At 46.1% G+C, this 57,671-nt stretch carries 46 protein-coding genes, 3 tRNA genes, 1 other RNA gene and 2 pseudogenes (1 of these 52 running past the window's edge); 18 read left to right on the top strand and 34 right to left on the bottom strand.

The genetic code is table 11. From position 1 onward, the window contains the following. Positions 1–1,280: the 5' portion of a sensor histidine kinase gene (locus tag H8K32_RS14090; protein WP_186913176.1), read on the bottom strand. The gene continues 109 nt to the left of window position 1, outside the view; 1,280 of the gene's 1,389 nt are visible here — the first part of the coding sequence; the start codon lies at positions 1,278–1,280; its stop codon lies beyond the left edge, outside the window. Continuing rightward, positions 1,264–1,938 (bottom strand): response regulator, encoded by a 675-nt coding sequence (locus tag H8K32_RS14085; RefSeq protein ID WP_186913175.1) that lies wholly within the window; start codon positions 1,936–1,938, stop codon positions 1,264–1,266. Before H8K32_RS14085 ends, H8K32_RS14090 begins: the two co-directional genes overlap by 17 nt. Before the next feature lie 181 nt (positions 1,939–2,119). Between H8K32_RS14085 and H8K32_RS14080 the strand changes: the two genes are divergently transcribed. Next, positions 2,120–3,463 carry a 2-hydroxycarboxylate transporter family protein gene (locus tag H8K32_RS14080; protein WP_281388556.1) on the top strand — a complete coding sequence of 448 codons (1,344 nt, stop codon included), beginning with the start codon at positions 2,120–2,122 and terminating at the stop codon, positions 3,461–3,463. A 122-nt stretch (positions 3,464–3,585) separates the two neighbouring features. Here H8K32_RS14080 and H8K32_RS14075 read toward each other — a convergent pair whose 3' ends face one another. The 4 genes from H8K32_RS14075 to H8K32_RS14060 all read right to left on the bottom strand — a co-directional run bounded on the left by H8K32_RS14075 (position 3,586) and on the right by H8K32_RS14060 (position 6,214). Then, the gene (locus H8K32_RS14075) at positions 3,586–3,783 is read right to left on the bottom strand and encodes a hypothetical protein (protein WP_186913174.1); all 198 of its coding nucleotides are present in this window, start codon (positions 3,781–3,783) and stop codon (positions 3,586–3,588) included. Positions 3,784–3,822: 39 nt separating this feature from the next. After that, on the bottom strand, positions 3,823–4,473 hold the full coding sequence (locus H8K32_RS14070) for a heme-binding protein (protein WP_186913173.1): 651 nt from the start codon (positions 4,471–4,473) through the stop codon (positions 3,823–3,825). Positions 4,474–4,564: 91 nt separating this feature from the next. Next, positions 4,565–5,809, bottom strand: a complete 1,245-nt coding sequence (locus H8K32_RS14065) for an SAM-dependent methyltransferase (RefSeq protein WP_186913172.1) — start codon at positions 5,807–5,809, stop codon at positions 4,565–4,567. 78 nt (positions 5,810–5,887) lie between these two features. Next, on the bottom strand, positions 5,888–6,214 hold the full coding sequence (locus H8K32_RS14060; protein ID WP_186913171.1) for a BON domain-containing protein: 327 nt from the start codon (positions 6,212–6,214) through the stop codon (positions 5,888–5,890). Positions 6,215–6,566: 352 nt separating this feature from the next. Here H8K32_RS14060 and H8K32_RS14055 point away from each other — a divergent pair, with 352 nt between their 5' ends. Together H8K32_RS14055 and H8K32_RS14050 are read left to right on the top strand one after the other, a co-directional pair. Beyond that, complete coding sequence (locus H8K32_RS14055; RefSeq protein ID WP_186913170.1) at positions 6,567–6,818, top strand: hypothetical protein; 252 nt, start codon at positions 6,567–6,569, stop codon at positions 6,816–6,818. A gap of 178 nt (positions 6,819–6,996) precedes the next feature. After that, a complete protein-coding gene (locus tag H8K32_RS14050; RefSeq protein WP_186913169.1) occupies positions 6,997–9,201 on the top strand; it encodes an OsmC domain/YcaO domain-containing protein in 2,205 nt (734 codons plus the stop codon). Positions 9,202–9,427: 226 nt separating this feature from the next. Here H8K32_RS14050 and moeA read toward each other — a convergent pair whose 3' ends face one another. The 10 genes from moeA to H8K32_RS14000 form a co-directional block, all read right to left on the bottom strand. Then, on the bottom strand, positions 9,428–10,729 hold the full coding sequence (moeA, locus tag H8K32_RS14045; RefSeq protein WP_186913168.1) for a molybdopterin molybdotransferase MoeA: 1,302 nt from the start codon (positions 10,727–10,729) through the stop codon (positions 9,428–9,430). Between the two features lies 1 nt (position 10,730). After that, positions 10,731–11,342, bottom strand: a complete 612-nt coding sequence (mobA, locus tag H8K32_RS14040) for a molybdenum cofactor guanylyltransferase MobA (RefSeq protein ID WP_343068009.1) — start codon at positions 11,340–11,342, stop codon at positions 10,731–10,733. A gap of 808 nt (positions 11,343–12,150) precedes the next feature. Beyond that, positions 12,151–14,928, bottom strand: coding sequence for an ImpA family metalloprotease (locus tag H8K32_RS14035; protein WP_186913167.1), 2,778 nt, complete (start codon positions 14,926–14,928; stop codon positions 12,151–12,153). 759 nt (positions 14,929–15,687) lie between these two features. Beyond that, entirely contained in the window at positions 15,688–15,996 is a 309-nt protein-coding gene (locus H8K32_RS14030) for a hypothetical protein (RefSeq protein WP_186913166.1), read from the bottom strand. Positions 15,997–16,403: 407 nt separating this feature from the next. Continuing rightward, positions 16,404–16,481, bottom strand: a tRNA-Ile gene (locus H8K32_RS14025). Positions 16,482–16,641: 160 nt separating this feature from the next. Continuing rightward, complete coding sequence (gene rpoD, locus H8K32_RS14020; protein WP_390312654.1) at positions 16,642–18,801, bottom strand: RNA polymerase sigma factor RpoD; 2,160 nt, start codon at positions 18,799–18,801, stop codon at positions 16,642–16,644. A gap of 1,226 nt (positions 18,802–20,027) precedes the next feature. Beyond that, positions 20,028–21,821 (bottom strand): DNA primase, encoded by a 1,794-nt coding sequence (gene dnaG, locus H8K32_RS14015; RefSeq protein ID WP_186913165.1) that lies wholly within the window; start codon positions 21,819–21,821, stop codon positions 20,028–20,030. A 42-nt stretch (positions 21,822–21,863) separates the two neighbouring features. Then, positions 21,864–22,310, bottom strand: coding sequence for a GatB/YqeY domain-containing protein (locus H8K32_RS14010; RefSeq protein ID WP_186913164.1), 447 nt, complete (start codon positions 22,308–22,310; stop codon positions 21,864–21,866). A 136-nt stretch (positions 22,311–22,446) separates the two neighbouring features. Next, positions 22,447–22,659 carry a 30S ribosomal protein S21 gene (rpsU, locus tag H8K32_RS14005; protein WP_005877634.1) on the bottom strand — a complete coding sequence of 71 codons (213 nt, stop codon included), beginning with the start codon at positions 22,657–22,659 and terminating at the stop codon, positions 22,447–22,449. 278 nt (positions 22,660–22,937) lie between these two features. Beyond that, positions 22,938–24,137 carry a BaiN/RdsA family NAD(P)/FAD-dependent oxidoreductase gene (locus H8K32_RS14000; RefSeq protein ID WP_186913163.1) on the bottom strand — a complete coding sequence of 400 codons (1,200 nt, stop codon included), beginning with the start codon at positions 24,135–24,137 and terminating at the stop codon, positions 22,938–22,940. A gap of 425 nt (positions 24,138–24,562) precedes the next feature. Between H8K32_RS14000 and H8K32_RS13995 the strand changes: the two genes are divergently transcribed. Next, positions 24,563–26,875 carry a TonB-dependent receptor gene (locus H8K32_RS13995; protein WP_246447364.1) on the top strand — a complete coding sequence of 771 codons (2,313 nt, stop codon included), beginning with the start codon at positions 24,563–24,565 and terminating at the stop codon, positions 26,873–26,875. Between the two features lie 120 nt (positions 26,876–26,995). Here the strand turns inward: H8K32_RS13995 and ybiB are convergent, their stop codons facing one another. From ybiB to H8K32_RS13970, 5 genes are all read right to left on the bottom strand, one after another. Further along, complete coding sequence (gene ybiB, locus H8K32_RS13990) at positions 26,996–27,952, bottom strand: DNA-binding protein YbiB (RefSeq protein ID WP_246447363.1); 957 nt, start codon at positions 27,950–27,952, stop codon at positions 26,996–26,998. 32 nt (positions 27,953–27,984) lie between these two features. After that, entirely contained in the window at positions 27,985–28,440 is a 456-nt protein-coding gene (locus tag H8K32_RS13985) for an EVE domain-containing protein (protein WP_186913161.1), read from the bottom strand. Positions 28,441–28,584: 144 nt separating this feature from the next. Then, positions 28,585–28,765: non-coding RNA, 6S RNA (ssrS, locus tag H8K32_RS13980), on the bottom strand. A gap of 66 nt (positions 28,766–28,831) precedes the next feature. Continuing rightward, a complete protein-coding gene (locus tag H8K32_RS13975; RefSeq protein WP_186913264.1) occupies positions 28,832–29,143 on the bottom strand; it encodes a cell division protein ZapA in 312 nt (103 codons plus the stop codon). Positions 29,144–29,154: 11 nt separating this feature from the next. Then, positions 29,155–29,379 carry a DUF904 domain-containing protein gene (locus H8K32_RS13970; protein WP_343068008.1) on the bottom strand — a complete coding sequence of 75 codons (225 nt, stop codon included), beginning with the start codon at positions 29,377–29,379 and terminating at the stop codon, positions 29,155–29,157. A 446-nt stretch (positions 29,380–29,825) separates the two neighbouring features. On the opposite strand from H8K32_RS13970, the gene trxA reads away from it, so the two are divergent. Further along, positions 29,826–30,152: a thioredoxin TrxA gene (trxA, locus tag H8K32_RS13965; RefSeq protein ID WP_186913160.1), complete on the top strand. Its 327-nt coding sequence runs from the start codon at positions 29,826–29,828 to the stop codon at positions 30,150–30,152. 217 nt (positions 30,153–30,369) lie between these two features. Then, the gene (gene rho / locus H8K32_RS13960) at positions 30,370–31,632 is read left to right on the top strand and encodes a transcription termination factor Rho (protein ID WP_186913159.1); all 1,263 of its coding nucleotides are present in this window, start codon (positions 30,370–30,372) and stop codon (positions 31,630–31,632) included. Positions 31,633–31,781: 149 nt separating this feature from the next. Here the strand turns inward: rho and H8K32_RS13955 are convergent, their stop codons facing one another. The 3 genes from H8K32_RS13955 to H8K32_RS13945 all read right to left on the bottom strand — a co-directional run bounded on the left by H8K32_RS13955 (position 31,782) and on the right by H8K32_RS13945 (position 37,799). Beyond that, the gene (locus tag H8K32_RS13955) at positions 31,782–33,224 is read right to left on the bottom strand and encodes an efflux transporter outer membrane subunit (RefSeq protein WP_186913158.1); all 1,443 of its coding nucleotides are present in this window, start codon (positions 33,222–33,224) and stop codon (positions 31,782–31,784) included. 2 nt (positions 33,225–33,226) lie between these two features. After that, positions 33,227–36,397, bottom strand: a complete 3,171-nt coding sequence (locus tag H8K32_RS13950) for an efflux RND transporter permease subunit (protein WP_186913157.1) — start codon at positions 36,395–36,397, stop codon at positions 33,227–33,229. A 67-nt stretch (positions 36,398–36,464) separates the two neighbouring features. Then, complete coding sequence (locus H8K32_RS13945) at positions 36,465–37,799, bottom strand: efflux RND transporter periplasmic adaptor subunit (protein ID WP_186913156.1); 1,335 nt, start codon at positions 37,797–37,799, stop codon at positions 36,465–36,467. A 655-nt stretch (positions 37,800–38,454) separates the two neighbouring features. Between H8K32_RS13945 and H8K32_RS13940 the strand changes: the two genes are divergently transcribed. Beyond that, complete coding sequence (locus tag H8K32_RS13940; protein WP_186913155.1) at positions 38,455–39,105, top strand: TetR family transcriptional regulator; 651 nt, start codon at positions 38,455–38,457, stop codon at positions 39,103–39,105. Here the strand turns inward: H8K32_RS13940 and H8K32_RS13935 are convergent. Further along, positions 39,083–39,712 (bottom strand): trimeric intracellular cation channel family protein, encoded by a 630-nt coding sequence (locus H8K32_RS13935; RefSeq protein WP_246447362.1) that lies wholly within the window; start codon positions 39,710–39,712, stop codon positions 39,083–39,085. The genes H8K32_RS13940 and H8K32_RS13935 overlap by 23 nt on opposite strands. A 311-nt stretch (positions 39,713–40,023) precedes the next feature. Here H8K32_RS13935 and H8K32_RS13930 point away from each other — a divergent pair, with 311 nt between their 5' ends. From H8K32_RS13930 to H8K32_RS13905, 7 genes are all read left to right on the top strand, one after another. Beyond that, positions 40,024–40,290: a type B 50S ribosomal protein L31 gene (locus H8K32_RS13930; RefSeq protein ID WP_186913154.1), complete on the top strand. Its 267-nt coding sequence runs from the start codon at positions 40,024–40,026 to the stop codon at positions 40,288–40,290. 359 nt (positions 40,291–40,649) lie between these two features. After that, positions 40,650–42,371 (top strand): ArnT family glycosyltransferase, encoded by a 1,722-nt coding sequence (locus tag H8K32_RS13925; RefSeq protein ID WP_186913153.1) that lies wholly within the window; start codon positions 40,650–40,652, stop codon positions 42,369–42,371. Next, complete coding sequence (locus tag H8K32_RS13920; protein WP_186913152.1) at positions 42,368–43,744, top strand: MATE family efflux transporter; 1,377 nt, start codon at positions 42,368–42,370, stop codon at positions 43,742–43,744. Before H8K32_RS13925 ends, H8K32_RS13920 begins: the two co-directional genes overlap by 4 nt. A gap of 146 nt (positions 43,745–43,890) precedes the next feature. Next, a tRNA-Leu gene (locus H8K32_RS13915) sits at positions 43,891–43,975 on the top strand. Positions 43,976–44,505: 530 nt separating this feature from the next. Beyond that, a complete protein-coding gene (locus H8K32_RS20165; RefSeq protein ID WP_222613116.1) occupies positions 44,506–44,853 on the top strand; it encodes a hypothetical protein in 348 nt (115 codons plus the stop codon). Between the two features lie 3 nt (positions 44,854–44,856). Further along, positions 44,857–45,735 carry an LNG1/LNG2 family protein gene (locus tag H8K32_RS13910; RefSeq protein ID WP_222613115.1) on the top strand — a complete coding sequence of 293 codons (879 nt, stop codon included), beginning with the start codon at positions 44,857–44,859 and terminating at the stop codon, positions 45,733–45,735. 562 nt (positions 45,736–46,297) lie between these two features. After that, on the top strand, positions 46,298–47,758 hold the full coding sequence (locus H8K32_RS13905; RefSeq protein WP_186913151.1) for an RES family NAD+ phosphorylase: 1,461 nt from the start codon (positions 46,298–46,300) through the stop codon (positions 47,756–47,758). 322 nt (positions 47,759–48,080) lie between these two features. Here H8K32_RS13905 and H8K32_RS13900 read toward each other — a convergent pair whose 3' ends face one another. The 4 genes from H8K32_RS13900 to mobQ form a co-directional block, all read right to left on the bottom strand. Next, positions 48,081–48,662 carry a hypothetical protein gene (locus H8K32_RS13900; RefSeq protein WP_186913150.1) on the bottom strand — a complete coding sequence of 194 codons (582 nt, stop codon included), beginning with the start codon at positions 48,660–48,662 and terminating at the stop codon, positions 48,081–48,083. 94 nt (positions 48,663–48,756) lie between these two features. Continuing rightward, entirely contained in the window at positions 48,757–49,245 is a 489-nt protein-coding gene (locus tag H8K32_RS13895) for a hypothetical protein (protein WP_186913149.1), read from the bottom strand. Positions 49,246–50,073: 828 nt separating this feature from the next. After that, positions 50,074–50,556 carry a hypothetical protein gene (locus H8K32_RS13890; RefSeq protein ID WP_186913148.1) on the bottom strand — a complete coding sequence of 161 codons (483 nt, stop codon included), beginning with the start codon at positions 50,554–50,556 and terminating at the stop codon, positions 50,074–50,076. Next, positions 50,553–51,551, bottom strand: coding sequence for a MobQ family relaxase (gene mobQ / locus H8K32_RS13885; protein WP_186913147.1), 999 nt, complete (start codon positions 51,549–51,551; stop codon positions 50,553–50,555). The genes H8K32_RS13890 and mobQ overlap by 4 nt, the downstream gene beginning before the upstream one ends. 228 nt (positions 51,552–51,779) lie before the next feature. Between mobQ and H8K32_RS13880 the strand changes: the two genes are divergently transcribed. Beyond that, the gene (locus H8K32_RS13880; protein WP_186913146.1) at positions 51,780–52,127 is read left to right on the top strand and encodes a mobilization protein; all 348 of its coding nucleotides are present in this window, start codon (positions 51,780–51,782) and stop codon (positions 52,125–52,127) included. A 360-nt stretch (positions 52,128–52,487) separates the two neighbouring features. Here the strand turns inward: H8K32_RS13880 and H8K32_RS20415 are convergent. Next, positions 52,488–52,652 (bottom strand): annotated as a pseudogene (locus H8K32_RS20415) (IS6 family transposase); the annotation flags it as partial. A 199-nt stretch (positions 52,653–52,851) separates the two neighbouring features. Here H8K32_RS20415 and H8K32_RS13875 point away from each other — a divergent pair. After that, positions 52,852–53,478, top strand: a complete 627-nt coding sequence (locus tag H8K32_RS13875; protein WP_186913145.1) for a hypothetical protein — start codon at positions 52,852–52,854, stop codon at positions 53,476–53,478. Positions 53,479–54,399: 921 nt separating this feature from the next. On the opposite strand, the gene H8K32_RS13870 is transcribed toward H8K32_RS13875, so the two are convergent. Beyond that, the gene (locus tag H8K32_RS13870) at positions 54,400–55,551 is read right to left on the bottom strand and encodes a tyrosine-type recombinase/integrase (RefSeq protein ID WP_186913144.1); all 1,152 of its coding nucleotides are present in this window, start codon (positions 55,549–55,551) and stop codon (positions 54,400–54,402) included. 72 nt (positions 55,552–55,623) lie between these two features. Between H8K32_RS13870 and H8K32_RS13865 the strand changes: the two genes are divergently transcribed. Next, a tRNA-OTHER gene (locus tag H8K32_RS13865) sits at positions 55,624–55,711 on the top strand. A gap of 372 nt (positions 55,712–56,083) precedes the next feature. Here H8K32_RS13865 and H8K32_RS13860 read toward each other — a convergent pair. Together H8K32_RS13860 and H8K32_RS20725 are read right to left on the bottom strand one after the other, a co-directional pair. Then, entirely contained in the window at positions 56,084–56,251 is a 168-nt protein-coding gene (locus tag H8K32_RS13860) for a hypothetical protein (RefSeq protein WP_186913143.1), read from the bottom strand. A 213-nt stretch (positions 56,252–56,464) separates the two neighbouring features. Then, positions 56,465–56,647 (bottom strand): DNA translocase FtsK, encoded by a 183-nt coding sequence (locus tag H8K32_RS20725; RefSeq protein WP_390312651.1) that lies wholly within the window; start codon positions 56,645–56,647, stop codon positions 56,465–56,467. A gap of 355 nt (positions 56,648–57,002) precedes the next feature. Between H8K32_RS20725 and H8K32_RS13850 the strand changes: the two genes are divergently transcribed. Then, positions 57,003–57,479: a hypothetical protein gene (locus tag H8K32_RS13850; RefSeq protein ID WP_186913141.1), complete on the top strand. Its 477-nt coding sequence runs from the start codon at positions 57,003–57,005 to the stop codon at positions 57,477–57,479. A gap of 67 nt (positions 57,480–57,546) precedes the next feature. Here the strand turns inward: H8K32_RS13850 and H8K32_RS20720 are convergent. Further along, a pseudogene (locus tag H8K32_RS20720) lies at positions 57,547–57,671 on the bottom strand (IS256 family transposase); the annotation flags it as partial.

The following is a 57,671-nucleotide window of genomic DNA, read 5'->3' as shown; positions in this document are numbered from 1 at the left end:
CCAAGCCCGGAGCTATTGGATTTTTCTTCATTCACACGATAAAAACGCTCAAACACCTTTTCGCGGTGCTCGGGTGCAATTCCCGGTCCATTATCGATGACACGTAGCACGGCTTGCTGATCTTCCAATACAAGCGTCAACGTGATCATGCCACCAGCATGGATGTGCTGTATCGCATTATCAACTAAATTAGCAATTAATTCTCTGAGCAGGTAAGGACTGCCACGGAGACAAATACTCTCATCCAAGGTATCAATGCCCAGATCAAGCTCTTTCTGTTGCGCCAGCAAGGCCATATCGACCACCACTTGCTTGACCACTTCTGACACGTTCAATAACTTGCCCTGGCTCGCATTGGATTGATTTTGTTCTGCCGCCGCCAGAATTAATAGCTGATTAATGACTTTACTACCGCTTGCTATCGTTGATTTAATATCGGCGAGTACTTGCTGCTGTTGAACGCCGTTGGTCGGATTTCTTTTGGCAAAATCAACTTGAGAATTAATAATCGAAAATGAAGTCCGCAACTGATGTGCCGTATTCGCGACGAATTGTTCATAAGAAGACAGGGTCTTGTTGAGTCTGGTCACATAGTCATTGATAGCAAAAATGACCGGTTGCAACTCACTGGGCGTATCATCAACCGACAAACTCTCGAGCGAACCAGTAGGACGTCGCATCAGTAGCTCACCAAACTGAATTAAAGGCTGCATCATCCATCGCAGAGCGATCATCAAGCCCAAAATAACAATGGCCAACAAAATCAAGTGCTCACGTATGGTTCGGACAAACAGACTGCGTCTGAACGCGTGATGGCTATTGAGCGTTTGGGCAACTTGCGTAATGCTGGTTTCATTACCAACGCCATTGGCCAACATCTGCTCATAGGCAATGACGCGCACCTCCTCGCCGCGTATGGTGGACAGATAATAGTATCCTTGCTCCATTTGCAGGGTGCCGGTATAGGGCAGCAACTCTTCATTTCCTGCGACTAATTTACCGTTGCCGGTGCGAACAGTGAAGTAAATATGATCTTTATATTCATTCGAAAACAACTCAAACGCGGCAGGTGGAATTCTGATTTCATAATTATCATCCACTTTTTCTAATTGCTCAGAAATTGTCCTGGCAGAGCCTTTGAGCAGCTGTTCCTGAACCAAAGTAGCAATACGATCCGCATCATGATAGCCCATGAGCAAATCAACAAATGAAATCAGCACTGTAGGCAAAAATACCCAAAGCGCAAGTTGTGTCTTTAAACTTTTAACTCTGAGTTTCATATGTCAACATATAACCCAGACCGCGTAGAGTGATGATTTGTGCACCTGAGTGTTCGATTTTTTTTCTTAATCGAACGATATAAATTTCCAAAGCTTTGGGTGACACAGTATCTTCAAGGGTGAACAAACTATCCGTCAGATCTTTTTTGGAAACGGTCGTATGTGCATTGCGGATCAGCGCTTCCAGAATCGCATGCTCACGCGGTGTGAAGCTTAAATCTTTTCCATGTGCATTAAAAATCTTCGCATTGCTATCGTAATTTAGCGTGCCACAACTAATCACCGGGCTCGCCTTGCCTTTTGATCTCCGCAACAATGAACGCAGCCGCGCCTCAAGTTCCTGGATGTCAAATGGCTTGGCAATATAGTCGTCCGCACCTAAATTAAGATTTTCAATCACATCGCTAAGCGTGTCGAGCGCGCTGATGATCAGCACCGGTACTTCATTGTGTTTTGCACGCAAATTCTTCAATAAGGTCTGACCTTTAATGCCAGGCAGCGTCAGATCAAGCAAAATCGCATCATAGACCTGGGTTAATAAAAAGTGCTCGGCATCTTCCCCGGAGAAAGCCTGCTCCACCGCATAACCCGACTGCGTCAGTAATTTAGTGAGCCATGTAGATAGCTCACGATTGTCTTCGACCAAGAGTAATTTCATGGACGTAAGATTAATGCATTTTCGTCAGGACTGTCATCTTCGTAGCTTTTTTTTCACACCCCTTTGTTTGAAGGCTTTTAGAAGGGTGTGCTGTTATACATTTCTATCTGAATGTCTGTCATTCCAATATCTGGCTCTTTTGAACCCAGAAAGATACAAATACAAAAACACAGGAGACACAATGGAAAAAGTAATAGCAAGTCCTATGGATACAGGACTCAGCCAAAGCAAACTATGGCCACATGCCTGGTGGAAACTCATGGAACAGCGGGTTGGCATCATTCCACTCCCAATTTATTGCCTATTATTGGCGCTGATTGTCGGTTTTGTTTCTAGCGGTAAGGTACCGACAGATATTTCAGTTTCTATCGCAGTTTTAGCCGTGGGGGGATTTACGTGTGCAGAATTCGGTAAGCGTTTGCCAATTGTCCGCCATATCGGTGCGGCAGCGATTTTTGCGACGTTTATTCCTTCCTATCTGGCCTTTAACCATCTCATTCCTGATCTGGTTCTAAAAAACGTGGTCGAGTTCACCAAGACCAGCAACTTTCTCTATCTGTTCATTTCGTCAATTATCGTCGGCAGTATCCTGAGCATGGACAGGACGATTCTGGTACAGGGGTTTATTAAGATATTTATCCCATTAGCCGCAGGAACCGTGGTTGCCAGTGTCGTTGGCACCGTAGTCGGAACCCTCTTAGGGCTTGGTACCTTTCATACCTTCTTCTATATTGTCGTGCCTATTATGGCTGGTGGTGTAGGGGAAGGCGCGATTCCGCTATCGATAGGCTATTCAGGGATTTTAGGGCAAACTCAAGGCGATATTTTTGCTCAGGTTTTACCTTCAGTTATGTTGGGAAGTCTGACCGCAATTTTGTTGGCAGGTGGACTAAATTTTATTGGTAAAAAATACCCTCATTTGACCGGAGAAGGTCGTTTACAGGAAGGCGATACGAGTCATTCGATGACCAGCGAAGAATCGATACCAGCAAACGTTGATATTGCCCATATTGCGGGGGCTGGTGTAACGGCGATTTCTCTCTACATGGTTGGCTTGATGTGTTTTAAATTATTTGGTTTTCCGGCGCCGGTAGCAATGCTTTTCGTGGCAGTGGTTTTTAAATTGTCGCGTGCCGTTTCTCCGCAATTAGAGCAAGCGTCTTTCGTGGTGTATAAATTCTTTTCCACTGCCGTCACGTATCCGCTTTTGTTTGCCATCGGTGCATCAATGACCCCTTGGGATAAATTGGTCGCTGCATTTAATATCTGTAATTTGATCACGATCATCGCTACCGTAGCAAGTTTGATGATCACTGGATTTTTTGTCGGACGACGTTTAAAAATGTATCCGATCGAAGCAGCCATCGTGAACGCATGTCATAGTGGTCAGGGTGGTACGGGTGACGTGGCAATCCTGACCGCAGCCAACCGTATGCAGCTCATGCCGTTTGCGCAAATTTCTACCCGCATAGGGGGCGCAATCGTGGTCACGCTTTCTTTATTGGCAATGTCTCAGCTGAAATAGTTAACGTCTGTTATGTCTTCGCGACACCCACATGAAAAATGCATGAAATATTGCATTGGGTTGTATGGCCGACTGTATTGCTTATACCAGTGATAAAAAAGTGATGCGACAGATCAGTCGTGTCACTTTTTTGACGAAGTGATGTTCTTCTTTAAACTTCTGTCTGCCGTTGACAAGGCAACGGCGACTGCCTGCTTCACCGCTTGCATTTTCGTACGGGGATGACTGGTGCCTATGCGACCTGATTGCTTCCAGTCGTCGACGATAAGTTTGATATTTGCACTGACCGCTGCTTTGCTGTTACTGTGATTGAGAGGCATAGTAGATTCCCCGTTCCCATTTGACTTTATTAGACTTTGCTAAGGTTGCGGTAAGCGCAACCAGATTTCATTGCGCCGCATGAACCAAGGCTTGAACGGTGGATCATAACGCGAATAAATTGCTTCTCCCTCCCATGCCAACTTGGCCGATTTCAGTGCATTCTCCAGCAAAAGCAAATGTTCGTTGTAATTGGTATCTGACCAGAAACCGGAATAACGAATCACTGCGAAACGGCAAGGCTTTACTTGGCGAAGTTTAATACGGGGGTCAAGTGGCTCTGGAGCGTTAGCTAAAGTAATATCTTTAGGCAAAACGAATTGCACTACGAATCCAGCAGGTGTCGTAGTTTGAATAACCGGTGCTGTCATCGCTAGCTTCTCGGGCTTTACTGGTTCTGCTGTCTGCGTCACTAGTGCTGTCATCTCTAGTGTACGCTTGCCTTTGTTTTGACCAAAAATGTAAGCAGCTAAAATCGGAAACGCCCGATTTCCTGCCTGATCAGCAGGACCATCAACGACCACCTCGGCAACCATATACGCTGCGTAATCCCGGATTTCGATACCGTTCATTTTCTCAACGAGCTTGAAATCAGGTTCTTCGGTAGCGTGACTGGGCATAGGAAAAATAAACAAAAGAAACAAGGGTAAGAATAGATAATGCCAGACATTAACGCTGATGATATTCTTCACTTTTAGAACTCCCATTAAAATTGCAGAACCATAAGGTATTATCTGCCCCAATGAAATCTGTGTTTCATCAACGAGCTCATGTCAACACGGTCTATGTGGCTTGGGGCACTGCGCTGGATTTCTTCAATGGTACACGACCATATCGATGGCCGTCAGGTAAGGACATCCGCTGCGGCAGACGCCCGGCTTTAACACAAACAACCTGAAACAAAGAAATCCAGTCCTGATTGAACGCATAAGCACAACCTGCCAGATACACGCGCCATATCCGGTAACGTCTGTCGCCTGATATTTGTTTCACTTTGTCTGCATTGGCTTCGAAACGTTCCACCCACAGCGTACATGTCTGTGCGTAATGGCTACGCAAATTTTCAATATCAAGTACTTCCAGGCCACCTTCTTGCATTGCTTTTAATGCCAGACCAATGTGCGGCAATTCACCGTGCGGAAACACATATTTTTCGATAAATTCGCCGTTACCATAAGGTGTCTCGCCACTCTCTGCGTCAGTCGAGGTAATGCCATGATTCATGACGACACCATCTTCCGACAGCAGAGAATTGATTTTAGCAAAATAGTCAGGCAAATTACGGACGCCGACATGTTCAAACATGCCAACGCTCGTGATTTTGTCAAACGTCCCTTGAACATCACGATAATCCTGCAAACGAATATCAATCAGATTGCTTAAACCTAATTTCATCACCTGCGTGCGGGCGAAGGATGCCTGATTTTCTGAGAGCGTAATTCCTACACATCGCGCACCATAATGTTGAGCCGCATGTATCACTAATGCACCCCAGCCACAGCCAATATCAAGGAGCGTATCACCGGGCTGCAGGTGGATTTTTTGTAAAATCAAATCCATCTTTTTTACTTGCGCTAAATTTAAATCTTCATCGCCATTTTCGAAATAGGCACAGGAATACACCAAATTTTCATCGAGCCATAATTGATAAAATGCATTCGAAACATCGTAGTGATATTGAATTGCCGCTTTGTCTTTGTCTTTACTACGTTGGATTTTTCGGATGATACGTGAAAATTTCCCCTCAAGCTTTAAGGTCCCGGAGGCAAGCGCGTTGCCAACAGAGATGATCGCGCCAGGCTTGCCTTCTACATCGATCTTACCATCAACATAGGCAGCACCAAGATTAGAGAGAGACGGCGTGAACAAGCAAGTTAAAGCAGAGACATGTGGAACCCGGACGATCACTTCCGGATGCAAATGACTCAAATTTAAATGCTGGCCATTCCACAACTCAACTCGTAAAGGCAGTACCAATTTATCGCGGATGCTCGCTGCCCAGTGCTCCAGTTTTTTTTCCCAAAACATTGATGATCTCCAGGCTTTGCTAATGCGAATGTTGAAGCATCCGATAAGTCTATCGATGCCATGCGAATTTTCAGGTCGTCAATAATCTGTCTTGATCGTGATATGGTTTTTGACGGCTCTGACACCGGCGGTATCGTGTGCAACTGCTTCTGCTTTATCAATCAACGTCTGCGTTGGGGCGCTGCCACTCAGCCAGACAACACCCTTATTATCCGTTTCCACCTTAATACTCGCAAAGCTGGAAACCTTATCTGCCACCAGCTTTGCTTTGATCTTCGTGGTGATGATAGAGTCTTTGACCAGGTTAATGGGGTGATCCTGATCAGCGTCATCTGCATACACCGCAGACGCCGGAACCAGCGTGCATGCGACCCAGATACATAAAGCGCCAAATTTGAGGTTCATCACTGCTCCTGATACGTTTGAAAGAAATTTGATCTTATCCAAAGCGCCGAAGAACAACTGTTCGGTAGAGCACTTAAAATTTAATGTCAAATTGAACGTCAGGCGAGATTTACTGAAGGATTTTCTTAACTTTAATGAATCACTTTATAATTGTCAGTATTTGTACACTGCACTTAGGTCTATTGATCGGTCCGTAATTGGAAAAAGTACTTAGAAAGTAAGCCAATCCCACAGATAAGATAAAGCCTCGGCATGTGAAAAGGCGCCGTTAAACAACGTATTGATAAATGACCAAGATAAAACCAAACGAATGTAACAGTAGATTAATAGTTTCAAACAGAACAGGAGTTCTATGCATAAAATAATTTTCACTGGCTTTCACCACAGCCTTAACGAACAAACTGCACGTGAGTTCCTTGAGCACATCCACGCGAGCCCTATTCTCGATATGAAAATTATTAGCGATGGCAATGCCGAACATCCATATCTGATTGCAGAACTCGCGATTGATGATATGCAGGCTTTCAACCTCACCACTCGCATCAAAAATTATTGGTATGACACCCATCTCGTATCCGCCTGCGGCTTATGGGAAAAAAGTTAGTTCTGATTTCAATTTCCTATCTTTTCTGATTGCTTTTCTTAGCACTTTCGATTCCAAATTGACATATCCCAGTCGCCACACCAAGCAAAGTCAGTGAGACTGCAATTCCATGTGAGGCGAGCCTAAAACATGGATAATAGCGTTCAACGTATTTTGAACATTATTTTGGATATCTCTCATGGAAATTAAGGTCAACTTTCTCGATAAGCTTCGTCTTGAAGCCAAATTCGATGATTTTACGGTCATAGCCGATCAGCCTATCCGTTACAAAGGTGACGGCTCAGCGCCGGGGCCTTTTGATTACTTTTTAGCATCATCAGCCTTGTGTGCTGCCTATTTTGTGAAGTTATATTGCAATACCCGCAATATTCCTACTGAAAATATCCGCCTTTCACAAAACAATATTGTCGACCCTGAAAATCGTTACGCCCAGATTTTTAAAATTCAGGTTGAATTACCGGCCGATATTTCTGCCAAAGACCGCGAAGGTATTTTGCGCTCTATCGAACGTTGCACGGTCAAAAAAGTGGTGCAAGAAGGTCCTGAGTTTGTCATCGAAGAGGTAGAAAATCTCGATGCCGATGCGCAGGCTTTACTGACCTTAAGCCCGGGTGCTGATGCAGCCACGTATATCCTCGGTAAAGATTTGCCGCTAGAGCAGACCATCGCCAATATGTCTGGCTTGTTGGCAGGTTTAGGTATCAAAATCGAAATTGCATCGTGGCGTAATATTATTCCGAATGTGTGGTCACTGCATATTCGCGACGCCCATTCACCGATGTGCTTCACGAATGGCAAAGGCGCAACGAAAGAAAGCGCATTGGCATCCGCATTGGGCGAATATATCGAACGCCTGAGTTGCAACCATTTTTATGCCGGTTCTTTCTGGGGTGAAGACATCGCCAATGCTGATTTCGTGCATTACCCGAATGAACGCTGGTTTAAACCGAGCAAAAAAGATGCCCTGCCAAAAGAAATTCTGGATGACTACTGCCTCGACATCTACAACCCTGACGGCGAGCTACGTGGTTCGCATCTGATCGATACCAATTCCGGCAATAAAGAACGTGGCATTTGCTCACTGCCCTATGTACGTCAATCGGATGGTGCGACCGTGTACTTCCCATCCAATCTGATCGAAAACCTGTTTGCCAGTAACGGCATGAGTGCTGGTAATACACTCGCTGAAGCGCAAGTCCAATGCTTGTCAGAAATTTTCGAACGCGCAGTCAAACGTGAGATTCTGGAAGGTGAAATTGCCTTACCTGACGTACCGCAAGAAGTGCTGGCGAAATTTCCTGGCATTCTGGCGGGCATACAAGGCTTGGAAGAACAAGGTTTTCCAGTGCTGGTCAAAGATGCGTCCCTCGGCGGTCAATACCCTGTCATGTGCGTGACCTTGATGAACCCACGTACTGGTGGTGTGTTCGCTTCATTTGGTGCCCATCCGAGCTTAGAAGTCGCGCTGGAGCGCAGCCTGACGGAATTGCTCCAAGGTCGCAGTTTTGAAGGCTTGAATGATTTGCCGCAACCTACCTTTGTCAGCAATGCGGTGACTGAGCCAAACAACTTTGTGGAACACTTTATCGATTCCAGCGGTGTGGTGTCATGGCGCTTCTTCAGCGCCAAAGCGGATTATGAATTCGTCGAATGGGATTTCTCCAGCGAAGGTGAAAATTCCAATAGCGAGGAAGCCGCAACCTTGTTCGGCATCCTTGCAGAAATGGGCAAAGAAGTTTACACCGCTGTCTATGACCAGTTAGGTGCCACTGCTTGCCGCATCCTGGTACCAGGCTATTCGGAAGTGTACCCGGTCGAAGATTTAGTCTGGGATAACACCAACAAAGCCTTATTGTTCCGCAGCGATATTTTGAATCTGCATCAGTTGGACGAAGAAGACCTTGGCGACCTGTTAGACCGTTTAGAAAATAACGAGCTGGACGATTACAGCGACATCGCCACCTTGATCGGTATCGAATTTGATGAAAACACCGTCTGGGGTCAACTGACCGTGCTGGAATTGAAATTACTGATCAATTTAGCGCTGGAAGAGTTTGAAGAAACGCATGAACTTGTCGGTGCCTTCTTACATTACAACGACAACACCGTCGAACGCGGCTTGTTTTATCAAGCCTTGAATGTGGTGCTGGAAGTCATGCTGGATGATGACTTGGAGCTGGCCGATTACGAAACCAATTTCCGTCGCATGTTTGGCAATGAACGCATGGATGCAGTTTTAGGCTCCGTGAACGGCAGTGTACGCTTTTACGGTTTAACCCCGACCAGCATGAAACTGGAGGGACTAGATCGTCACGCCCGTCTCATCGACAGCTACAAAAAGTTGCATACTGCACGTGCTAAGGCGGCGGCAACATCGAAATAACATCATTGCTTTAAGTCTGCATCAGTGACAATGAATTTCAACCCCGGCTTAAGCGAATGTTTAAGCCGGGGTTATTTTATCAAATGTTAACTTGCTTATTGTATTGGATCAAACTGGATCAAATTGGATCAAACGGTACTTAAAGTTTTAACCCCCTCGTATTCAACTCTCATTCGACTCATATTTCTATCTATCCATGCTTCAATCGCGTGAAGCAAATTGACAGCTATATCAATCCCTCAAACAGTACGATCATCACCTTAGCACCAGCCGTCACATGCTCCTGATCGTGGTCTAACACAATCATACAGTTAGCCTCAGACATCGAGCGTAGTATTCCGGAACCTTGCGATCCTGTAATGCTGACTTCCAGTTCGCCTGCTGCGTTAATTTCTGCGATGCCGCGTTGATACTCAGTTCGACCAGCGCGCTTTTTGATCGCATGTTTGCTGCTCGCCTTGAGCATCAGCGGTGGTGCATGTTCCGCCCCTTGCATCTGCAACAGTGCTTGTTTGACGAAGAAATAGAAACTCACCATCACTGCAACCGGATTGCCAGGCAATCCAAATAAATAGGCGCCTTTACCATTGGAGTTGATTTTTCCGAACGCCATGGGTCTTCCGGGGCGCATGGCGATAGACCAAAATGCCACCTCACCTAATTGCGCCATGGTTTGCCGGATATAGTCGGCATCTCCGAGAGAGACACCTCCAGTAGTAATAACGACGTCTGCATGTTCGCAAGCTTGTCTGAAACTCGCTTCCAGCGTCACGGTGTCATCCTTAACGACACCCATATCGATCAGTTCACAACCTAATCGCGTTAGCATTGCATGCAGCGTATAACGATTGCTGTCGTAAATACAGCCTTCATCCAAAGGCTGATCGACCGAACGTAGTTCATCACCGGTGGAGAAAAATGCTACGCGCAGCCGACGCTGCACTGGAACGGTCGCAATACCTAAAGACGCCAACAAACCCAAGTCTGCCGGGCGAAGTACTTTGCCGCGGCGTAAAGCAATTTTGCCAATCGCCAGATCTTCTCCGGCCATTCGTCGATTGCTGCCAGGCTGGATGCAACCTGGCGCGACGTGAATACTGTCTTCGCTGGCTTTGCTGATAAACTCTAGCGGCACGACGGTATCGCAACCATCGGGCATGACTGCGCCAGTCATAATACGAACGCATTCGCCTGCCGCTACGGTTCCCTGATACGCCCGACCAGCAAACGCTTTACCGATGATCCTGTAACTTACTTCTTCTACAGTCGATAATGTATTGCCAGAAAAAGCATAGCCATCCATGGCAGAGTTGTCATGGGCTGGTACATTCATTCCGGAGACGATATCTTCTGCCAGCACACGCCCCAATGCTTGTTGGATGGGTAAATGTTCAATAGTACAAGTTGGCTGAATCGATTGGTTAATCAATTCCCGGGCTTTGTTAACAGATAAATTCTGCGGGTCATCATATCCCATCGTACTGATAGTCTCGTTTAACGATATGGTGGGTGTGACTTGTTGGTTCATGTCAGGACTCAAGTTGCTTTAGTTCTTGTAAGGTATTGATATTCGCGAAGCCGGAATGATCTTCAAATAGTACTTCAGCGACAGCTAATTGCTGAAACCAGGCATCAACTTTACGACCACCACCATTGAGAAAATCATTCAGGCCAGGAAGCACCGATAATTTCATGAGGGCAAAAACCGGATGCCTTTGACGATAGCTTACGCCGTTTTCTGATTCTAAGGTAACAGCGACGGCAAGATCCGCGTCGTTCACTATTAAGCCTTCAGACAATCGAGCAACCAGGTTCAAAGGCAACAACGGCGAATCACACGGCACCGATAACAGATACGGCGTCTGACAATGTTGTAATCCGGTTTGCAGTCCCGCTAATGGCCCGGCAAAACCGGCCATCTGATCGGAGAGAACAGGATAGGAAAAAGCCTGATACTGATCGACATTCTGGTTGGCATTGATAATAACAGCACCGACTTGCGGTGCTAACCGCATGAGGACATGGCGTGCTAAGGGCATATTACGAAACACCTGTAAGCCCTTATCAACGCGCCCCATTCTGGTACCTAAACCACCGGCAAGCAGTAAGCCTGTTATCTGGTGTTGATCAATCATAATCATAAAAAATTTGCGCTCGTTAAATATAGCGACGATGAAATAGAACCGAAGAATTCCACTTCATTTCTGTGAAATTGTCGCCATTGAATATTGAAGCATATTGACCAATATTGAAAGCGAATCAATTTCATCAGCAATACAACGTGACGTCGCGCATTAAAACCGGTTTGGATTTCAAGTCCACAGTAATGACACGATGTTACTCCCATCTGCCTCTCACACACATGTCGAAACATATTGGTTCGCAAGAAAAATACTTGATGCAGCAGCAAACGCGGTACTACATCGTTCAGGCAGACTGCAAAGCACATAAAAAAATAGCCCGCTCGAGGCGGGCTTAATTCCAATCCTTTGCGGGAGTTGGAGGAGACAGTTGATACTATATTGCAGCGCACCAAGAACGCAAACTAATTTTTTTATATATCCGTCATTCATAAAGCAGATATCCCGGCTTATTAAAGCGCTAAGAAACGTGCCAGGCAGGAATTGATCCTTACGATCGGTCATCTCTCTGCCGCTCGCTCAATCAAGAAAAGGCCGTTTCTGGTTCAAAATTCTCATATCACAAAGCGAGTAGCTAGTGAGCTGAACAACCTGGTGATCAACTCACTCACCGTTATCAGCAATTTGAAAAACTGGATGGCACCGAATTGCTTGAAATCTCGCGTTATTGACAGAACATTCCAACAATATTCTTGCGAATACCATTGATAAACCTCGCGGATGACGAACACCAAATTTTGATCAATCTGATCAAGTCTTAGTGGTCGTCAACCAAGAGCGAGAGTCATCGCACTTCTTGGGTTCCGGATCAGAACGGATAAACCGGCGTTGACTTCGATAAATCCAACCATTGGCCGGTTGATACCTGATTAAATTTACTTTGTGCCAGCGCATAAAACTGCTCAGGCAATACCGGCAAATTCAAATCAGCCACAGAATCGAGTGCCGCTTGTGATAATGTAATTCCATACATTGCAAAGATATTCCGCAGATCCTGACCAATGATTTTCGAGCTCAATACAAATATCAAATCAGGATTAGAAATGCTACTGTTATCTGCAAAACGACTCATGCCGTACTTGCCCTTGTTATTCGGATCCCACGCCTTAGCAACCAGACGATCGCTCTTATTAAGGAGACTTAAGAAATCTAAAGTCGTTTCCATAGTAGGAACGATTTCATTAGCGCGATAGCGACTGAATAAAAACGCTAACTGAAAATGCACAGCCCGCATTGGGTCCTGATTCGCCATCGTCCACAGATGGGTTTGCATATCCAGCACTTTGGCGTTTCCTGTCAAACCTGTTGCCCGATTGGCGACGATATCCTTGTATAAAGTTGCATGATCAGTCGTGTGTCCGGTATCAACTCCCAGCAATTTATATTGGCGGATCATTTGTGCACTAGCCAGAATATTGTTATCGCATTCCACTACACACCCCTGACCGTTAAACGCAATATGCAAAACACGTTGTACAGTGTTATGCCCCATCTCGTGCGCCCAACCCCAACCTGCATCGATACCAGCGTAGCCATCAGTTGGGTTGCCTGAGCAGAGGTAACCACACGTTGCAATCCAGCCGACCATATGCTGCATGTTTGGTGCTCGATGGATATTACCATCACAGGTCCAGCCAAACTGCGTGCACAGTGTAGAGACGTTCGTCGTCATCCCAACATCGTTATATCCATTTGCAATGTGATTGGAGTTGAATAACATATCCTTGATCTGCGTTTGAATGAACGTATTTGGATCAACATTGACGTTAACATAGCCAATAATTTGCTGAATTTCGCCACCCACTAGCTTCAAGGTCTGCCAACCAAAGTCTTTACGCTTGGTCGCCGCAATCGCATCAGCATAGTCTTGTGCAGATTGTGGCTGCGTCATATCAAAGTGAGAATACTTAGCAGCACCACGAATTTTGAGCGTAATCGTCTGACCTGGCGTTGCTCCTGAATAATTCAACATCAGTGGCCCTCCGAACGGCGAATTAAACACCATTGGAGAAGCCGTGCTTGACGTCGAAAGTGGAATAGCAAACGAATTAGGACGACGTGGACGTTTGTATTTTGTAGCAACATCATCCGTCAACGGATCGCCCCAAGTGCGCAGATGGTTGGTTTGTACAGACAAGCCAGTGACACTACCACTATCGACAACCTGAATAGAGATTGGCTTTGCTGGAATCGCGCCGCGACCAATCAAGGTAATTCCTGATGCTTGTGGAATCGTGACAGTAATTGTTTCATCAGTACTGCTAACCGGAATCGCTTGCGCGGCGGCAGGCATGTAATCGCCTTGACCTGCTGTTGCTGTTGTTGTCGTCGCACGGTTAAACGTTACCCAGGAATCGGAGGCATAGGTGCGCAAAAAATCGCCCGCAGCTGTATCTCGGTTGATAGAACCATACTTAATCATTGGTCGGTATAAATCCGCCCACAACACCAGTAAACGATACAAATCAGTAGCAGGGCTATTAAACAGATCTATCCCATTACTTTGCATTGTACCTAGATCATTATGGAAGAAAGTGATAGCGGTCGCAGGGGAAGCATCCGTACTGAGCTTTAAGGAAGGCTGCGCTTGCCCGAGATAACCCAGTGTAGTTACTAAAGGCGTCAACTGATCATTTCGCTGCAGCATGCTACTCACGGACGTACCGCTCGCCACCGAAACAGCCGATGCGGAAGCGAAATAATTACCAGGATATCCCCCCAGATCCATTCCCATGCCATTGAGCACCTGCCGTCCACCAGCCGAGTCAATCCAACTAGCGTGCATGTAGACGACAGCTTTTCCTGCTGCGAGATATTTATAAATCTGTGCCGACAAGGCGGAATCAATGCGTGTTCCTGCTCCAAAGACCAGTACATCGAGGTTAATCCAACAGCTATTCGTTGGATCAACAAGATCGCAGGTCACTGCCTGTGGCGTAGCGCCCAGTGAGGCAATTAACGTCCCAACTGTCGGCGCATCGTAGCCAGCCGTCGCAAATTTGACGGTTGTCGGCAGCTTACCTGAGGCGTTACCTGTCACCGCCCAGGTAAATGCCTGATTAAAAACTGGGGTATGCTGAATTTCTTTTGACTGCGTTGCGATCCACTTTAAAACATCGGCACCATACGCAAGTGCACGCCCCTGACCATACATCGCAACAGCTGCAAGTGTACTACCATCATCAGCAGTCACTAACGGAGCAGCCATCGTATGATTCCTGATATTGATATCACTACTATTGGTAGTCAGATTTAAAACCGGAGTGACTCCATTACCTGCATATATAGAGCTGATGGCTGTACTTTGCTGTTGTTGATACTTGATCGCTAATGCCGTCGCTTGTTGCAATAAGGTAGGCGCATCGGCAATACTTAAATGACTTGGATCACCACTCTTGAGAGCAAGAGCAATTAGATCTGTTGGCGCTCCCCCTGACGTATCCGATGTTGTTCCATTTTGTGAAGTTCCGGCATTGGTTGTAGTACTTTGTCCTCCGCCACCGCCGCCACCACATGCAAAGAGTAGCGTCACTAATGGCGCTACAACAAAGACTTTCTTTACTTTAAACCATTGTTTCAACCGCATAATTTTCTTATTCCCACAAAACGTAAGTTGTGATTTTATTGCTGACAAAAAAACTTCATTTATTTGAAGTTACATCACCGGACATAACCGGACCTATCCCCCACACTTGAGTGTACGTGTGGAAATTATTTTTTAATATTGTCCTTTGGTGCAGATCAACTACAAAATCAACGCAAACTTCTATCACACTAAGTCCTAGCACCGCCAGGTTATATACTCTATCCAATGCCATGTTTATACAGAAGTTGATTACTTTATATCCAAATTACTCATATCCAATGTATGCCGATACGCCATTTAATCCATCAGCTAATGGCAGATCAAATTACTCACCAATGCATAGATGCAATCAACGGGATGCTTATGTCGACTGTCGAATAAGTTGCAAACGTAGCTCGCTGAATCAACTGAAATGTTGACGTGCTGGTCGTAACCAGAAAATGAATTGGTGAGGGGGACTAACAAATAAAGCCTAACGTTTAAATCAGGGCTAGGTTTATGGAATGGAGGATCTTAGCTATAAAACTGCCGCATTACAATTTGGAAAAATACGCATTTTTTTGCGGGAATTACTGAGATGGAACTATTTTTTAAGTAATGAAGACAAAGCATTGCTTTTTATAGCCGCGAACAAGTTATTCGCGAGTTGTCTGCAGCCAGTCGCATTATTGCTACTGAATCGGATGAAATCGAAGAGTGCGTCGCTACGTTTTCAGGATCAAAATCAGAGGTCGGTCATGTTAATACTAGTACCGTCACTCACAACCCAAATACAACCGCGTTTACCGCAATTGATGTGCATAGTGCGCTTAAAAGAATACGAAAAAACGAAATAAAATCTTTTACATCATCGAGAGTCTTCAGCCTTCCGTTATCATCATTCAATCGTAGTTCGCCTAATGAAGCATCCAGTAAAAATCGCTCCACGTATACGTAAGTTTTAGCAGGTATATCTTGAAGACTTATGTAACCAGAGGAAGTTAAATCAACGGTTGCCATAGTTCTAGCTACGTCATACAACGACAAACACCCAGCAACTTCAATCCCATTTTGAATCACATATTCCATTTACTCACTCCTTGACTCAACTATTGTTTTAAGTAAAAACTACCAATGAGAAAGCATAAAATGAGCTTCCGAGATACTTAGAATTTAATTGATTTGCGTTGAATGGGATGTATTACACATATATGTGGGAAATTAATACGGTTAGTTGCGCATCAATAAGACACTCAGGTAGGTTGCTATAGAACCTGATGAAATGCGCGCGTACTTACCGCTCACCCAATGAGGTAGAGGGGGCCTTGAACATAATTAAATGCTTAGTAGATTTAAATTTATGCTCGGTTTAGAGAGACTCGATTTTTATTTCAAAGATTGGGTTACACAGTGGTTACATGGAATTAAAATGAAAGACGCAAACAAAAAGGGCGACAAGCCTAAGCATGTAACCCTTTGATTTTGCTACTGAATTCTGGTGGGCCTCCCGTGAGTCGAACACGGTACCAACGGATTATGAGTCCGCTGCTCTAACCAACATGAGCTAGAGGCCCATTTTTTTTCGTGTTTTATTCTGAAAATTCTCGTTTTATCTGTTCGAAAAAACGAAGCATTTTCAATCTAAAACATTTGCTACTGCAAATCATTTACTCCGAAAAATCGGCGCAAAAAAACGCATTGGCGCTGAAAAAAATCAGCGCCAATTATACAACATTAATTCCCTTCGAGGAAGCTCTTGAGCTTATCTGAGCGCGATGGGTGACGTAATTTGCGCAGTGCTTTTGCCTCTATTTGGCGGATGCGCTCGCGAGTGACGTCGAATTGTTTACCGACTTCTTCCAGCGTGTGATCGGTCGACATTTCTACGCCAAAACGCATACGCAATACCTTGGCTTCGCGTGGCGTTAAGGAATCCAACACGTCTTTGACAACGTTGCGCATCGATGCGTGCAGCGCTGCATCAGCTGGTGCCAGGGTGTGGTTGTCTTCGATAAAATCGCCGAGGTGAGAATCATCGTCGTCACCGATCGGGGTTTCCATGGAAATCGGTTCTTTCGCGATTTTCATGATCTTGCGGATTTTATCTTCTGGCATTTCCATCTTGATCGCCAGCGTTGCAGGATCTGGCTCTACGCCTGTTTCTTGCAAAATCTGACGTGAGATACGATTCATTTTATTGATCGTCTCTATCATGTGCACAGGGATACGAATGGTGCGCGCCTGATCGGCGATGGAACGGGTGATCGCCTGACGAATCCACCATGTGGCATACGTAGAGAATTTGTAACCACGACGGTATTCAAATTTATCCACCGCCTTCATCAAACCGATGTTGCCTTCCTGAATCAGATCGAGGAATTGCAAACCGCGGTTCGTGTATTTTTTTGCGATAGAAATAACCAGACGCAAGTTAGCCTCAGTCATTTCGCGCTTGGCTTTACGGGCTTTCATTTCACCAGCAGACATGCGCTTGTTGATGTTGCGCAGATCTGGCAACGGCAATACAACGCGCGATTGCAGGTCGATCAATTTTTGTTGCAACTGCTGCACAGCTGGTACGTTACGACCCAGGATTGCGCTGTAGGAATGACCGGAGTTAACTTCGCCTTCCACCCATTTCAGGTTGGTTTCATTACCTGGGAATACTTTGATGAAGTGCGAACGTGGCATGCCGCAGCGATTGACTGCAACTTCCAGAATTTGCTTCTCAATATGGCGTACTTCGTCGACCTGGCCGCGCAAGGTGTCGCATAATTTTTCAACGACTTTTGCCGTAAAGCGAATGCCGAGCAATTCGTTAGAAATCGCTTCTTGCGCTTTGACGTAAGACTTAGAGTTGTAGCCTTCTTTTTCGTAAGACTTGCGCATTTTGTCGAAGTTGGTGGCAATGATTTCAAACTTTGCCAATGCATCGCGCTTCATTTGCTCTAACTGTTCAGCAGAGATGGCGGCTGCGCCTGCGGCACCACCGTCGTCATCTTCTTCCTCTTCGTCTTCTTCGTCTTCTTCGTCTTCTTCATCCTCATCGGATACTGGAGCGACGACGACAGGAGCAGGTTCGTCGTTGGCGTTTGGATCAACCAAACCATCAACGATTTCATCGATTTTCATTTCATCGGCAGCGATTTTTTCTGCTGCTGCGAGGATTTCTGCAATCGTGGTCGGACACGCAGAAATCGCCTGAATCATGTCTTTCAGGCCTTCTTCGATTTTCTTAGCGATGACAATTTCGCCTTCGCGTGTCAGCAACTCTACCGAGCCCATTTCGCGCATGTACATACGCACTGGATCGGTAGTACGACCAAAGTCAGAGTCAACGGTGGACAAAGCGGCTTCAGCAGCAGCTTCCACTTCATCATCATCCGTCGTTACGGTAACAACGTTATCTGACAACAGCAAAGTTTCTGCATCGGGTGCTTGTTCATAAACAGCGACACCCATGTCGTTAAACGTGCCGATAATGCCTTCGATTGCTTCTGGATCGACAACGTTTTCTGGCAAGTGATCGTTGATCTCTGCAAACGTTAAGTAGCCGCGATCTTTACCAAGCTTGATCAGCGTTTTGAGCTTCTGACGGCGACGTTCAAGTTCTTCTTCAGTCGCTTCCGGATCAGAAGAAAACGCGTCTTTCAAGAGCGCTTTTTCTTTAGCTTTACGATCTTTCGCCTTTGCCTTATCAATTGCTTTCATCTCAGCGCGTTCAACCGCGTTCAATGCTGCAATTTCTTCATTTTCAGGCTGATATTCTTTTGGTTTGCGTCCGCGACGGCCAGGCACTTTCACACCTGGTAAAACATAACCAGACGTATCAATTGCGGCTAATACCGCAGCATCGGTCGTCTGCGAGACGGTCGGTGCAGATCCAGTCTTGATTTCCTGAACTTCAGGAGCAGCTTTCGCTGATTTCTTGGTAGGCTTAGTCACTGTCTTTGAATCGGTTTTGTTAGTTGTCACGGAAGCTTTCGATGTTGCGGATACCGCTGGGTTTGCTTCAGACGAATCAGCTTCAATTCGTGTTTGCTTACCAGCAATCTGATGAGTTGCGACTTCCGCAATTTTCTCATCACTTTTTTTGACTCGAGATGGCGTCTTGGTCGCCACTTCATTTATTTGCGTTTTTTTGTCTGATGCACTCTTTGCGGCATCACTGACTGTCTTTGCAACTGGCTTAATTGTTGCCACACCTGACTTACTCGTCGCCTTCGGTGTTGCTACGGTTTCAGCCGCCTTATTCACTTTAGGCGCTTTAATGTCTTTCGCAACCTCTATTTTGCCAACGGCTTTTGTTGCTGCCGGACTCAATTTTGCTGCGGCTTTCACGGGTATTGCCTTTTTCTCGGCGACCTTGGTGGCGGGCTTAGCGACGACCGGTGTTGCAAGCTTGCGAACAGCCGCAGAGACTGGCTTGGCAGTTGATTTGGTTGCTGGCTTCGCCGCAGTCTTGGTTGCAGTTTTACCTGCTGCCTTGGATTGCGTTTTTACGTCAACACTTGTTGCTTTGGCTACTGCTGTTTTACTGACTGTCTTTGCTGCAGGGGCGATGCTTGCATTTTTAGACACCTTGGTTGCAGTTTTTACAACTGCCGCGGGCGTCAGTGTTTTCGCGGGTTTCTTCATTGCGCTAGCCATTGAATCAAACCATCTGGAACTGAGAAAGTCGCCTGCATGTGCACATAACAAAATGCACAAAAAAGAAATGCCTCGCCGACAGAAGGACTCATCTGCATGCAGTGCAAATCCATATTTGTTTCAGACTTCCCGAGACTCAGCGCCAGTGTTTTGGGTTACTCGGAGGAGCATTTCGCTCACCTAAACAACACATTTCGCCGCAATCAGACAATTTTGCACGAAATGAAACAACCTAAGACCTTGAATCATAAGCCTTTAATTATAGCATGCTGTCAAGCGATTCTCTAGCCCAAAGCTAGACAAACGACAACTAAACTGATAAAAAAATAGGCAATTTTTATTCAGATAGCTCTTGAAAATTTCACATTCCGCCACCAACTCAGGCGCGACTTGCAAGACAAAAACTTACTTAAATGAAAATTTTCTGCTTAGTTAGATTCATCTTGCAACAGTTACTTTCAAGCGAAAAACTAACGAGTGCCAGCCTCTGTGACTGCCTGTTGACGCAAGAGTTCCTGCAATTGCATGATTTCACGCCAACGCGCCTTGTCCTCATCAGTACGCAATCCGGACGCAACCAATCGTTCCGCTTCACTTTTTAGCGCCTGCGAACGGATTTGCCGGATTGCGCCAGTTAATTCCAATTTAACCAGATCAGGATCGGTATCCGTTTGCTCAGCGACTTCAGCGATCAAACCGTCATAATCCTGACTAACTGCTTTGAGCTGCTCAGCGAGTGCCGCGAATTGCGCACCTTCACCCATGCTTTGCGCGATTGTGACTAACTGCATCAACATCGCAGCACCATCTGGCGCCAGCACGGCAGCCTCAGCCAATAAAGACTGATCAAGCATCGCTGAAAGAGCTGGATACGCAACCAAAATACGCATAATCTGACGCTCCAGCCCGACTGGCGCACTACGCTTAGAACGCGGTGGTGCCAATTTGACGCGCGCAACCGGCTGCGCCAGCTCAAACAAAGCTTCAATCTCTGCTGGTGTGGTTTGCGTCAGTTGTGCGAGATTTCTGACGATTTGTAAACGTAAGCCAGAAGGCTGCATGCCTTGCAACAGAGGTTTTGCATCGAATTGGGTTCGCGCCCTGCCCTCGGCCGAATTCAGATCATTATCGCCTACCATCTCACGCATAAAAAATTGCGATAAAGGCATGGCATCATGCACCTGCTGCTCAAAAGCATCCGCACCAAACTCACGGATAAAACTATCTGGATCATGCTCAGCAGGTAAAAAGAGGAACTTAATAAACTTATCGTCATTCGCGTGTGGCAAACAAGCATCCAGCGCACGACGCGCAGCGCGACGGCCAGCGCTATCGCCATCAAAACTAAAAATAACGTGATCGGTCTGACGCAATAATTTTTGCACGTGGGTAGGTGTACATGCCGTGCCAAGCGTCGCGACTGCTTGCGGAAATCCCATCTGCGCCAGCGCCACGACATCCATATAACCCTCGGTCACCAGGACATAACCCGCTTCACGTATCGATTGACGCGCTTCAAACAGGCCATACAACTCATAGCCTTTTTGAAACAAAGGGGTTTCCGGCGAGTTCAGATATTTGGGCTCACCCTGCTCCATAATCCGCCCACCAAAGCCAATAATTTGACCTTTAGTGTTACGAATAGGGAACATGACACGATCACGGAAGCGATCGTAACGTTTGCGACCGCCGCCTTCTTCTTCACTTTTATCAATCACCAGCCCCGCTTCGACCAGCTCTGGTGCCTGATAATCAGCATAAACCGAGCGCAAGCCATCCCAGGCATCTGGTGCGAATCCCAAACCAAAACGTGCGGCGATTTCGCCGGTCAAACCACGTTTTTTAAGGTAAGCGATCGCTTGCGGGGCTGTGCGTAACTGTTGCTTGTAGTAGTCCCCTGCTTTAGTCATAACCTCTGATAAGGCCAGACTTTTAGCCGTCACTTCAGCGCGTTGCGCTGGCAGCATACGATCTTCTTCGGGAACAATCATACCGTTACTCTGCGCCAGATCGCGTATTGCATCGACATAACTCAGCCCGGAATATTCCATTAAAAAACCGATGGAACTGCCATGCGCACCGCAACCAAAGCAATGATAAAACTGCTTGGTCGGGCTGACGGTAAAACTGGGGGATTTTTCATTATGGAAGGGGCACAAACCCATGTAGTTTGCGCCACCTTTTTTGAGCTGGACGTACTTACCCACCACGTCGACAATATCAACGCGGGCGAGTAAGTCCTGGATAAAACTTTGCGGTATCAACGCTGGCTACCAGCCTTGCGGCTTATGCAATTGAGCGAGAAATTAACGGGTCAGCGCAGCTTTGACCAAGCCAGATACTTTACCCATATCAGCGCGGCCAGCCAGTTTGACTTTGAGCACGTCGATGACTTTACGCATATCTTGCGGACCAGCGGCGCCAGTTTCAGCAACTGCGGCAGCAACTGCAGCTTGCACTTCTTCATCAGACAATGCAGCAGGCATATAAGTGGACAACACCGCCAATTCGGCTTTTTCGATATCAGCCAAATCCTGACGGCCACCCGCTTCAAATTGCTGAATAGAATCTTTGCGCTGCTTGATCATTTTTTCGATGATTACCAGGATCATGCCATCATCCAACTCAACGCGCTCATCGACTTCTTTTTGCTTCATCGCAGCAGTCAATAAACGGATCGTGCCCAATTTGCCTGCTTCTTTCGCACGCATTGCGGCTTTCATGTCGTCGGTGATTTGGTCTTTTAAGCTCATATACTTACCTTTTTAACCTGGGAAACTGAATCAGATAAAAACAACAAAGCCCGCTGCGGCTGACCGGAGCGGGCATGCAAAACCTAAGTAGCACTATTCAACATCGCACCTGGCTTAGCCAGATACAACATCAGAATTAATACATTTTCTTAGGCAATTGCTGACTACGAATGCGTTTGTAGTGACGCTTAACGGCTGCTGCCAGCTTACGTTTGCGTTCTGCAGTTGGCTTCTCGTAGAACTCGCGAGCGCGCAATTCGGTCAACAGACCGGTCTTTTCGATAGTGCGCTTGAAGCGGCGCATGGCGACTTCGAACGGCTCGTTTTCTTTAAGGCGAATTGTGGTCATGTAAGTTCAAACCATTGAAAGATTATAGGAAGACAGAGATAGTAACAGGATTTTTGATTTATGGGAAGGAATCTGATTAAATCTTACGCAAAAACTTTAATCTGCCTTGCCAATAAACTTAGAAAGTCAACACTTCTTGCCAGTATTTTTAAATTAAGGTTGGGAGTATCAAGCAAAATGCTTGAATTGTCCAGATATAATCTAGACTTAAAAATATACCCCCTACCAGTATAATAGCGAATTGCCACTTAATTTTAGTTAAACAATTTTCGGCGATTTTACAACGCCGCTCCTGCAGCACTACCCGATGCCCATGCCCACTGGAAGTTAAATCCCCCCAGCCAGCCAGTCACATCAACTGCCTCGCCAATAAAATATAAACCTGGCACTTTAGTCGCCATCATGCTTTGCTGCGACAGCGCCCGCGTATCAATTCCGCCGCGAGTCACTTCAGCCTTGCGATAACCTTCGGATCCATCTGGCACCAATTCCCATCGATTCAACTTCTCGCCCAAGGCACGCAGCCGTTTGTCCTGCATATCCGGAATTTTTAAATCACCATCAAAGCCATGCGCCGCCAGCAAGCCATCGACCAGTCTTGCCGGTAAGTATTGCGCTAAATAGTTAGCCAGATTTTTCTTGGTCATAGTTTTAGCTTGAATTAAATCTTCTGCAACGTCTAATTCTGGCAACAAATTAATTCTGATTGGTGTGCCGGGCTGCCAATAGCTGGAAATCTGTAGCACGCCGGGGCCCGACAGGCCTTTATGTGTAAAGAGCAAATCTTCACGGAAAACAATTTTTGATTTTTTCTCACCCGTTTCTATATCTACTTCTAGTGAGATGCCAGAAAGAGGTACAAATGGCTCCCAGGATTTTGCGTCAAACGTCAAAGGTACCAACGCTGGGCGCGGCTCTATCACTTTAATACCAAACTGACGCGCAATCTTGTGCGCAAAATCAGTCGCACCGATTTTTGGAATAGATAAGCCACCAGTGGCGATCACGACGTTTTCTGCAGAAATTTCCCCAGACGACGTTTTGAGCACGTAGCCACCCCCCTCAGCTGGTGACACATCATCAACAGCACAAGGCATGCGCCATTGAACCTTGCCCGCATCACATTCGGCTTTCAACATGCGAATGATATCTTCCGCACTGTCATCACAAAACAACTGCCCCTTGTGCTTTTCATGCCAGGCGATGCCATGACGTTTCATCAGCGACAAAAAATCTTGTGGGGTGTAACGCGATAACGCGCTTTTACAGAAATGAGGATTCTCTGATAAAAAATTTGCCGTGCCAGCATGCAAATTCGTGAAGTTGCAGCGACCACCGCCAGAAATTCGAATCTTCTCAGCCAATCGGCTGGCATGATCAATTAATACCACGCGCTTGCCACGCTGCCCAGCGACGGCGGCACACATCATTCCGGCGGCGCCAGCACCGATCACGGCAACATCAAATTGCTTATTCATTACGGTATTGCCTTCATCAAAATCAGGGCAAGATTGTAGCGGATAAGCCTGCGACATATTTGCGATTGCATCAAAATACATATAATTTAGAGGAAAGCCTAAATCACGCACCACCCATTTTCATCTATACTGCCGCCCTTAGTTAAATCTGCACCAAAAACAAGCATGAAATTCTTATATGTATAGAACGATAACGCTGTTTGAAAAACACAACATTTCGTGCATTTTCGTTAGCAAATTGAATTCAATATAGAAGAAATTATTGACTTGTTTTCCGCAAAAAGAGATAACTAATCAACGATTACGCAAACGTTTGCGCAATCCGATTTTAAAAAGCAAAATTTTTTATTCTCCCCCTGGATTAAATTTTTTTTGCACTAAAAAGATCCTCTATTTGGACAAACCTCACCTTTGGGATTAATTTCATGCGCAACTATTCTTCAAAGCAGCTATTTAAGGGCGCGACACGCACCCTGATCGCTGTGGCAGTAAGCACTGCATTTCCTATGCATGCGGCATTAGCACAAGAAGCGAAGCCAGAAGCTTCGGGCAACGATGGTACGAAGTTGGAAACGGTCATCGTTACCGCTAACCGCCGCGCTGAAAACATCAAAGAAGTACCGATGTCTATTTCAGCAATTAAAGGCGATGCACTCGACACCTACGGTGCCAACGGTCAAGATATTCGCTTCTTGTCTTCACGCGTACCTAGCTTGAATATCGAATCCGACTTCGGTCGCTCTTTCCCACGTTTCTACATCCGTGGCCTGGGTAATACCGATTTCGACTTAAATGCATCTCAGCCAGTTGGCTTGATCTACGATGACATCGTCCAAGAAAGCCCGATCCTCAAAGGTTTCCCGGTATTTGACGTTGATCAGGTTGAAGTATTGCGCGGCCCACAAGGTACATTGTTTGGCCGTAACTCCCCGGCAGGCGTCATCAAATTTGACTCTGCCAAACCAACCCGTACATTCGAAGGCTACGGCAGCGTTGGTTACGGTAACTATGGCGCGATCAATCTGGAAGGTGCAGTTAACGTCCCTCTGAATCAAGATTGGGCAATGCGCATCTCCGGTCAGGGTCAAAGCCGTAATGACCGCGTGACCAATCCTTTGAGCACGGGTACTAAGACATTTGAAGGCTACCACGACAATGCAGCACGCGTGCAGTTCCTGTACAAAAACAGCGGCTTTAGCGCTCTGTTCAATTTGCATGGTCGTGACATGGCAGGCAACGCAACATTGTTCCGCGCCAACATTATTCAAAAAGGCACCAATGATATCGTGCCAGGTTTTGACTACGGTTCATACCCAACAGACGGTTTAAATAAACAAACGCTGACATCATCTGGCGCTAATGCACATTTGCGCTGGGATCTGGACGGTCTGACTGTACATTCAATCACCGGCTACGACAAAGCAAAATTCTATAGCCGTGCGGACGTTGATGGTGGCTACGGCTGTAACTCTCCATGGTGCCCTCCAAACACGCCTACAGGACCAGGCAATCTCTTTAACTCTGAGACAGCAGATGGCCTACCTTATCTGCGTCAAATCACTCAAGAAGTACGTGTCGAGTCCAACACTAAAGATCCACTGCAATGGATTGCTGGTCTGTACTACTTCAATGAAAAAATCCAGGTGGATAGCTTTGACTACGATTCCTTGCATGGCAATGTACAAGATGGCTATGCGGTTCAACACCAGAATGCAAAGTCCTATGCTGCATTCGGCTCCGTTAACTATGCAGTGAACGATCAGTTTAAAGTTCGCGCTGGTATGCGTTACACCAAAGACAGCAAAGACTTTGATGCACAACGTACTTGGCAGCCAGGGAATAATGATGCTCCTTCAGCCGTTATTTCCGCAAATCCTAGTGCTAGCAACGTGACATGGGATTTAAGTGGAAGCTACGCTTTGGATAAATCAACTAACTTGTTTGCCCGAGTCGCCACCGGCTATCGCGCACCAAGTATCCAGGGACGTCTGTTGTTTGCGCCAGGCACGAACGCCCAGCTCAATCAAAATTCGATTTCTGTCGCGAACTCTGAAAAGAATTTATCCTTCGAAGCTGGTATCAAAAAAGATTTTCTGGACAACACAGCTCGATTGAGTGCGACTGTGTTCCAATACACAGCGAAAGACTTGCAACTGACCGCTGGTAGTGGTGGCGTGAATCAAAATAGACTGGTAAATGCAGATAAAGCTACCGGTCAAGGTTTTGAAATTGATGGACAAGCTAATCTGAACCGCAACTGGAAAGCCACTTTGGGCGTCAGTTACAACGACACAAAAATTAAAGATCCTAACCTGTTTGTCGCAACTTGCGGTAATGGTGGCACACTCTGTACAGTCACCAACCCTGTAGGACCGTTCCCAGGCACGGCTGCAATCAACGGCAACCCACTCCCACGCGCACCTAAATGGGTAGGTAACTTCACATTGAAATACACAACACAAGTTGGCGAAGGCACTTTGTACGCTGTGACAGACTGGGCATACAAAGACAGCTACAACATGTTCTTGTATGAAGCAGCTGAATACAAAGCGAAATCTTTGTTAGAAGGCGGTTTGCGTGTTGGCTATCAATGGGCTGACGGTAAATATGAATTGGCTGCTTACGGTCGCAACATCACCAACAAGCAACAAGTCATTGCAGCGATTGACTTCGACAATCTGACAGGCATCTTGAACGAACCACGCAGCTACGGCGTTCAATTCAAAGCAAACTTCTAATTTGGTTTAGATTTGCTTAAATAGAAGTAGCAATAAATCAAAACGCGCCAGATGATGAGTCTGGCGCGTTTTTTATTGGCTTCAATGCTAATCTCGTCGATACGGCACTCCCGTCGGACATCAGCGCAACTTTATTTGTCGCGCGACGTCAATACAAAATCCAACTTGCCGCTCTATGTTTTCAGGAACGGCGATGCGTCCCGCAAGCACGGCAGAAATCCAGTTCGCAGTCGCTTGAGCGTCAATGCTATCCGGCGCTTCGGGGGTGCCTCCCGCCAAACCATCCTGCTTATCCAAAAGCGTTCTTCCCACCCCATTACTAAACCAATCTATGCGTTGCGCACGTCCTGTACTAGCGACCGTTTCACCTTCCGTGCCGCGCATCAAAAATACATCGCCTTCATGCGGATTCTGATGAGTAGAAAAATAGTCCTGTAACATCTGTAAATACTCAGGATGCGTGTAAGAATTCAAACGCAACGCAGGCGAATCGAATGGTTGCAATAATTTAACCAGAGTGTGAGTCGAATTTCTGACCCCCAGAATTCGTCGCAAATTTAGCAAGCCCGACATCGATGGTGATAAAGTTTCAATGGCAACAAATGCTGGCTGCTGCGCAGCCATTTGGACACTGACTTGTTCTACGGTTTCACATTTCTGAATGCATAATTCAGAAAAAATTTCTGCTGTAGTTACCCGTCCGGCATCCTTCGTTACACCGTGCACCAGCACTGGCACTCCCCGACGCGCAAGAAGCAAAGCCAGTAAAGGCGTGAGATTTGCTTTTTTACGAGCGCCGTTATAACTCGGGATAATCACTGGCGCATAAGCGGTATCAACAGGCGCAGTCAGCGGCATGATAAAGCTCTTAGCTGCATCCAGAAAACCGGCAATTTCATCTATCGATTCGCCCTTGATTCGCATGGACAATAATATCGCCCCAAGCTCCAGGTCAGAAACTCGTCCAGCCAACATCGCCTCATACAAAGCTTGGGCATCGTCCCGCCCCATACTGCGGGCGCCGTCTTTACCCCTGCCAATTTCTTTGATCAGATGTGCCGCAGGAAATGATGCCATGCCCTTTTCAAGGGTGTGTTTGTCTTTATTCATTATTTCATCAACAGCATCATTACTGCGTTCCATTCTGCCGTTGTCACTGGCGTAATCGATAAACGGCTACCTTTTTGCAATACCTGCATGGTTTCCAATTCTGAATGAGTACGCATCTCAGTCAGGCTTAGTAGCGGTGTCTTGCGGATCGCCTTGATATCGACCATCATCCAGCGTGGCGTTTCCTGGGTGGCTTTAGGATCAAAATAATGGCTCTTAGAATCATACTGGGTATGATCCGGATAAGCAGTGGACACTACTTCAGCAATGCCCGCAATGCCCGGTTCTGCACAACTAGAATGGTAAAACAATACCCCATCACCCACTCGCATGACGTCACGCATAAAATTTCGTGTCTGGTAATTTCTGACGCCGAACCAAGGTACCGCTGGCATTGCCAGCGCATCGTCGATACTCATTTCAGCAGGTTCAGACTTCATCAACCAATATGCCATAGCAATTCACTCAAAGAAAAAAGAGAAAAGATAAAAAAGAAATTGTCGCATACTTGGACGCTGGGTATCTGAAAGCAAACGCAGATAGAAAAAATCAAATTCTCAAAATAAAAAACGGCTGTCGATAACGACAGCCGTTCAGAATAAGTCCCCACCGATGCCGCTATGCCGGCATCCTGAACCTAAGCGGTTCAAGTTGGCCACGGTCAGTTCAATTTCGGGTTCATCGGACTAGCGACGCTCACACCCATCGAACAATGTTCCACAGCCTATGCACATAAATGGTTCAAGGAATATATGACATTGGCGAACACGGCAGGGAATTGAAGTTTACTCCCAAACTGAGTTTTCATGTCGTTGTTTTTGATTAAATTATGCAATGACCCTGCAATTAAAATAGTTTTTCTTGTGGAGTGAGCGCCTGATCCATCACTTCATGCATCTGACTCATTTTCTGTTTAACCTCAGACATGGACATGCCAGATAACGGGCCTTCGGGTGATTTGGTGGCTAAGAGCTCCGTTGTCATACCCAGGGCAGCCATCACTGCAATACGGTCAGTTCCCTTGACCTTAGAGGAATCACGTAAAGCCGACATTTTGGCATCCAGATAAGCGGCCGCTTCGCGCAGCGCCCGGTCTTCACCATCTTTGCAAGACAGCTTATAACTTTGTCCCATGATAGAAACATCTACTTGTATCACTTTTTTTTCAGTCATGCTGCTTCCTCATCATCATTTACTGCTTCTGCTGGCAATTGCGCTAACAAGGCCGAAACCCGGTTATGCGCTTGCTGCATACGTTGTTGCATATCGTGATTCTGCGAAGTCAACAACGCTACTTCGTTGCGCAAGCCAGCATTTTCAGTACGCAAGGCATAGGTAAGCTCAGCGAGCTTAGCAACTTTTTCAGCGAGTAATTCAAAATCGGAAATCATCATAGTTGGAGGTTATCAAGTGCAACAAATCTGGATTCTTATTATACGAGTAAATTTTCTGGCAACGCGCGTCCGGAACGAATGAAGTATGGAAAAATTTCAAAACACCTCATTTAAACGATAAAAAACCGATTAATTTGATAGAAATTCTGTTCAAGGCCAAAATAGACTATACAAAAACCGACATTTTTGTATGCAAACAATTATTTTATGTGACGAATCACATAAAATATTCTTAAGCATCACACTTTTTTTAAAAATAGGTTATTATTTGCTGCATAGCTAACCACGCTAGACTCTTCGTTGGCATCTCTCGGTACCAGTATTAATTACCATTGAAATTACGCCAATCGCCTCCAGATTCAACACTGAATGCGGCGAGTTCCGATTTCTGACCGATATTCTGTGGCGCTGTTACCCCTTAATTTTTCCCTCTCGATGAGGATTCCATGAGCGAAAACATCAAATATGTAAGCGATGCTTCTTTTGAAGCTGACGTATTAAAATCCGACAAACCGGTTCTGGTCGACTTCTGGGCTGAATGGTGTGGTCCATGCAAAATGATCGCCCCTATTCTGGAAGAAGTTGCTAAAGAATATGATGGTAAGGTCGTTGTTGCAAAAATGGACGTCGATGCCAACCAGGCAGTACCTGCTCAGTTTGGTATCCGAGGCATTCCTACTTTAATTTTGTTTAAAAATGGTGCTGTTGCAGCACAAAAAGTAGGCGCCTTGGCAAAAGGTCAATTGACATCTTTCATTGACGCTAATATTTAAGGTATCATACGTACTGCTCAAGGTTTGAGTTCAATCATCGTTTCATAAGATTGAGATGAAAATTTCTGGAGCAGTACGGTCACCGTATAGTATAAAACGTAAATTTAGAGCTTGTTTTAATGGTCATTTGACCGCAAAATACAAATAACTATTCTGTTTATTCTGTAGTTCCTCCGTTCACTCCCCCACCCCATACTCCCATCCCGGGACACTCACCATGCATCTATCTGAATTAAAAGCCCTACACGTATCCGCATTGCTGGACATGGCTGTAGGACTCGATATCGACAACGCGGCACGTATGCGCAAACAAGAATTGATGTTCGCGATTCTTAAAAAACGTGCAAAATCCGGCGAACAAATTTTTGGCGATGGCGCTCTTGAAGTGTTGCCTGACGGCTTCGGTTTCTTGCGCTCACCAGACGCCAGCTACATGGCTTCGACTGACGATATTTATATTTCTCCTTCACAAATCCGCCGTTTCAATTTGCACACTGGCGATTCGATCGAAGGTGAAGTACGTACACCAAAAGATGGCGAGCGTTATTTCGCTCTGGTGAAGGTGGACAAGGTCAACGGAGAATCACCAGAAGCGTCTAAACACCGCATTCTGTTTGAAAACTTAACGCCGCTGCACCCAAACAAAGTATTGACACTCGAACGCGAAATGCGCGGCGAGGAAAATACCACAGGCCGTATTATCGACATGATCGCGCCAATTGGTCGTGGCCAACGTGGCTTGCTAGTGGCTTCACCAAAATCCGGTAAATCCGTGATGTTGCAACACGTTGCTCACGCAATTACGACCAATCACCCAGATGTAACCTTGATCGTTTTGCTGATCGATGAACGTCCGGAAGAAGTGACCGAAATGCAGCGTTCAGTACGCGGCGAAGTCGTTGCTTCAACCTTTGATGAACCCGCAACTCGTCACGTACAAGTGGCTGAAATGGTTCTCGAAAAAGCCAAACGTCTGGTCGAAATGAAAAAAGACGTAGTCATTTTGCTCGACTCGATTACCCGTCTGGCACGTGCTTACAATACCGTGATCCCAGCTTCCGGCAAAGTATTGACCGGTGGTGTGGATGCTAACGCATTGCAACGTCCAAAACGTTTCTTTGGTGCTGCCCGTAACGTCGAAGAAGGCGGCTCCCTGACCATCATCGCTACAGCATTGATCGAAACCGGTAGTCGTATGGATGACGTGATCTACGAAGAATTCAAAGGTACAGGCAATATGGAAGTTCATCTGGAACGCCGCCTTGCTGAAAAACGCGTCTACCCAGCGATCAACCTAAATAAATCCGGTACCCGTCGTGAAGAGTTATTGATCAAACCAGATCAGTTACAAAAAATCTGGATTTTGCGTAAGTTGCTGTACTCGATGGACGAGATCGAAGCGATGGAATTCATCCAGGACAAAATGAAGGCAACCAAAAACAATGCAGAATTCTTTGAGATGATGCGTCGTGGTGGTTAATCGGTCTGAAAAATGTAGTTTGATTTGAATTGAATTAATTTGATTTGATTTGATTTGAATTGGATTAAATTTTTGATACAAATTGTCCTTCAAAAAAAAGCCGATACGCATGTATCGGCTTTTTTGCTTTTACGTTACTACCTCAACTTCTATTTCGCTGCGACTTCCTGCTTCGCATCCCAACCGCCACCTACCGCTTTATACAAACTGACCACAGCACTCAGATGCGCACGCTGGGTATCAATCACCGTCACTTGCGCTTGCCACAGATCTCTTTGCGCGTTCAAGACTTCGAGGTAACTGCTATAGCCGTTTTTATAGCGTAATTCGGCTAAGCGTAGCGAGTCTTTCAAGGCTGATACGCGATGCTGACCGGACGTATAAATCTGCTCATTGGCGGTGGCGTTATTCAAGGCGTCATGTACATCCCTGAAGGCACCCTGGACTGTTTGCACATACTGCGCCAGCGCTTGTGTTTTGCGTGCTTCTGCACCAGACACGAGCGCGCCAATTGCACCAGCACGGAATACCGGCTGGGTTAAATTCGCACCAATATTCCACAACATCGATGCCGGATTAATCAAGTCCTTGAGACTTTGCGACTCGTAACCAACACCACTACTAAGTTTGAGCGTAGGAAAATATTGCGCTTTTGCCTGACCAATATCTGCATTCGCCGCCATCAAAGATTGTTCAGCGGCGACAATATCAGGACGACGCTCTAACAAATTGGAAGGTAAATCAGCAGGTACACTCAATTGTTGGTACAGACCATCAATATCACTACCGCGTGCAATCACCGGTTTGGCAATTGCAGAAGGTGAACGTCCTACCAGTACAGCCAGTGCGGATTCGGTATTTGCCACTGATTGCTTCGCTTGTGCAAGACTGATTTCTGCCGCTGCTTCTTCAGAATCAGCTATATGTAAATCCAGTTCACCGATGGTGCCAGACGCATATAATTTTTTCTGCAAACGAAGTTTTTCCTGACGCGTTTTGAGCGTCACATCTGCCAATGCTAATTGGGCATCGCTGGCACGTAAGCTAAAGTAAGTTTGCGCCAGAGTGCTATATAAACTCGTCAAAACAACACCTTGATTGGCTTCCTGCGCCAGCAAACGCGCACGTGCAGCTTCGTCAGCACGTGCTAACTTACCCCACAAATCAAGTTCATACGAAGCACTGAGACCTAGCTTATAGTCACGGCTAATTGGTTCTGCCCCGGGTGGTAGTGAACCCGCATGTTGGCTCGTACGCAGTTTGGTCGGCGTGATATTTGCATCCACGGTCGGATAGCGATTGGAATTGGCACCGACTGCCAGGGCACGCGCTTCTTCAACGCGACCAGCAGCAAGTAGCAGATCCTGATTATTGGCATGCGCTTCATCCAACAACGCATTGAGGACAGGATCATTGAACCCTTTCCACCACGCCATATAGTCCATAGTAGCAGACTTGCCCGGCGCTGCAGCGACGCTCAAACTTGTCGGCACATCCAATGCTGGGCGCTGATAATCAGGCCCTACCGAAGCGCAGCCAGCCAGCGCCAGACTGGCGGCCATCGTTGTTAATATAAATTTTGCTTTCAACATCATTATTCCTTAGTCACTGCGACAGATGCATCCATTTTTGCTGCGTGAGGTGCGGTCGTTACAGGATGAGCGAAATCAGCCTCGGTCGTTTTCAAACGTTTGTCGTTAATTAATTTAAAGAACAAAGGTACAAAGAAGATCGCCAGGAAGGTAGCCGCCAACATACCACCCAATACACCAGTCCCCAGCGATTGACGCGCAGCCGCACCAGCACCATGAGAAAACGCCAGTGGTACGACACCCAAAATAAATGCCAATGAGGTCATCAAAATCGGACGGAAACGCAAGCGTGCTGCCTCGACCGCCGCCGCCACTGGTGCATAACCTTCATGCACTTTCATGACCGCAAATTCCACAATCAGAATCGCATTCTTGGCTGATAAACCGAGCAAAGTCACGAGGCCGATCTGGAAATACACGTCGTTATTAAAGTGACGCAAATACACCGCCATCAATGCTCCAAAGATACCAAACGGCATTGCCAACAATACTGAAAACGGCAATGACCATTTTTCATATTGCGCTGCAAGGATCAGGAAAATCATCAACACACCAGCACCCAGTGCGATCCCGGCTGCATTACTGCTACGTTTTTCCTGAAATGATGCACCACCCCAGTCGTACACGACGTCGGCAGGCAACACGTTCTTTGCTGCGCGTTCCATCGCCGCGATGGCCTGACCTGAGCTGTAACCTGGTTTCGCATCGCCCAGCAATTTAATCGCAGGCAAAGCATTAAAGCGTTGCACTGAATCAGGTCCGGTAATGAACTTGATCGTCGTGAAAGCGCGTACCGGTATCATTTGCCCCGTCGAAGAGCGAACATACATGCTGCCGATATCATCAGGTTTGGCACGATACTGACCTTCTGCTTGCAACTGCACGGTGTAAATACGCCCATTTTTATTGAAATCGTTCACATAGTAGCTACCCAACGTAGCCGCCAATGTGTTGTAGACATCAGAAAGGGCAACGCCCATAGAACGCGCTTTTTCATTATCCACATCCACATATAACTGCGGAGAACGTGCTTGCCACAAGGTTTTCACGCCAGCCAGTTCTGGCTGCTTATTGGCTTCGGCTAATAACAACGGCAATAAAGTGGCTAAGCGTTTGACACCGCCTTCACCCGCATTTTGCAAATAGAACTCGAAGCCACCAGTTTGTCCTAACCCCTGAATCGCAGGTGGGCTGAAGAACAATGGCAGGCCTTCTTTGATATGACCGGTTTTCATATAACTTTCACCGACCATTTGCTGCGCGGATTGGTTACGTTCATCCCATGGCTTTAATGGGAAGAACATGGTCGCGGCGGATGATTTCAAACCGCCACCACCCAGAAAATCCAAACCAACCAAAGAGAAGGTGGTGTCGATATTTTTATTGGTTTGCATGACGGTCTCAACTTGCTTGACCATCGCATTCGTACGATCCAGAGATGCACCATCCGGCATAATCGCCGCACCAATAAAGTAGCCCTGATCTTCATCTGGCACTAAGCCACCTGGCACGTGTTTCCACAATACACCAGTCAAAGCAACCATACCCAAGACCAAAGCAACACCTAAGGTAGCGCGTTTCAGGAAGAAACTAACACCATCGGTATAGCGCTTAGTCAAACGTAAAAACGCCGCATTAAACCAGGTAAAAAAGCGATTATGATTTTCCGCACCTGGTTTCAACAAGATTGCGCACAAAGCGGGCGTCAAAGTCAATGCAACCAGACCAGACAACACAACAGCGATAGAAATCGTGACCGAGAATTGGCGATATAACTCGCCTGCCAAACCACCAAGGAAAGCAATCGGACCAAACGCCGCCACCAGCACCAGCACAATCGCAATGACTGGTCCAGTCACTTCATGCATCGCTTCAATCGCAGCATCTTTCGGCGTCATGCCCTCTTCATTCATCAGACGTTCGACGTTTTCCAAGACCACGATCGCATCATCCACCACGATACCAATCGCTAACACCATACCGAATAAAGTCAGCGTGTTTATGCTGTAACCAAGCAAGTGCAAACCTGCCATCGTTCCAATCAATGAGACCGGAACGGCGAGCGTTGGAATGATCGTTGCACGCCAGCTTTGCAAAAACAGGTACACAACAATAAACACCAAGACCATCGCTTCTGCCAGTGTTTTTAAAACTTCTGCAATCGACTCAGTAACAAACGGCGTGGTGTCATACGGTGTCGAATAAGTCATGCCTTCAGGGAATTTCGCCTTCAGATCTTGCAAGGTTTTTTCAACTGCTTTGCGTGTCTCTAAGGCATTCGCACCGGTTTGCAAAAACACACCAATGTTGGCAGAAGGATGACCATTCACGCGACCATACAAGTTGTAATCTTTAGAACCTAATTCGACCCGCGCCACATCTTTAATGCGTATCGTTGCACCGCTCTTATCGGATTTGACGATGATATTCGCGAATTCTTCTGGTTCCAATAAACGACCTTTGGCCGTCACGGTCATCGTCAGTTCTTCGGTATTGTTTGGTGGGGCACCAACTTTACCAGCAGCGTATTGCGCATTTTGTTCAGAAATGGCGTTTGAAATATCGCTCACCGTCACGCCCAATTGCGCCATGCGATCCGGACGCATCCAGATCCGCATTGCATAATCTTTGGCACCAAAAATCTGAATATTGGTTGTACCAGGAACGCGCTTCAGTGCATCTAACACATTCTGCGTGGCATAGTTAGACAAGTACAAAGCATCGTAGCGATTGTCTGGCGAATACAAGGCTGCAACGACCAAGAAGTTTGACGAACTCTTAGAGACCGTTACGCCCTGACGACGCACTTCTTGCGGTAATTTAGCATCCGCCTGACGCACACGGTTATTGACGTTCACCGCAGCGATATCAAGATTGGTACCGACTTCAAACGTCACATCAATGGAGACGCGACCATCAGCAGATGAGACCGAGTTCATGTACAACATGTGTTCGACGCCGTTGATTTGCTCTTCAATCGGCGCCGCCACGGTACGTTCCACGACCTCAGCTGAAGCACCTGGATAGAAGGCGGTAACGTTCACCACCGGTGGCGAAATCTCGGGGTAGCGAGAAATCGGCAGGACACGCAGAGCGGCCAAGCCTGCCAGCACAATAATCAACGACAACACTGTCGCAAAAATTGGCCGGTTAATAAAAAATTTTGAAAACATGAATTATTCCTGTTTGCCTTTGCTGACGATGCAGCACTAAATTCAGTAAAGGAAGCTGATCGGGTTCTTAGTCTGCCGATTTAGTAGCGACAGATTTAGTAGCGGCTGGTTTGGACGCTGCTGCGGTGTTCGCTTTTGAGGCGATGCTGTCTGCGCCCGTTGCCGCAGCCACTTTCGCGCTCACAGCAATTGGCGTCACGGTCATGCCTGGTTCATGCGCTTTGATGATGCCATCGACCAAAACACGTTCACCGTTTTTCAAGCCTTTAGTCACCACCCATTCGCCATGCGACCAGCCATCTAACTCCACTGGTTTAGGTACCAGTTTGTTGTCAGACGATACGGCAAACACCATCTTGCCCATAGGACCATCGATCACCGCGCGTTGTGGTACAGCCAGAGCAGAACTACGTTTTGCCCCCGCCAGAATCACACGCACAAATTGACCTGGGCGCAAGTTACCGTCTGGGTTCGCGACCTGCGCACGCGCATCAAAACCGCCTGTTGCCGGATTAACTTTTTCGCTCACAAAATTCATCTTGCCGGAAGTTGGGAACATGCTGCCATCGGCCAATTTGAGTTGCACGTCAAAAGCCAGACTGCCATTACTTGCACGTTTGCCTGGTAATGCGACTTTGCCGCTACCCACTTCTTTAGCGACTTTCAGGTAATCTGCTTCCGGAATGCTGAAATTGATGTACACAGGATCGGTTTGAACAATCGTCGTCAATAAACTGTCGGCCGCTGTCACCAGACTACCGTTAGATTTATTTGCAATGCCCGTCACGCCAGCGATAGGTGCAACAACTTTGGTATAACCAAGATTGAGTTTAGCTTCATTGACTTGCGCCAGCACTTGCTTGTAACTGGCTTCGGCCGTTTCTAAATTAGATTTCGCATCATCGAATTCTTTTTGGCTAATCGCTTTTTCAGCAGCTAGTGGCGACAAGCGTGCATATTCACGTTTCGCCTGATTCAGTTTCGCTTCGCTCACACCCGCTGCGGCTTCTGCCGATGCCAGTTGTGTTTTGTATGTGCCTGGGTCGATTTGGAACAAGACGTCCCCTGCTTTTACGCGTGAGCCTTCTTCGTAAATACGATTTTCCAAAATACCAGCGACACGCGCTCGCACTTCCGTCTCACGTGAGCCTGCAGTTTGACCAACATATTCAAAATCCAAAGCCAGATCGCGGTTTTCTACCGTCACGACATTGACTTCTGGTGGAGGCATAGCGCCGGGTGCTGCATGTGCGGTTTCTTCCTTGCCGCAGGCAGCGAGAGTTAATAAGGGCAAACTCAAGGCAATAGCCCTAAACGCCGGGTGTTGGTAAATCTGCTTAACTTGACGTGATAGATGATGAGACAGAGAAGCGGAGGATGATGGTGAGTCTGAAAAACGCATAAAGAATTCTTTCTGCTTAATTGAAGGACAGGACGACATTATATACATACAATCATGTTTGTATATAATGTCGCCTAACAACCCTACGAAGCAACAGGGTTCACATTAGAAAATCGAAGAGAAAAGATGAAATCTTTCCCGGAAATGGCTGGAAGTTGCCGGAAATTGGCGAGAAAACGAGATTCTCGTACCAATTCTTGCTGCAACAAAAGAAAGGACGTTGATGCTATTTGATAATAAAAAGTTCAATTTAAATTCAAATTTGATATTTTTACTTTCATTTTGACATTTCTTTTGAAGATGTTTTACGCGAAATAAGGCGTTTTTGTGTTGTCCATCAATGAAATTACCTACAATTATTCGAAAATACATGTAAGGATTGCGGTTTCTATCGGTGGCTTTTAACATGCAAGCCTGAAACAAGGTCTACAGCACCGACTTTCTGGTGAGAATCTGATAAGTATCTGAGAGATGCAAGGCCTGCAACAGCACTAGCCGTAAAATGATCAAAGGCGAGTAACAATACCTGCCAATGCTCAGTAAGTAGCCACTAGCATTAACAGAAGTCGTAAAGCACGCAGCAAAACCAGTAACAAAACAAGCAGTAATAGCGAGCCCAGGCAAACAAATTGATGAGGCTAGCCAAGGAATTGATATGGTCAGAAAGACAAAAGAAGAAGCGCAAGAAACCTATGCCGCCCTGTTGGATGCGGCGGAACAAGTGTTCTCGCAAAAAGGCGTGACCAACACGACACTCAACGATGTCGCTATCGCGGCGGGTATGACTCGTGGCGCGATCTACTGGCACTTCAAAGATAAAAATGCCTTGGTACAAGCGATGTGCGACCGAGCGTTTCTACCTATGGAAGCCTTGTTGAATGAGATTATTGAAACGCCAGACAAAGACCCTATCAGCGCCTTAAAGCAACTTGATATTCATTTTTTGCAGTTGGTCTCTGGTGACAAACGCCAACGTAAAGTATTCGACATTATTTTCCATCGTTGCGAAAAAAATCCGGATCTGCCTTTTTTTGAAAACGAAAAACGTCAACGCGCTGAGTGCATGGCCAAAGTTGAAGCGATTATCAAAAGTGCGGTGACGCAAGGTAAACTGCATCCTGACACGGACACCTGGATCGCCATGCAAGCCAACCATGCGTTTCTGGTTGGCATCGTGCATGAATGGCTGGAAGACACCTCGGCGTACTGCATGATTGCGCATGCAGAGAGCATGATCGATATGTTTTTGGCGGGATTATTGAGCTGCCCACCGCTCAAAAAGCCTATGCCGGTAGCTTCCAATTAAATTTGACCGCCAGCATACGCATCGCAAAGGTGGTCGACGTACCAGCCAGCAAAGCGACTGCCTCAGACGCATCCGTCCAATTGAGTAACAGATATACCCAGCATCCGGCAAAGGCACAGGTGGCGTACAACTGACTACGGCGAAACACCAGTGGTATTTCATTGCAAATCACGTCTCGTAACACACCACCGAAGATTCCGGTAATAACCCCCATCATGGCACACACAAACAGCGGCATATCCGCTTCTTGCGCCAGCGATGTTCCGGTCACACTGAACAGGCCCAATCCCAGTGCATCAGCCCACTCCAGCGCACTTTCGGTTAAAGCGTGACGCAAATAACGCAACAAGGGAATAGCAAGTAATGACAAAACAAAAATAAGTATCGGATATTCTTGATTTTCCACCCAAAACAAGGGCCGGCGATCCAACAACAGGTCGCGTAAGGTACCGCCACCAAACGCCGTGATAAACGCAACCGTAAAACAGCCAACCGCATCCATACGTTTGCGACGTGCTTCAATAAAGCCTGAACCAGCGAACGCGAGCACCCCCAGCACTTCTGCGGTGTGCAACATTGCATTCATGCCAACATAACTACTTGCCATACTTACCCTAATGTAAATTACTCATTTTTAACCCGCAATTTTACCTTCAAGTCCCACCGTGAAACGCTCAAAGCCGCTCAAGGAGATGCAAAAATTAAGATTTCTTTGCAATAAGCTTAAGTTCCACACCGATTTGAGTCACCGCCAGCTATCCAAAATTTAAAAAATCATTGTATAATCATGGGCTTGGCATTTTGTTTGTTGCAAAATCCCAATTTATTCAACTCTGGCAAGTGATACGCAATCGGATCAAGAAGCAGTGCGATCGACGAAGTGCATATTGGCTACCTACTTTATATACTGAGGCAAGCATGAAAGACGGCATCCACCCAAATTATCGCGAAGTGTTGTTCCACGACGTTTCTAACGATTTCAAATTCATCACACGCTCTACCATCTCCACAAAAGATAAAGCAGAATTTGAAGGCAAAGAATACCCACTGGTAAAGATCGAGGTTTCTGCAGAATCCCATCCTTTCTACACTGGCAAACATAAAATCGTTGACACCGCTGGTCGTGTTGACAAGTTCCGCAAAAAGTTCGGTACCGTTGGTTCCAAAACTTCTGTTGCAAACTAATCAGTACAACGGTTTTTATAAAAAAGGCAGCTCAGGCTGCCTTTTTTGCTAAGCATGTCCTTACAATATTTAAATAGATGTTTAAGTACGCGTTTTAAAAAATATTTAAAATGCAGGGCTGACGCAAAATTGTTCTGAATTGCAACGTTTCCAGCTTTGCTGGCGATGCGATACTGAATGCCAGCCAAACAGAGCGCAAGCACTGGAAGTGAGCAAGCAAGGCCTCAGATCAGAACCATTTTGCATCAGTCTTACAATATTTTTTGTTTTGCCGCGGCTTGTGCGCGAGCAAAATATGGATGCACTTGCAGATTACATGCACGCATTCACCACCGACACGGTAACCAAAAGAATTACATATGAAGCCAGTCCGACTTCCTGCCGCCGCCACTATCGCCCTTCCACGCTGGGGCATTTTTGCCCTTTGCTTGTTGTACATTCTGCCAGGCCTGATCGGTCGCGACCCGTGGAAAGGTGATGATGCCACCAGTTTTGGTGTGATGTGGACGATGGCGCACGGCACGATCTCTGACTGGTTATGGCCACACATTGTCGGTCTGCCCATGCCAGATAAAGGCCCGCTAACCTACTGGCTGGGTGCGATCTGCATCAAGTTATTTGGCGGCATCGTTGGCGAACCAATGGCAGCGCGTTTGTCGACCGGGATTTTTTTCATTATCGGATCGGTCTCTGTCTGGTACGCCACATATTTGCTGGGCCGACGCTCGGAGGCTCAGCCGTTGAAGCTGGCATTCGGCGGTCAACCAGAACCTCAGGATTTTGGCCGCACGCTCGCCGATGGTGCTCTCTTAATCTATCTTGGCTGCCTGGGTTTATTAGTGCGTAGCCATGAAACGAGTGTAGAAACTTTACAGATTTCTTTAATCGCTTTCTGCCTTTACCTCTGCGTACGTTTACTCGACGGCCCAAAACGCCGCCTGGTCATTCAGTTAGGTATTTGCCTGGGTTTACTTACGCTAACCCGAGGTTGGGTAACGCCACTGAGCTTAATCATAGGTCTGGGTATTTTGTGTCTGTATCGCCAGCAAACCAGACAAATTAAATTCATTCTCGCAGCTCTGCCGGTAGCACTGATATTGCCAGCCTTATGGTTATTGGCGATTCGCTTAGTACACCCGTATGACAGCACTCCTTTTCCAGCTTGGATGTCCTGGAACTATCATCAGATCAATTGGCCAAGTGTAGAGAGTGTCAGCTACTTTTTCAAATACAGTATATGGTTCGCGTGGCCCGCATGGCCATTTGCAGGTTGGGCGATTTACGCATGGCGCCGACAAGAAAAGGCATTGCATATTTCCCTGCCAACGATGTTCTTCATTTGCTTTGTGGTGCTCAGCTTCCTGAACCCCTCTTCTGAAGAAAGTTTGCTGCTACCTATTTTGCCACCGCTCGCCATCCTGGCTGCATTTGGTTTGCCAACCATGAAACGCAGCGCGATCAACGCCGTCGACTGGTTTGCAGTGTTAGTCTTAACTGGCACCGCAGGCTTTATCTGGTTGGGTTGGATCGCGGAACAAACCGGCTGGCCAAACAAGTTGAGTGCAAAAATCGTACATCTGGCGCCAGGCTTTCAACCTAGCTTCAACCCATTCGTCTTTGCGATTGCACTGACAGCGACGATTGCCTGGTTTTTACTTGTTTACTGGCGAATATCACGCCGTCCTTCAGTATTATGGCGCGCCGTAGTACTCTCCAGTGGTGGTGTGATTTTGTGTTGGCTGTTGTTGCTCAGCTTATGGCTACCGTGGATCAATCAACGCATTTCTTATGCCACTGTCGCAAAAGAAGTTGCCCAGCAATTGCCCGCCAAAGACTATTGCGTTGAGGCTTATATCGGTCCGTCACAACGGAGCTCATTGGCGTATTTTGGCAATGTTCATTTTGCAGGATTCTCTGATCAGAATTGCGAATTTTTAATGCTGCAACACAATCGCAAACAATCAGAAGAACCGCAGTTACCATCACAGTATCAACTCAAGCAATGGCAACGTATCTGGAGTGGGCACCGCGCTTACGATAAAGACGAATTACTGACCTTGTATCGCCGCAAAGAACAATGAAATCTGCTTCAGAGTCAGGCTTAACCGGCAACATCACTCGCATTGCCGCCATCGCCTGGCCCATGCTGATCGGTCAGTTAGCGGTCGTTGCCAATGGCGTCATTGATACCGCAATGACATCGCGCTTTTCAGCGACTGACCTCGCCGCATTGTCGATAGGCATCTCGATTTACATCAGTATCTTTGTCGGACTCAATGGCGTACTGCAAGCCATTTCTCCAACCGTAGGTCAACTGTTTGGGGCGCGTGATTACCCTCAAATTGGCGCAAAAATCAAACAAGGCATTTGGTTAGCACTTTTCTTATCCTGCGTGGGCTGCACCATACTGCTATTCCCGCAGCCCCTACTCAATATCGCCGAAGCATCTCCCGCCCTCTCAGAAAAATCCCGCCTCTATTTGCAAATTCTGGCACTCGCCTTACCGGCAACGCTGGGCTTCAGGATTTATAGCGCACTCAACAATGCCGTAGCCCGCCCCAAGATGGTGATGGCAATCCAACTTGCTTCGCTGGCCTTAAAAATCCCACTCAATACTTTATTTATCTTTGGTGGTTTAGGCATCCCCGCGATGGGTGGCCCCGGTTGTGCCATCGCGACGACCGTCATCGCGTGGCTTATGTTATTTGCAGGTTGGATTATTTTGCATCGCGTTGCGTACTATAAAATTTTTGAATTATTCGGCACTGGTTTTGTACGCCCACAATGGCAGACCTTAAAAGGCTTGCTGCACCTTGGCATCCCGATGGGGCTGAGCTATCTCATTGAAGTGACCGCCTACGCTTTCATGGCGTTGTTTATTGCACGCTTAGGCGAGGTCGCTGTGTCAGGCCATCAATTGACGGCCAACTTCGGCACGATTTTATACATGCTGCCGCTCTCTATCGCCAGCGCTACCAGCACCCTTGTGGCGCAAGCCATTGGCGCCAAAGATTTGCAACATGCAAAAAAAATGAGTCAGGCAGGCATTCGCTTAGCCACCGGGTGCGCTATCCCTATCGGCGTACTCATCTGGTTTACCCGCTCCTGGATATTGCATGCCTACACCAACAATGAAGCCATCATTGCCGCCGCCCTGCCCTTGTTTTTCTTCATCTCTTTTTATCAAATGTTTGACGCCATTCAGGTCGTCGCCGCTTTCATCCTGCGCGCCTATAAAATCGCTGTCATCCCGACCGTTTTATATGCAGTCGCCTTGTGGGGATGCGGCTTAGGCGGCGGCTACTTCATCGGTCTGGATCCATTGCACATCATGCCAGAACAAATCCGAGGCGCCGCAGGCTTCTGGCTCGCCAACAGTCTGAGCATCGCCCTGGTGGCACTATTTCTTTGGCTTTACTTACAGCGTGTTCAACACTATTTTCAAAAGCAATAGCAAAATGACGTCACAATGCAAAAAATAGACTAAAAAATATACTAGAAAATATCCTACAAAAGATTTATAACGTACACCGCAGATGCCAAGGCACCCGCCCTACTTGCAAAATCAAGGCAGTCCTGTCATAATCTCGTTTATGCGTTGCCGAGATGGCGGAATAGGTAGACGCACGGGACTCAAAATCCCGCGCCGCAAGGCGTGCCGGTTCGATTCCGGCTCTCGGCACCAACGATAATCAAGCTCCTTTAAGGAGCTTTTTTATTTACTAATCAATGAATTAGAGTACTAGTAAGTACTAACATAAACTCCATCTCGTACCCAACTAGATTGTCCCAAATTGTCCTTTGAGGACAATTTCGTTAATGATTTTGTCCTGCTTTGCCCATCATAATCGCAAAAAGAAGTACTAACAAGTACATCTAGGCCTTTAACGGTACTTGCCAACTATGGCTTTACGCTATTAAAATTTAATTCTGAAACACGGCGTCCGAAATATGCGGATAGGACAGCACCGGAGTTTTTTTTTAGGCCACTCAGGGGAAGGCGATTTTATCGCTGGCTATATCCCAGATCTCCACCGAGCGCGACAATTTTTAACGAGGTCGTCGATGTTCGGAGTCAGAGCACGGCAGCTTCACTTGCCGTGTGCTCATATACTGAGATTCGCTTCTGATCGCGAGACAGGAGGACAAACGCCGTAAAACCGCCACTCGTTCAATCGATTGCAAAAGTGCAATTGTACGAAAGGGTCGCGCTCAATGCATTCCCCAAATTATTCCCCTTCAGTAAATGAATCGTATTTCACTCGCACTTCTTTAGATGAACGCATTTACGCGCTCACTGGAGGTAGCGAATTGCTGCCAATAACACTGTTACCTCGAATTTTGGGAATAGCGTACCAATCAGCTAAAAATCAAATTTCCAAAGGCACCTTCCCAATAGAAATCGTTAAATTTGGCAGTAAAAATTATGTACGAACAGAGGATCTTGTCCGCTTTATTAAAAATGGGGAAACCGTACTAAAAAAAGTAGGCAGGAAAACTAATAAAGAGAGAGCTGCACTTGCGCTAGCTGCCAAGGAGACAAACTCGCAATCGTCGAGCTGATAAATGGAACGTAATTCGTTTTCATCTACGATTGAGCGAGTAGAAGAACTTGCCGCGCAGGCGATGCATCGAAAAGAAACTTCGGCTGCAAACGCACCTACAAAACTTTTTTTACCCGGATTTGATATTGGTGCGATGCCAAACCATCTCAATAGATCCAGCTTCATAGCGCCAATTGCTCGTGGACGCCGTAAATTTCATAGGCAAGAAATTATGGTAAGCAGACGAGATTGTGTACTGCAATACACTGGCGAACAGTTAGACGAAGCTGATGGCGATATACTCATGGCGCTTATATTCTTTGCGGGATTCCATCCTCTCGGTGAAGCAGTTTCCCTCAATCGTGCGCAGCTTCTGCAAAAAATTGAGAGAAATTTAGGTAACGCGCAATACAAATGGTTGCATCGTCGTCTCAAGGCGCTAACTGAGGGAACATTGTTCCTTGAAGCAAAAAAACGCGACGGCTCCACCAAATACAAAATAGGATGGTCTGCTGCATTTCACATTGTTTCTAGTTTTACATACGACGAAATTGAAAAGGAATATAAATACGTTCTCGATCCTCGATGGGTGGAGATGTTTGGAAACAGAGAATATGCGCTTATAGATTGGAAAAAAAGAATGATGCTAAGGCGAGGGCAAGATATGGCAAAGACCCTGCAGCGCCTCATTGCGACATCTAGCGATCCGTTACAGCATTACGCGTTAGACTGGTTAAAAGCCAAGATGGACTATAGCGGCAGATTAAGAGATTTCAGAGATGCGATTCAATGTGCAGTGATGGAACTCGAACGCGTGGAAATCATAGCTCACGGAAAAATTGAATTGAGCACGAAGCGAAAGGAGCAGCTCAGTCTATGGATCGAATTTAATGTTGCCTAGAGAGGTTGTAAGCCCGAATCCACGAAATTTTCAGATTCCTTTAAATCGCAACACAAAGGTGCAGCGGGTTACGTGATATTGAATGACGTCTACACTCTGATTGCCAATGAAACGCATGTCTACGAGGAGCTGCCGTAGAAAGTTGACGTTAAGTGTGTTAAATTCGGCCCAGGCTGCTTGGCGAGCGCTGGCATGCTCATTTGCTTGTGATTGATAAGCGCTGAATGACCGTTGAAGAGCTGCAAATACCAAGTCGTCCCTCTGGGCGCTCTAGTTAAACTTCGCCATTTTTGACAGCAAGCGATGTACTTCGGATTGGGCCTTTTCGTAGAGCAGGTCATTGATGGAGATGTCTGACTTGGCAGTCTGTGATTTGTTGATAAATACAATCTATCCAGATTGAAGTTATTGAGAAAAATTCCTCATCAAGGACCTTTTGGCATGGCAGTGAAATGGCCCACGAATCAATGTAAACTAGTCATTAGAATCTGACTCCAATGAAAGAAAATCGTCAAAATCTCTTATTAAATATTCCTAAATAACGATAATTTCACCAGCTACCATGGCCGACATCAAGGACGACGAGATAACAATCAAACGCATCTGTCATTGCTGCGTCAGCGAGATTTATCTCGCCAGCGAAATTAATTCATCTGGAGGCAATGCCAAATGTAGCTACTGCGGCCAGAGCGCGCCTTCAATTAGTATAGAAGAACTAGCAGAACGGATCGAGGAACCTTTTTCCGATCACTACAAACGAACTGCGGATCAGCCGGAATCATGGCAGGAGCGACTCATGGCCGACAGAGAGTCGGACTACGTCTGGGTGCGGGATGGCATGCCGGTCAACGATGCTATCCAGGATGCTGTCGGTATCGATGAGGAGCCCGCCGCAGATGTCCTCGAAATCCTTGAAGAGAAGCACGCTCCATATCGGGACCAAGACAACTTTGGCGAGGAAAGTGCGTTCTCTTCGGACTCGTACTATGAGCGAAGTCTCCCGAACTTTATCGGGCTTCACATGGGATGGCACGAGTTTGAACAATCCCTTAAGACCAGGGCGCGTTTCTTCAGTCACTCGGCGGAAAAACTTCTAACTCGCATTTTTGGTGGTACTGACATGCTAAAGACCCGCGACGGTCACCCATTGGTCGTGGATGCTGGCCCAAGGACGCAGCTCAATCATCTTTATCGTTCTCGCGTGTTTCAAGCGGAAGATGGGCTTAAGGAAGCGCTGTGTCGCCCAGCCACCCACATTGGCTCACCACCAGCCAGATTAGCACGCGCCGGTCGAATGAATGCACAGGGAATCTCTGTCTTCTATGGTGCGACAAGGGCGGAAGTTGCCATTGCTGAAGTTCGGCCGCCAGTCGGAAGCCAAGTGGTCGTCGCCAGATTCGACATCACACGTCAGCTGCGCTTACTCGATCTCACGGCTGCGAATGATGTGTACGAAGAGGGCAGCATCTTTGATCCGTCCTTCAACGAGCGTTTACATCGCGCTGAATTCCTGCGCTCACTGGAGCGACTCATGGCACGTCCCGTGATGCCGGATGACGAAGGGATCGACTATCTACCGACGCAGGCCGTTGCCGACTTCCTGGCGACTACCAATAACCCACTCCTCGACGGAATCATTTTTCCGTCAGCGCAGGTGAAGGAAGGGTATAACGTTGTCCTCTTCCATAAATCGGCGAGAGTTGCGGAAGACACTTTTCCAAAGGGAACTGAGATTGAGGCCAGCACCTGCCACAACACCGAAGACGGCTGGGAAGTTGACTATTTCGTGAGTGAGGCCGTGCCACAATCTGAAGCATCAAAGGCAAGCGATAGCAACGAAGGCTTTCTGGGGACGTTCTTGAACGACAGCTCACCGCCGGACCCTGACGGAGACTGCCGGAAGGAAACACTACGACTTTTCCTAGATTCTGTCGAGGTTCACGACGTCAAGTGGGTCTCGGTCAGCACCGAGCGCCATTCCGTTCGCCGTCATCGGTACGAAAAGCAACCATCCAAATACTGACATTATGTGTCTATGAATTTGTGTACTATTTAGATAGCAAGTTAGAATTCAAAAAAGTGTCTCGACCAAGTGGTTATAAAATTATTGCTTGGCTTAGCGAAAATAATTCTCAATATCTTGTCATTTTTTTTATTTATTTTGGCGTTTTTAATGAATAGCGTGGATTCCCCCCCCCCACGAAAGCGAGGATCCTTAGAATCCAAAATCCAGTTGAACACGCTCGAACTTTTACGTTTGATAAAGGTTGGCTGGACATTGCGACGACACATCTGCCACCTCAATCAAGATAAACCGGATATTACAAGATGCTGCAAATTACCACTCAGGTCATTGATGTCAAGTAGTTGCCGATCGAAAGACCACTTGGCTCTACTTGATCTTGAAGGTAGACCATCTTACCTCCCAATGCATTGGCCAATTTTAAAGGGCCTACTTTATTCATTCGCTCGTTGGTTAGCACTATAGTGCTGAGCGATTTGGCGGCTAAGGAGGCATCCGCTTGATTCTTGCCTAAGCCCGACTTGGCCTTTTTACCTGATAGAAGTTGTTGTTTGATCTCAGGTTTCGCATAAAAATTTCTTTCCTCGTTTGATTGGCATGTACCAACGTTGAAGCCCCCGTAGACCTGTACTGGCGATTGTGTGCCGTCCGGCTCCAGTGTTTTAAAGCCAAATACGTAACTGGTTTTGACAGGGGCACTACTTATGCCTTGTTTGATGTACGCCTTTAGCAGAGTTTTGTCTGTGCCATCGCACCCGACGTCAGGAATTGCGCCTAACTCAATCTCAACTTCGCGGGTCACATGAATCGAGAATTGACTCTGTGGCAGTTCTTTCGCTAGATCGACCATATTTTCGTATAAATAGTTCCAAGCACAGCTGTCAATGTATACATCAATGGCCACGATGCGCACCTTTGCATTTATAGAAGTCTAAAGTTAAGTTGAGGGGCTGATGCGGGCTGCTTCGCGACAGTCCCGCTCGAAAGTTTGGTTATAGCTAAGGCCCAGACAACGCTCCCCAACCAATCTTGAATAAATAGGAAAGTGCTTTACTTGCGACATCTGTGATTTGCTTTTTGGCAGCAGAGTTAAATGCCTCTGAAAGCTCTTGTCCAATTGATTTTTCTTTTTCGCTTGCATCAATTGAGGATGGAACTACCTTCAGTATTTCAAGGGATTTTGGGCTTAATGTGACGAGAGCGCTTTTGCCGAGTTCAGTTACTCCTACAGAACCAATTAAATAATCGGTTTCATAGAGCCAGTTCACTGTCTCGCAAACAAACTCTAGTTCCTTTGTTATATCTTGAACTTCGCCATTGACTAGGTAACGACCTGTCCACCTACCACTGCTGGAGGTGGTCTCAGGACATTTTTCGCCACCAACGATTTCAACGAAATTCAAGCTTATTCGGCAAGGAAAACCGCTCTGTAAGATTGCGAAGACACACCCTACGTAGTAGTTAAACTTATCAATATTGTTTTCCATACCAAATTTCCAAAAGAAGCACTAACTTTAATTATACAGACAGATGTCATTGTACTATTTAATGCCTGTTAGATAAAAAAGGGTTTTAGCAACGAAACAATTATAAATTTTACGTTTTAACTCAACGGTATAGCCTCGCACACCTATCGGTATAGCATCGCGCTTTATCGGTATAGCATCGCGTTTTATCGGCATAGCATCGCTCCTTACTATGTCAAACCCGCGCCTAACAACGCTTTCCAAGGAGCTAACTGCCCTCTACCTTCTTCTACCTTATATCTACTAAATACGGCCTGTGGATAATTTCAAAAAATCAAATACTCGTACAGTGCTCAACAGAAGCCTTCTACGAACAACAGAACCGTGGGCGCTGCCCACACCCGCGTTCGCCACGTGGCAGGGGTGCAGGGAGAAAAACCCTCCCCTACACCCCTACCTTTAGCGTATCGCGCTCCGCCACTGTAAAGGGTTCGGCTTCGCCCCAGTCCTCGCCCGGTCGCCTTTGGCGCTGCGGCCTGCGGGCTGGCCCTTGACTGTGTCTCCGTGCCTGAAAATATCGAGTCGAAAAACAGTAAAATATGGTTTATTACCACATAAAACCGTGTTACACGGCAAAAAGCGGTAGAAGAAATATGCTTCACTCGCTGTTTATCGTATCTGAGAAAATGAGAGGTAGCAGTTTATGGGGAGAAGTGGCGCTACATGGGATGTAAGGCAGCAACCTATGGGATTAATCAATCAGAAAAAAAATACTTAAGCCTACTCAGAAGAGATTTACTCCTCTCAATAGGCATTTTTGTGAAATTGTTTGTGAACGTGAAATAAATCTTAGGAATTTTGAGCAGTACAAAACAATGCTGGGGTGTAGCCAGCCAACGACCACGTTTTGTGATTTTCATCAGTTAACTGAGCGTGTTCTAATTTGATACCTTTTCGGCACAGCCCAACAGCAAATTTATTTTCCTGGGTGATCCATTCGGCATGACCGCACCCACCACAACCAAACGGAGTTTCCGCCATACGTTTGCTCAAAGCACTGTCTATTTCCTCTCGTGTGACGGAATGAGGAGGGATATCTTCGACATTTTGCAATGGCGCGTTAGTCATACATATACTCACGGCACTCGGTTTTACCTTTGTTAGACTGATATCAAACGTAGCTGCATCCTCTTGTGAAAAGTTCACCTCGAAACGTTTGTATATGGCATCAATACTATTAAAACGCTTGTGGATGGCATCAATACTATTTTTAGGGAGGCTACTTGGGGTGCTTGCGTTTGTTACATTTATTTTTGAATTTTCAGTACTCATTTTAGAATCTCCGACAGATTTGAGTATTGCGTTGTTTGAGGCAAAATAATTCCCGAGTTCAGCTGAACTTGCGTTTCTGTTGCAGCCGTTAAGCGCGACTTTGCTCGTAACGCCTCGAGGCTTAGAGGCCCCTCATTTCCTCTTTGCATTTTCTGTTGCATTAAAGTTTTATCGCGCAACACTATAGCCGCCGCAATATTCGTTTCAAGCTTGACTATCTGCTCATCTAATACGTTAGCCTTACGCTCCAATTCACCGGTTTCTTTTGCTCGAGTCAAACGACGCATAACATCAAGTTCGTAACTCATTCTCTTGCGGCTAAGTTCTCCGGTTCGACGTTCGTAGCTACTTGCGGCCGGACCAACGTGTTTTGTTGGTTCCCTATTGATGCCTTGCGCCTCAAGGCTTCGGTGATCAACACGGGTCGAAATTCCATTTTCAATTAAGCGTTCATTCTGCAACACAGCGAAGCGCTCTCTCCATTGAGTCACGATCTCAGAGCCTGTCTTCAGATCATCTAATTCGCGAGTTTTATCATAAAACCCATCCGGCCCAAGGCGGCGAGTCGATAACAGAATGTGTGCATGGTGATTACGGTTATCCCCCAATTTACCTGGAGCATGAATGGCGACATCCGCTATGCATCCGTGCCGCTCAACAATTTCGCTTGCAAAATCGTGAGCGAGCCGATTCCGCTCTGTCAGAGAAAGCTCTTCTGGTAATGCTATTTCAAACTCGCGTGCAACTGTCGAATTCTTCCGATTCTCGGCTCGCTCGACTGCATTCCAAAGTGCGGCCCTATCTGAAGCCCAATTTGGAGCACCGACAGGTAAAATCAATTTGACGGATTCGACTCCCGCCTTGCGGGTGAAGTCGTGCATCTCGCCAGTTCTCTCATCAGAGATTTTTTCACCTGCACGATATGCCGCCGCGGCGGTCGCACTGCGACCTGCCGATCGGCTAACGGTCTTGACTGATAAGTGATAAATCGCCACGAGATATTTTGGTGTTAGTTTTCAGCGTCGCAGACCGCACGCAAACGAAGTTTGCATAAGTGCGCCCTTGCTTTGTGCTTCGGGCTTCAGTTTTGCGCAACCGCATACAAACAATATACAAAGCCGTTGAAATCACAAAGTACCTGCCAGTACTTCTTTTCATTAGGGATGAAAAAATCGAAAAAAAACAGGATACGATCAATTTGTCTTAATAAGAAATGCGAAAAAATGACTGAAAAAAATATCGAAATAAAAATCGAAGCTGCGATGCATAAACTTTCACAACTGCGAGCTTTAAAACAAAAAATCGATGCTCAAAAACGAACTACGGAATCGAAGAAAAAACGCAGTGAAGATACACGTCGTAAAATTTTAGTGGGAGCGGCAGTTCTCGCTAAAGTCGATCGAGGAGAATGGACTGAATCTCGTCTACTCGAACTATTAGGGAACACGCTAACGAGATCCGACGATCGTGCACTCTTTAATCTATATCCTATTCAATCAGCAGACGAAAATTCACACCAAAATATGGTGGCTGATTCGTCAATCGCGAATATAGGTTTCATGAAAAAATAGAATTTCTCCGTAAAAATTATTCATACGTTTTTCAAACCGCGAAAGCGAAAAAATGAAAAAGTTAAAACTGATTTTTTAGGGGTGATGTTTGCGAGTAGCGCACATGCAACAACAGATTGATCAATGTCAATTGCAAATTCTGTTTCGATGCAAGAGTCAGCGAGGTTGGATGCACTTAAAACCTTAGGTTGCGAGGCGTTTAAGGCAGTGGATATTGATTGCAATGGTTGTCCAGGAGGAGATGCTCGACTTCCTGCTCCAGTTTTAATGTCAACTGTTTGGGCGAGAGCACTGCAGGGATCATCAGCGGATCGAGAAAAAGAATGTCGCGTGAGCCAAACCAGTTGTATAACTGATAGTATGTTTGCGAAATGCTTTCTCCAACAAAGGCTGGAATCGAATCGCCCAACTGCTAATCGACGAATGGTCGACAAATACACCACGCTCATGCATCATTTCTTCCAGTTGACGGGAGCTTAATAGGTATGCTGCTTACCAGCGAATACAAACCAATATAACATCCAATGGAAATCACATTCGTTTAGTATCAAGCATGCCGTGTCGCCATTTTTTAAAAGCGGTTAGCATAGCTGATTTCACAACTTAAAAGTTAATGCGACAAAGCCATAAATTATGCCCAAGCATGTTATTTAGCAAGCTAAGGATTTAAGGATTCGATGATAAATAAGTTTCGTTCGAAAAAATAAAATTTGGAGGTACTTGAATGACTTTAAATAATCCACGCAACATTTTTGTTTTGTTATTAGCAGAAATGCTTTGTGTATTTTCGCTTCACTCAAATGCTCAAGATCTACCTGTACCTGCGGATGAAGCTGCAAATGCTAGCAAAAATAAGATAAATAAATTTGATCCTCCGTACCCATTTACTGCAGATGAATTGTGGGAAAAGTTGCTGAATGTAGCTGCGAGTTTTCCTGATGGACTCACTCGCACCAATATAGATAAGATTTTTTCCACGAGTTTGGAGAGGGAAGCTTATTCAAACCCACAAATATCCAAATTTGAAACTGAAGCCTGGCAGGTTTCGCAGGGAAAGGATTGGTTTTTTTCTATGGGCGCTGTTTTGAAAAATCATAAGGCTATCAGCTTTAGTTTTTCTTGGGGAGACAGTCCTCTCGTGCTTCCACCTAGAGGTATGTGCATACCAATGAAAAAAATGGAAAGCACCTTATTAAAGTATGGTTGGGAATCGACTTCTAAACTTCGAATGTATCCGCAGTATTTGGTTGATTATCACTTTATTAAGTATATGCACGGTTCAATGCGTATTACTTCAGATGGAGACGGTGACGCCGCTTGTCTCATAGATTTTTTCATAGTTAATAATTAAATTTTTATCCCTCCCCTCCTGTCAATTTCAGAGGAGCGATCTACTAAACTATTAAACGCTTCGATACTCAAAAGCTGCTGCGCCGCCAAAATAAAAGTTTGTGGATTTTCTGGTCTCTTAAAAAAAAATACTTGGAGTTAAACGGCTGACGTCTAGTTGGTGAAGATTGTTTACTGTATCGCTGATATTCAAATTATCGTCGCTCATGAATTTACTCCTAGTAAGTTTAAATTTGGCTTAGCAAGTATTTAAAGAAATTTTCGACCCGATATAAGAGCCAACATTTCTCGAAAAAGAAACACTGAGTAGAGAGATTGTCTGAGAGTGACGTTTGGAGCTTGTCTCATTGCCATGAGAAGATATTCACGATCGCAAACTTGCGGATCAATGTCTGAGATCAAATCGGCGAATTGTGGATATGGCTTCAAAAGTTCATCAAACTCCTCCTTACAAAATGAAAGGATCGAGTCTTGACTCATTACTACTTGATGTTTATGGTCCGGTACGTTCATGTTCTTTCTCCTGGGATGTGAAAAGCTTGGTTTGTGTAATCTGGTTCTTAGATTCGGTTGGCGGATTGTTTTGTTTGCTCGATGCGGTGCTCCTATGTCAAAACGTGATCTGCTTCTTGAGTTCATGGCTGGGCGGTAATGGCATCGATAGCGGGGCGTATGAGGTGAGAAATCAAGCGGACCGTGGAATACCGGAGGGAGCGCAGCGACTGAGGATATGCCGCGAAAGCCGCTTGAATTATCGACGCGCCCTGCTATCTGTTTTGCCATGTAGACCAGTCATGAATTAAAGAAGCACACTTTGGCCATGGCGCATCGAGAAAACGGCGCGTAAGCGCCCCTTAACCGAGTGCAACGCGGTTCCATTCAGGATTTTGAGTTGGTAATTAAACTCACGGCACACCGCCAATTAGGACGCACGGTCAAGTTTTTTTGCAAGATTTGAGGCTCGAAGTGCTGTATAGCCTCTGAGCATGCTTAGTGTTCGATGGCCGCTCATGCTTGATACTTCCATCACATCAAGGCCTTTTTCAAACATGCGGCTAACAGCCTCTCTACGACAATCATGCAGACGGATATCCTCAAGAAAATCTCTTCGCGGCTCGCAACCCTCCATTTTGCAGTCGGAAAGGTAGGCAGATTTAGCATGCTCCTTCGCTGTTGCAAACGCAAAGCGGAGTCCGCTTTCCGTAATCTGGAATACCTTACGTTGCGTGCTTTTACCACGCAACGGTACTACGTTTCCCCCGCTAGGTACCACTAACAGAGATTCAAGAATTTCGACTGCCCGTGAAGAAAGTCCAATAATTCTATCTTCGCCATTTTTTGTGTCGTGAAGGATTGCAGTACGTGCAACAAGGTCAATGTCCTTGACGCACAATCGCAGCACTTCGCCTCGTCTGCAGGCAGTCTCAACGAGAAATTCTACAAATCGCAATATGAGAGGATTTTGCGCCTTGACCAGTTCAGCGCGAAAATATTTCCATTCATCGAGTTCAAAACGGCGACTACGCATTTTCGCTGGTCTAGGTAGCTCTACAGTCTTGACTGGATTTTGAAGGCCGACGCACCATCGACGTGTTATCGCTACGCGGAAGAGACTGGAAACGATCATTAAATATTTACGTACCGTTGTATTAGAAAGGTTATCAGCACGTAAATCTCGTTTAAGACGTTCAATTGTATCGCCGTCTGCGAGGTAGACTGGTAGATTGGCAAAATCCTTGAACCGCTGCAAGCGACGAATTGCGTACTCTTCTTCCTTCGCTCCTTTCTTTGCCGGTGTTATTTCGGTCAGGTACATGTCGAATAAACCGCCTATCGTCGTGCCGGTCGCTTTTTTCTTCTCCGCCTTAGCGCGCAGAACCTTTTCTTGAACCACATCAGTTGCTTTGCCTGCTCTTAGAAGATCACGGTAAGCACGCGCCTCATCGAGGCTAAAAAAAGTTTCATTGATGTAGGTGTTGCCAAGCTTCATCCTCACTCGAAAGCTGTATCCGTCAGATCTCGCCTCGATGTTCCGCTCAACTTTTCTTTCTTTTGATTTAGACTTCTTTTGCATTTTTACACCTCGTTTTGTCCTAATTTGTCCTGAAATTAGGATACGAGAAGGTTGAATTTAACGGAAGTCCTCGCCAGTACTTCATTTCACTAATTTGTCGAACGGGTCTCAAAATCCCGCGCCGCAAGGCGTGCCGGTTCGATTCCGGCTCTCGGCACCAACAAGACATACAAAGCAGTTCAAAGAAGTCCAATAACCCGTGTTACTCACTCTGAGAATGCGGGTTTTTTGTTTTTTGACGTCCAACTAAGTTTATTGCAAGCTAAGGTTTTTTATCCATAGTTTAATCCATAATTTTATGGATTAAAGATGCCCAAAAATAACCCATCCCCTCACAGACACACAGATCCGTAAAGCAAAGCCCAAGGAAAAAACCTACACCATCACTGATGGCGCTGGTATGTACATTGAAATAGCGCCAACGGAGAACGTCAGACTTTGGTGTTCAACGTCGCCATCAGAAATAACCAATAGCATCAAACGCCTTAGTTTCACTCGATCACTCTCGTTTCAAAATTAATTCGACAAAACCTTAATTTGCAATATCGAAAATTTTAATAGCGCTTTTACCTAAAACGAAAGCAATAAACCACGTAACCATTCCGCCAGTACTTGCAAGCCATATACAAAACCAAATGAACAAAAATGGGGCAAGCCCTAAGAGAACCAAAATTAATAGCGAGCCAAAGATAAATGACATTTTTTCTCCAACAATGAATTTTGAAATTAATCCTGCTAAATAAAAGCTGAATATAAACATTTCAATGCGACAAATTATGTCGCATTATTTTAAATTAGCAGTTTGCGTGTATAAAAATAAGGGGACATTGGCTGAATATAAAGTCTATAAAACACGAGCATCAAATACTTTTTGAAATTCAATTTCCGCCTCATGCAGAGATGCTCAGGTTACCTACCTGAGCCTATACCTTATCTGCGATTCGTCGATGTCTTTAATGATCCATCCGTTTTCTATCAGACCATCCATTAGTTTCAACGCCACGCTGTAGCCTAAAATAAGTCTACGCTGAAGGAAGGAAATAGAAATGTCATTGGGGTTTTCTCGGCAAATATACAGTGCCTTTTCAATTAGCATCATTGAGAAATCCTTACATTAAAAATCACTTACTAATTTATGCCCATCACGAGCACAATTTGATTTGATAGTGCCCTATGATTCTCTGGCCCCGATCAAAATTGCAAGCAGATTGCCATACCCGAAGAAGCTACCATTTGGATGGAATGTGCGATCTGTCCTGGGATCGTAGACCCCGCATAACGATCCATTCATTAAATACCCCCTGATCGAGCCATCTCCTGCAGATCGGAGAACACCGAATGGTGTACCGTTGGGAAGTTTTAAATAATTCAAAACCACTCCTTCGTTTTTTGAGATGTGGTCATCATGCCTGTCTATTGCGACAAAGTGCGTCGCTAAACTCTCCAATTTCTTGAATATCGAGGAAGGCGAAAAATCCGGGATAAACGAATGCAAGATTGGTAAAACAATAGCCCAAGAAAAAGAATTTAGATGGAAATTTAATGATGACGAGGGCATGCTTCACATCTTCCGTACGATTTCCAACAGACAAAGACACGATAGCTTTCCGGTCAACGAATTGTGGGACGTATTAAACGAGCTGAATAATCATTACGGCAAAATTGGATTTCCCCTCGCCAATAGTGTTAAAAAACTCCCTCAAGGGACAGAAATACCAGGACTAGGATCTGCACATTATGCAAGAAGTTCTGGTAAAAGTGACAGCGTGGGAAGAGCTCAGGCCGCATCGCAATTAGCAGCAATCTACCTAGAGGCGGGGATCGTGTCACGTATTGAGGGATCGCGTGTTCAACTGCGTCTCAATGAAAATATCTCAAAAGAAAATTTATCTGAGCATCTTTCGAGATTATATAAGTCGTCCAAATAAGTGAACATAGAGAAGAGTCATTAACCTCTTATAACGCGCCTGTTGAAGAGACTTTATCGGGCGCTTATTCAAATAACGTCCTCAGGTTGACCCAGTGGGTCGACCATGACTTCGCAATTTGCGGATATTGTTCACCCCATTGCTGGCTAAAGCGCTCCAATTCTGTCAACGCTTGATCTTCTGTTGTCGCCT

Source organism: Cognatundibacterium jejuense (assembly GCF_014284255.1).
In the GTDB taxonomy this organism is placed as follows: domain Bacteria; phylum Pseudomonadota; class Gammaproteobacteria; order Burkholderiales; family Burkholderiaceae_D; genus Undibacterium; species Undibacterium jejuense.
The sequence above is the reverse complement of the archived record's forward strand: the minus strand, read 5'-3'. Positions and strand labels throughout refer to the sequence as shown.

Coding starts and splice junctions, on each gene's coding strand:
- H8K32_RS14085 (WP_186913175.1), bottom strand. CDS start 1,938: ATGAAATTACTCTTGGTCGAAGACAATCGTGAGCTATCTACATGGCTC.
- H8K32_RS14080 (WP_281388556.1), top strand. CDS start 2,120: ATGGAAAAAGTAATAGCAAGTCCTATGGATACAGGACTCAGCCAAAGC.
- H8K32_RS14075 (WP_186913174.1), bottom strand. CDS start 3,783: ATGCCTCTCAATCACAGTAACAGCAAAGCAGCGGTCAGTGCAAATATC.
- H8K32_RS14065 (WP_186913172.1), bottom strand. CDS start 5,809: ATGTTTTGGGAAAAAAAACTGGAGCACTGGGCAGCGAGCATCCGCGAT.
- H8K32_RS14060 (WP_186913171.1), bottom strand. CDS start 6,214: ATGAACCTCAAATTTGGCGCTTTATGTATCTGGGTCGCATGCACGCTG.
- H8K32_RS14055 (WP_186913170.1), top strand. CDS start 6,567: ATGCATAAAATAATTTTCACTGGCTTTCACCACAGCCTTAACGAACAA.
- H8K32_RS14050 (WP_186913169.1), top strand. CDS start 6,997: ATGGAAATTAAGGTCAACTTTCTCGATAAGCTTCGTCTTGAAGCCAAA.
- moeA (WP_186913168.1), bottom strand. CDS start 10,729: ATGAACCAACAAGTCACACCCACCATATCGTTAAACGAGACTATCAGT.
- mobA (WP_343068009.1), bottom strand. CDS start 11,342: ATGATTATGATTGATCAACACCAGATAACAGGCTTACTGCTTGCCGGT.
- H8K32_RS14035 (WP_186913167.1), bottom strand. CDS start 14,928: ATGCGGTTGAAACAATGGTTTAAAGTAAAGAAAGTCTTTGTTGTAGCG.
- H8K32_RS14030 (WP_186913166.1), bottom strand. CDS start 15,996: ATGGAATATGTGATTCAAAATGGGATTGAAGTTGCTGGGTGTTTGTCG.
- H8K32_RS14010 (WP_186913164.1), bottom strand. CDS start 22,310: ATGAGCTTAAAAGACCAAATCACCGACGACATGAAAGCCGCAATGCGT.
- rpsU (WP_005877634.1), bottom strand. CDS start 22,659: ATGACCACAATTCGCCTTAAAGAAAACGAGCCGTTCGAAGTCGCCATG.
- H8K32_RS14000 (WP_186913163.1), bottom strand. CDS start 24,137: ATGAATAAGCAATTTGATGTTGCCGTGATCGGTGCTGGCGCCGCCGGA.
- H8K32_RS13995 (WP_246447364.1), top strand. CDS start 24,563: ATGCGCAACTATTCTTCAAAGCAGCTATTTAAGGGCGCGACACGCACC.
- ybiB (WP_246447363.1), bottom strand. CDS start 27,952: ATGGCATCATTTCCTGCGGCACATCTGATCAAAGAAATTGGCAGGGGT.
- H8K32_RS13985 (WP_186913161.1), bottom strand. CDS start 28,440: ATGGCATATTGGTTGATGAAGTCTGAACCTGCTGAAATGAGTATCGAC.
- H8K32_RS13970 (WP_343068008.1), bottom strand. CDS start 29,379: ATGATGATTTCCGATTTTGAATTACTCGCTGAAAAAGTTGCTAAGCTC.
- trxA (WP_186913160.1), top strand. CDS start 29,826: ATGAGCGAAAACATCAAATATGTAAGCGATGCTTCTTTTGAAGCTGAC.
- rho (WP_186913159.1), top strand. CDS start 30,370: ATGCATCTATCTGAATTAAAAGCCCTACACGTATCCGCATTGCTGGAC.
- H8K32_RS13955 (WP_186913158.1), bottom strand. CDS start 33,224: ATGTTGAAAGCAAAATTTATATTAACAACGATGGCCGCCAGTCTGGCG.
- H8K32_RS13950 (WP_186913157.1), bottom strand. CDS start 36,397: ATGTTTTCAAAATTTTTTATTAACCGGCCAATTTTTGCGACAGTGTTG.
- H8K32_RS13945 (WP_186913156.1), bottom strand. CDS start 37,799: ATGCGTTTTTCAGACTCACCATCATCCTCCGCTTCTCTGTCTCATCAT.
- H8K32_RS13940 (WP_186913155.1), top strand. CDS start 38,455: ATGGTCAGAAAGACAAAAGAAGAAGCGCAAGAAACCTATGCCGCCCTG.
- H8K32_RS13935 (WP_246447362.1), bottom strand. CDS start 39,712: ATGGCAAGTAGTTATGTTGGCATGAATGCAATGTTGCACACCGCAGAA.
- H8K32_RS13930 (WP_186913154.1), top strand. CDS start 40,024: ATGAAAGACGGCATCCACCCAAATTATCGCGAAGTGTTGTTCCACGAC.
- H8K32_RS13925 (WP_186913153.1), top strand. CDS start 40,650: ATGAAGCCAGTCCGACTTCCTGCCGCCGCCACTATCGCCCTTCCACGC.
- H8K32_RS13920 (WP_186913152.1), top strand. CDS start 42,368: ATGAAATCTGCTTCAGAGTCAGGCTTAACCGGCAACATCACTCGCATT.
- H8K32_RS20165 (WP_222613116.1), top strand. CDS start 44,506: ATGCATTCCCCAAATTATTCCCCTTCAGTAAATGAATCGTATTTCACT.
- H8K32_RS13910 (WP_222613115.1), top strand. CDS start 44,857: ATGGAACGTAATTCGTTTTCATCTACGATTGAGCGAGTAGAAGAACTT.
- H8K32_RS13905 (WP_186913151.1), top strand. CDS start 46,298: ATGGCCGACATCAAGGACGACGAGATAACAATCAAACGCATCTGTCAT.
- H8K32_RS13895 (WP_186913149.1), bottom strand. CDS start 49,245: ATGGAAAACAATATTGATAAGTTTAACTACTACGTAGGGTGTGTCTTC.
- H8K32_RS13890 (WP_186913148.1), bottom strand. CDS start 50,556: ATGAGTACTGAAAATTCAAAAATAAATGTAACAAACGCAAGCACCCCA.
- H8K32_RS13880 (WP_186913146.1), top strand. CDS start 51,780: ATGACTGAAAAAAATATCGAAATAAAAATCGAAGCTGCGATGCATAAA.
- H8K32_RS13875 (WP_186913145.1), top strand. CDS start 52,852: ATGACTTTAAATAATCCACGCAACATTTTTGTTTTGTTATTAGCAGAA.
- H8K32_RS13870 (WP_186913144.1), bottom strand. CDS start 55,551: ATGCAAAAGAAGTCTAAATCAAAAGAAAGAAAAGTTGAGCGGAACATC.
- H8K32_RS13860 (WP_186913143.1), bottom strand. CDS start 56,251: ATGTCATTTATCTTTGGCTCGCTATTAATTTTGGTTCTCTTAGGGCTT.
- H8K32_RS20725 (WP_390312651.1), bottom strand. CDS start 56,647: ATGCTAATTGAAAAGGCACTGTATATTTGCCGAGAAAACCCCAATGAC.